Origin of the sequence: Leifsonia sp. NPDC058248 (assembly GCF_042881905.1) — a bacterium.
Lineage (GTDB): Bacteria > Actinomycetota > Actinomycetes > Actinomycetales > Microbacteriaceae > Leifsonia.
This window is the reverse complement of record NZ_JBHVXB010000004.1, coordinates 167,305-221,542: the sequence shown is the minus strand read 5'-3', so window position 1 is coordinate 221,542 and position 54,238 is coordinate 167,305. Positions and strand designations below refer to the sequence as shown.

The window sequence follows — 54,238 nt, the reverse complement described above, 5'->3', positions numbered from 1 at the left end:
GTCTCCTTGGCGCGCCAAGCGTCGAGGCGTGCCTCGGCCTCTTCGTCGGAGAGGGAACCGTGCACGGACGAGAACGTGAAGCCGCCGTCGCTGAGCGCCTTCTCGATCGCCGTCTGCTCGTCGTTCAGGTCGCACCACAGGATGATCTGCTCGCCGGGACTCCACAGGTGGTGCCGGCGAACCATGCCCATCAGAGCTTCTACACGATCGGCGAGGGTGTCCCGCTTCTCGCGGGCCGCTTCGACCATCGAGAGCGCGCCGCCGCGGAACATCTGACCCTGCCCATCGCGATCGACGGCCGCGGACGCGATGTCGATCTGAACCTGATGCCACTCGACGTGCAGCGGCGGCAGGTCGTAGCCGTCGTCCGAGTGACCGAGATCCGACGGGCGCTGCACGAAGCACGCCCACGTGTTCAGCCACAGCCAGAACTCGCGCGCCTTGTGCGGGTACAGGGTCAGGTTCCCGGCCGACGTCGAGTCGCGCTGGAAGAACCGGGTGAGCGCCTGCCCGGTGTCCATGATGCCGAGGAAGCCGGCGTAGTGGATCAGCTCCTTGTGCCGGTTCGGCGACGGGGTCGCCGTCGCGACGAACCGGAACGGGATCGAGTCGAACATGCCCAGGAACTCCTGGTAGGTCTTCGACCCGAACGACCGCAGCACCGACGCCTCGTCGAGCGAGACGGCCGTGAACAGGTCGACGTCGAGCTTGCCGTCGCGCACCGACTCGTAGTTCGTCACGTAGATCCCGGGCCCGTCCACCTCCGCTGTGCGGCGCACGAACGTGACGTCGACGCCGAGCAGGTTGCGGCCGTCGCGGATGAACTCGCCGCGGACGCCGAGCGGGGCGATGATGAGCGCGCGACCGCCGACGCGGTCGAGGACGAGGCGCAGGGTTTCGATCTGCATCACAGACTTGCCGAGTCCGAACTTGGCGAAGATTGCACGCCGGCCGCCACGCACCGCCCACGCGACGATGTCGCGCTGGTGGGGCAGGAGCGCCGAGTGAATGTCGGCCGGGGCGACCTCGAATCCGAACGATCGGTCGAAGGCGACCTTCTCGCGGAGGAACTGCTCGTAGGCTGCCAGCTCCGTTGCCATCACTCCACCCCGATCAGGTACGGCTGGATGATCGCTTCGGCGTACACGACACCGGCGTTCTTGAACTGGAGGAGGGCAGGCCCGGGCCTGGAATTGTCGGTCGTGGCCTTGGTGAACTTAATTCGGGGCGCGTAGTCCGGGTGCATCGCGAGCGGTCTGGCCTTCGCGAGGAAGTCGAGCTTGAGCCGCCCCCCTTCAGACTCTTCGGCGTCGCGGGCCTCCTGCACGAGTCGCATAACGGGCGGGAAGTTCCCCTTGACCGTGTGCGCCGTGTACGTGAGCGTCCGAGCGTCATCGCCCACCCATTCGGTGACGGTGATCGTGAGCGCACCGCCCCGGGCGTTGGCGTTCGGGTCTGCGGGCTCGGAGGTGATGGTGACAATCGGTTTGACCAGGTTTCGCTGACGGCCGAGCGCGTTCGCGTTCTTGCTCATCCATGTGAGGGCCGTGCGGTCGATGAGCACTTCGTGATCGGGTGCCGGTTCGCTCGGCGCGGCGATGGCCGTGTGGATTCGGTACCGGTCGGTGGAGACGACGCGCACCTCGGTCTCCGTGACGTAGAACATCGCGGCGCAGATCACCGGTGTGACGTCATCAGCCGAGGAGGCGGACAAGCCGACGTCGGCCAGATACTTGGCGTCCGCGGCGTTGAGGGTGAAGCTGTTCATGGTCATGCTGCTCGTTTTCCTGTCAGGTTGGCTTGGTTGATGTGTCTGGGGTGGGCTTGGATCGCGAGTCGGTCGCGTTCGGCCTGGGCGGCGTCAGCGAAGGCTTTGCGAATCTCGGGACGCTCGTAGTCCTTCGCGGCCTTCTGGATCGACGCGATCGTGCGGCCGAGTTCTTGGGCGATCAGCGCCGGGTGCACCGACTGGTCGAGGAACCACTGGACCTCGTCGAGCATGTCCGGGCCTGTTAGGCGTGGTCTTGCGCCGCTCACCGGAACACGTCCCGTTGGCTCGCGGCGCGGTCCTCACGGATCTTCGCGCGGACCTGGTCGAGGTTCAGCAGCCGGTTCACGGTGAACGCGTCGATCTGACGTGACGCCTCTTCGTCGTCGTGGATCAGGTGATAGATCCGCTGCTGGTAGCGGGTGGGCGAGCAGCGGAAGGTCTTCTGAATGAGGTCTTCCTTCGCACCGGTGGCGTCCGGGTGCTCGTGCTCGAACGCCAGGACGGTCGCCGCGTCGTAGAAAGCCGCGTTCGGGCGACGCTTCCCGAAGAACGACTCGAGCGCTGCGCCGCCGCCGCGCGACTGCCGGGCGATCCGCGCAGCCCGCGCCTTCTCGCGCGGCGACTCAGGGTCGGGCAGGTACTCCGGCGCGGCGGCCATCAGATACCCAGCCCCTCACGGATGCGCGCTTCGACGGAGTCCCGCTCGATCGAGCCGGGCATGTACGCGAAGTACGCGATGAGGTTGGCGATGCGCTGCTGCTTGGCGAAATCCAGTGTCGCGTGCACTTGAGCGATGGTGGCCAGGGCGGTCGTCACTTCTGCAGGGAGGTCTGGCCTCTCGGCTGCCCTCAGCCAGGCGATCGCGTCTCGCTTGTGATCGACAAGGTTGGGCTCCATCTCGACGCCTGTGTCAGTGCTGAAGCGTCTCACCATCTCGGGGAACTGGGGTGTGCCTTCGCCGGCGGTCACTCGTCCGCTCCTTCGGGGTCGTCGATGTGGCGCACTGCGAGCCAGACGAAGAAGCAGATTGCCATCAGCTGTCCGACCGCGAGGAGTGCCGTGTTGTTGGTGAAGGCTCCGACGGTGGCGAAGAGCACGCCGACGAGCATGAGGAAGAAGAGCGCGCCGTTCATCCGAGCCACCCCTGGATCGCCGTGACGGCGATGGTGCCGAGGACGGTGAGGACCATCAGGGCGGCGATGATGGTGGCGACGACGAATGCGCCGTTCGCGTGGTCGGGCTTGTAGTCGCGCCGGGCGGGCTCGACGCGTTCCGCCCAGTCCTTGTGAGTCTCGTAGTCGAACGTGTCGTCATTCACGAGCACGCCTCCAGCACGTAGTCCTCTTCGCCCGCGAGCTGCTCGACGGCGGCGAGCGCCGGACGGGCGAGGTCCGCGTTCTCCGGAGGCCGGAACGTCGAGCGAGCTATCGCGGGGGTGATCGACTCGACCACTGCGACGACGACCTCGGGCGACCCTTCCGCGTTGATCCGGGTCTCGTGGGTGTCGACGAGGAGGCCGTCGCGTTTCATGTCGGACATGCGCTTCCGCGGCGACTCGTGATGCACGCGCGGCCACCCCTGCGTTTCGGCTATGTCGGCGTACAGGTCGCACACCTCGAACGCGGCGAGCGGACCGTGGGCGTCGAGGATGCCGAGGACGCGAGCGCGCACCGGGCTCACGCTGCTCTGCGATCTGTCGGCGGCGAGGTGCGACGTGATCGGGTCGTTGCGGTGCACGCGCGGCGAATCGCCGCCGAGAATCATCGGTGGCGTCATCGTGTCGGTCATGATGCGGCCGCCTTCGCCAGCAGCGGCGAGCACACGAACTCGTACACGGGGACTTCCTCGATCCGTGCCGGCGCCGCCTTGACCGCGGCGACCATGACCGTTTTCGTGCCCGTCTGCACCTTCGCGCAGACGGTCGCCCGGTACGAGCGGACCTGAAGCTGGAAAGGGCCGCACTTCATGTCAGAGGTGAGCTCGTAGTACTCAGCGTTGTACGCGCCGTCGTTCGGGTCGTTCTTCCTCATCGCGCCGGGGATGAGCGAAGCCAGCTTGGCGACGCCTGCCGCGTCATTCCAGTCAGACCAGATCGCCGTTGTCGATGAGATGTACGGCGTCGGCAGGTCCGGGTTGGACTCGAGCAGATCGGCCAGTTTGCGCAACCCGTCGATGTACTCCTGGCGGGGGTCGGATATGATTTCGATTGACATGGATTGATCTCCTGTTCTTGATTCGCCTCGGTTGCCCCCGAGGCGTTTCTTCTGTCTGCGGTTAGCGACGGCCAGCGAGGCGGCGCTGCACGCGGCGGGACTTCCACGCAGCCGCGACATGCTCGCCGGCAGCGTGAGCTGCAGCGAAGGTCTCGCCGCGGAGCACGAGCTCCGTCGCGACGTACTTCGGGGGCAGGAACTCGAACCGCGCCCGCTGGCGAAGGGGTGTAGGCGTCTTGACGGGGTGCTGGAACTGGATGCCGGCGGCCTTGCGGGCCTTCCGTGCGGCGTTGCTCATTTGGGATTCCTTTCGTGGGGTTGGGTGCGTCTGATCGGGTTCGGGCCGAGATCAGGCGTCAGGGAGGTTGTCGCGGTAGTCCCGGGCAGCTTCGACAGGGATGACGTACCGTCTGCCGACCTTCTTCGCGGCGAGGTCGCCGTTGTGGATGGCGGCACGGATCGTCTGGTCGCTGACGCGAAGCGATACGGCGGCCTCCTTCACCGTGAGGTTGAGGCCCGGCTCTGCGACCGCCTCTTTGGTTGTTGTGCTCATGCGGCTCCTTCGAGGAAGTGATGTGCCGAGACATGAAGAAAGCCGCCGACATCAGCGAGTTCGGCAACTTCGAAGGGGACGTCGCCTGAGAGGCGTTCTTCGAGTTGCGGGACTGTGATGTCGGCGGCTTGTGCCACGCTCTCGAGCGAGGCACCCTGGTCTTCAATCGTCTTCGTGACGATCGCTGCGAGTTCGGTTCTTCTTGACACACGTCAAACTTATCTTGATGTGGATCAATGTACAAGCATGTGGAGCACTATTTTCTTGTTCCAGGGCGATATTTCTTCGCTAGACTGCCGTGCATGCCCGATGACCGCACTACGTCCACCCCGATAGACCGTGCCCTAGCAGACGTCCTTGTTGCCGCATACAAAGGCAAGAGGATGAACCAAGCAACCCTGGTTGAAGCGACCGGTATCAAGTCGGCCACCATGCAGCGCCTCATGGCCGGCAAGACCCGCTTCGACGTCGACCAGCTGTTCGCAATCGCCGAAGCGATCGGTGGCCGAAGCGCAGCTGACTACATGCGCGAGGCGGAAGCAACCGTCGCCCGCCACGTGTCAGCGGATGCGGCTAACGTCACCCACATCAACACCAAAAAAGGGGACGAGTGGCAGGGGGAGGATCATGCGCTCAACGAGTGGGACGCAGCGGCCAAGAAGTCGGACACGGTCATAGAGATCAGTCCCGACGATGTCACGCCGTAGGGTACGACCCCTTCCAGCACGCTGACGAGCTCGGCCTCCACGTCGAGGAGCAGACGCTCCGAACGACGCACGGGCTCTACATCCCGGGGCGCGACCTAGTCATCCTCAGACGCGGCATCAGCCAGACAGTCGCCCGATGCGTGCTCGCGCACGAGATCCAGCACTACCTGGCCGGAGACCGTCGCGTGCCGTCGCTGCCGTGGACGATGAGACAGGAACGCCGCGCGGACCTCGCGGCCGCGCGGCGGCTGATCGACCCGAACGCGCTGTTCGATCTGCAGCAGTCCTCCGACGATCCGGGTGTGTGGGCGTACGAGTTGCAGGTCACCGGCGACATCCTCCTGGCGTACCTGACGGCGTGAGAGCTCCCTCCCGGCTAAGACGCCTCGAGCTCGCTCTGGCCAGAGCGCTTCTGCTGGCGGTCGGTAAGCATCTTCGCGTACGCCTTCATCGCGGCGACGTTCTGCGGGCTGTTGCGGGTCTTGTACTCCTGCGTCTGTGCGCGGGAGGAGTGGCCGATGATTTGCTGGACGACGTCGATGGGGACGCCGGCGAGAAGTAGGAGGTCGACGGCTGTGTGGCGGCCGTCGTGGAATCGCACCTGTGTGACGCCGGCGCGGTCGAGGATGGCGTGCCACAGGTGGTTCGCGTCGCGCGGGTCGATCGGTTGACCGTTGGGCTTGTGCCAGACGAGGTTGTGCGGGTTCGGCTGGTCAGCAGTCGCGGCCATGTGGCCGAGGATGATCGCGCGCAGAGGGTCAACGAGCGGCACGACACGAAAGCCGGCCTTCGTCTTCGGGCGCGACAGCCACAGCCCACCGGTGATGTTCACCGCTTCGTGGTTCGGGGGCGCGGTCACCTTCCGGCGCGGGCAGTCAGCGCCGCGCTTCCGACCGCACGACGGCCGCTCGGCGCCGTCAGGGTTCTTCTCCGGCTTGCATCCGTGCTCCCACGTGTAGCGCTGCAGCTGCCACGCGAGCTCGAGCGTGTCGTGCTCGGGGTCCGGATCTGCCGGATCATCGACGTGCACGCGGTCGCGCTGCAGTCCGATGAGCTCGCCGAGCCGGCCGCCCATGAGCAGCACTGCCGCCCAGAGTGAGCCGAGGTCGTCGGTGGTGGCCGTTTCGAGCACTTCGAGGCCCTCGTCGAGGGTCAGCGCTTTCAGGTTCGTGGCGGCCTTCACGGGCGCGTCGATGAGCGTGGCCACGTTGCGGGCTACCTTTCCCTCCCGCTCCGCGTACTTCAATGCCACGGCGAGAATTCGGTGGACCTGCTTGGCCGTGGTGGACGACTTCCCGGCCGCGACGATCGCGTGGTTCATCTTGCGGACATCGCCGGGGGTGAGCTTGTCGAGCTTGATGCGGCCGATCGCGGGAATGATCTCCCGACGTATCAGGCCGGCGTACGTATCGAGCGTTTTCGGCCGGTTCTTGTTCGCGGCGATCGTCGTGAACCACTCGTGCACCCACTGCTCCACCGTGTACGACTTCGTCTCGAGGTCGCCGGACTTGGCCAGCTGCGCCTGCATCTCGCGCAGCTGCTTCATGACCTCGGGCTTCGACTTCGACCGGATCGGAAGGCGGCGCCGCTTGCCGTCGCGCCGCGGGAGCTCGACGACGGCCGTCCAATACTTCAACGGCTTCGTCTTGTCCTTTGGAACACGGTAGATCGAGCCCTCACCTTTCCCGCGCGTCATTCGCTGGCCACCGCGGCCGACGCGATGATGGCGTCCGCGATGCTCTGAGCCGCCTGCGACCACTGGCCGGCCTTCCAAAGTTCTCCAGCGTTGATGCCGAGGTCGATCTCGATAGTTCGGGCAAGCTCGTCGCGGTCAAACCGGGCAACATAGAACTTCGCTGCCTGGGCGCGCGAGGTCTCGTTATCCGTCGGCGTGTACGTCGCGCCGTGATGGTCGGTCATCAGTTGCCCCTCTGGGCCGCCGGGGGAGTGGCGGCCTCTCGTGGAGCGCTGCGGCTCCGGTGGATTCTTCTCGCGTGAGCGGACCACCGGCCGTCGCTGAGGACTCCGGTGTGCTGCGTTCTTCTCCGGACGAGATGCGTAGACTTCATCTGGTCGTTCCACCCTTTCTGTGGTTCGGCTTGAAGGCTCCGAGTTACAGCTCGGGGTCTTCACTTTTGTGTAGCCATGTGGTGTAGCCATTGGGGTAGTACCCCATATAGCTCCACATCACCGCACGGCAACACTATATAGCCCACGATCAAGAAAAACAATACCTGTAGCAAGATTCCCACTGACTCTTAATCAGTGGGTTCTGGGTTCAAGTCCCAGGGGGTGCACCACCAAGCGCCGACATTAGAAGCCCTCGATTCCGTATAAACACTGGGATCGGGGGCCTTTCTGCGCTGGGGTGCTGATCGGCGATGCATTCACATCCTGCCCTCATCTGAATTGCTCGTGCGTTTGAGCATCTCCAGTAGCGCTGAGGTGTTCGCTCCGATTGCTGCGGTCAGGGCTATGCGCTCATGCCTCGGCAGCACGGCCGCTCGTTCGACCGGTGCTTCGCTTCCGTACCTCGCGCAGCACGATCTGCTCCGGGCAGACCGTCGAGAGGAAATCGCCGACCGACAGTGCGAGCCTGTCGCTCACGAGCGAGTAGAGGATGCGATTGGCGTCGCGGCGCTCCGAGACGAGGCCGGCTTGGCGCAGCACGCTCAGGTGGCGGGAGATAGTCGGACCGGTGGCATTGAATCGCGAGGCGATCTCGCCGGCGGCGAGTTCGCCATCCTTGAGGTCTTGCAAGATCTGTCGCCGGGTCGGGTGTGCGAGAGCGGCGAAGATGTCGGTCGCTGTATCTGCCATGGTTGCAATATAGCACCATTGCTAGATAGAGTTTAGCTCTATTGCTAATAAGCGAAGGAGCAAGGTCATGCGAGTAGCCATTACCGGCGGTACTGGATTCGTCGGACGTCACCTCGCCGAGCGATTGGATTCCACGGAAACTGTGGTCGTCTCCCGCCGCACCGGAGTTCCGATCGACGACGTGGACGCGCTGGCCGCGGCCTTCGCAGGCTGCGACGTGGTCGCGCACTGTGCTGGGATCAATCGAGAGCTTGGCGACCAGACGTTCGAGCACGTGCACGTTGAGGGCACCCGCGCCGTCGTCGAGGCCGCTCGTCGAGCTGGGGTGACGCGGATTGTCATGGTCAGCTTCCTGCGTGCCAGACCCGATTGCGGGTCGGCCTATCACGAGACGAAGTGGGCCGCCGAGGAGCTCGTGCGGCACTCCGGGATCGACCACACGATCCTCAAATCGGGGATGATCTACGGTCCAGGTGACCACATGGTGAACCACGTGACCCGAGCAGTCCGTACTCTTCCCATGTTCGCGACGGTCGGCTTTCGCGAGCGTACTGTTCGGCCGATTCCGGTCGAGGACGCGATTGACGTGTTGGTCGCAGCCATTGAGGGCCGCATCCCCGAACAGACTGTCGCCGTCATGGGAGCGGAGGAGTTCACGCTCGGAGAGGCTGTGCGCCGAATCGCCCGCGTCGCGGGGCGCAGACCCGTCTTCTTTCCGGCCCCGGTATGGACAATACGAGCGCTGGCACAGTTGACCGAGTGGACGATGGTCGTCCCGCTCGTCGCCAAAGCCCAAGCCCGGATGCTCGACGAAGGGGTCAGCGAGCCGGCACCCTTCGCACCTGAACTGCCGCTGGGCATCCGCCCTTCACGCGCGTTCAGCGACGAGCGGATACGCGCCGCGCTCCCGGTCGGCCGATTCGGCCTTGACGATCTACGGATCATGCAGTGGCGGCCCGGGCTGCGTCGGCGCACTGAGGTCAAGCAGGAGACCGTAGCTGACGCCATCGAATAGCCGAGCTCGAGACAACGGTGCTGGGCCACAATGGCCCCCGTCGATAGACTCGACGCATGGCAAAGGCACTCGTCCTCGACCGCGATGTGATCGCGTCGCTGTGCCGCGCCCACGGTGTCAGTCGGTTGCGACTATTCGGCTCGGCCATCACCGGGCAATTCGATCCGAAGCACAGTGACGTCGACTTCTTCGTCGAATTCGACGCCCAGATCCAGGATCTCTTCGACGCGTACTTTGGCCTGAAGGAAGACCTCGAAGCCCTGTTGGGGCGACCGGTCGACCTGGTCATGGCCAATGCGGTGACCAATCCGTATTTTGCGAAATCGGCCCTCGCGTCCGCTGAAGAACTGTATGCAGCCTGAATCCGCTGCGTACCTCTGGGACGTCGAGAAGGCAGCATCGCGCATCGCATCCTTGTGGACGGCTTGACCGCGGAGTCATACGCCGCACACGACCTGCACCGCTCTGCAGTCGAACGTCAGCTGCTCATCGTCGGCGAAGCGCTCAACAACCTGCGCAGGATCGACCCCGAGACCGCCGAGCGCATCCCGGACTTGGTCCGGATCATCGGCCTCCGTAATGTCCTCGCTCACGGCTACGCCGTCGTCGATGACACCGTCGTGTGGCTTGCAGCGTCTACGCGGGTTCCCGAGCTCCTCACGACCGTGCGCTCGCTTTTGGCGCAGTATTAGCGCACTGCCGATTTCCTGCCCATCCGTGTGTACGGCGGCGGGCGGTCAGCGGCGCAGACTCAGTAGATTCGTCGAGAGGGTGTGCGCCGAGCGCCTTCCGTCGTGAACGTCGCGCGCGAAGGCGCTCGACGCCTCAGCGGTCGCACGTGCGGCCTCGCGGTCGGCGATCACGGAGCGCAGAACGTCGGCGATGGTGTCGGGGGTCGCCTCGACGATGGGGAGCTCCGCATCGGTCTCCTCGCGCACCCGGTCGCGGACATCGTTCGTCACGTGCCCGAGCACGACCCTGCCTGCCGCCATCGCCTCGCAGGCAGCCACGCCGTAACTCCCCAGCCGGAACTGGTCGAGCACGATGTCTGCCGAGCGATACACCTCGGGCACGGCATCCGGAGCGATGTCCTCGACGCGCCGATAGGTGATGAGGCCTTCCATCTCGAGCAGCCGGACCGCAGGTTCGATCAGCTCGCTTCCCTTGACGCCCGAATGGCTGGGCGAGTGGACCACGACCGGCCGCTCGCGCTGGAGCGGGACCGGCCCGCCGGACCACCGGTCGACGTCCACGACGACGGGGCACCACACGCCCTCCGGCACATCGTCGAGCAGGTCGGGGGTCGTGACGAACGAGGGGCCGTCGAAAGCCTCCAGGCGCTGCAGGAATTCGGCGACCCGCCGCTCTGCGGCGGGCGTGGCCAGAGCCCGGTCGTGGAAGGGCGACCAGCGGTGAGCGGCCGCGTGCCTGCTCGGCAAGCGCGCGTCGCTGCCGTGGCACACCATCCCCACGATGGGGCCCTTCGCCGCGACCAGCGGCGCCTCGTCGAAGGCGCTGGGGCCGAAGCGTTCCCCGAAGAGCGGGCGTCCGCTCTCGAACAGCACGTGCGTGAAGCCTGTCACGTAGTCGAAATGGGCGGCCTGCCAGCCGTCGTCGCCCATGTACGTGCGAAGCGGGACGACGATGTCGGACTCGAACTGCAGCACGCTGCCCGGCACGGCGACAGACATGTTGACCGCCTCGGTCTCCGGACGGTTCGACTGGACGGCGTGCGCCCAGCGCCGGCCCTGACCCGCGTAGTTCGCCGGCCCGATGTAGAGCCGCGTCGGAGCGCTCAGGACGGGAGGTTCGGTCGCCGTCGGCGAAGCTGCCGAACCGAGCATGGCGTAGCCGAGGCGGCCGGCGAGACTGTTCGGGTTCGCGATGGCGCTGTCGATTCGGCGAGTGACCCATCGCGGAAGCCGATGGCGGTTCGCCGTCAGCCGGGCAGCCAGTCGGCTGAGGTAGCGCTTCACCAGATCATTCGCCTTTCGTGCGGAACCCTCTGACACTATCCGCTCGGGCGTGCGAATCGCGGGTGAGGCTTACGGCGGCGGAGCGGCGGTCGAAGGTTCTAGGGTGAGCAGCGGAGGTTCCATGATGCCGGGCGGACTTCGTTCGCGACTGATCCTGTCGCTCAGGGGACGGCGCATGCGCGATGTGCCGCGGCCGCCGCTCGACGCCGTCGTGCGTGCCGGGGACGACGACGCCGACCGGGTGCTCCTGATCGGCAGCGGGCCGGCGGTCGGCTGGGGCGTCCTGACTCACGAGGTCTCGCTGGCCGGTCACCTCGCTCGGCAGGTGTCGAAGGCGCTGGGCTCCGGTGTCGAAGTCGTGGTCCACGCCGAGACCCGGATGACCGCAGCCGGCCTTGCCGCGGCGCTCGAGACCGTCGACGACCTCCCGTCGTACAGCGCGGTCGTCTTCACGGTCGGTGTGAACGACGCGTTCATCGGAACCGGCCCGGATGCCTGGACCGCCGGTCTGCAGGACGCCCTGCGCGTCTGCGAGGCGCACGGTGTCGACCCGGCGCAGGTCGTCGTGATGCAGATCCAGTCGGTGGCGTCCATTCCCGCCTACTCGGCGCGAGTGGCACGACGGGCCGACGTGCACCGTGTCCAGCTGAACGCCGCGACAGCACGGCTGCTCTCGTCGCCGGAGCGCGGCCGCGTCGCCGCCCTGAGCAACCCCGCGCCCCGCCCCGACCGGTACCGCGATTCGTCCGTCTACGCGCACTGGGCCGCCGACATCGCCCCCGCGGTGATCGACGTGCTCCGTGCGGATCGGCTGACCCGTGCATCCGGTCACCGCGGTTCTCGCGCCCGCACCCTCGAGGCGCTCGGGCTCTCCGGTCCGACGAGCGATCCGGCGATCCCGGCGCTGCTCGCCGATGTCCGCAGCCGGATGCGCGCGAGCTACGCGGCGTTCGTCGTGGTGGACGAGGACGGCACCGAGCGTTTCGTCGCGACCGAGGGGTTCGAGGCGGCGCGGAGCACCGAGGGCATCGTGCGCGTCGCGGTGCGCTCGGCGGGTCCCTTCGTCGTCTACGACGCGCACAGAGACCGTCGGCTCACGGGCCGCCCCGTCCCGGCCGATCCGCGGCTGCGGTTCTACGCTGCGATGCCTGTGCAGGCGCCATCGGGGGAGACGATCGGAGCGCTCGGGGTCGCCGATGTCGAGCCGCGGACAGCCGCCGACGTCGACATCACCGTTCTGCGCGACGCCGCCCGACGGCTGCAGGCCCACCTGCGGCTGACCGCCGCCCGGCCCTGACCCGGCCCCGGCACACCCCGACCTCAGCGCCCCTCGACGCGCTACGGGGCGCCCGCAAGGCGCGAGTTATGAAAACGGCTTTACTTCTATTGCCATGATGCTTGACCCGGAAATGCTTGCCGTGCTTTACTGACCGCAGCAATTACGAAACTGCCTTTCTTTGTAATCGAGGAGTTCACCGGATGGTTTTCGTCGAGCGGGCACCGGAGCCCGAGGCGCCGCGTCTGCGCGCAGCCAACGCGGTCCGGTGCGCGGTGGCGCTGCGGGATCGAGGCCGCGCGACGGTCGCCACGGTGGCATCGCGCTCGGGTCTCTCCCGGCCGACGGTCGAGGCGGCGCTCGCTCACATGGGGGAGCGCGGACTGGTGCGTGAGGTCGACGAGCACACCCTCGGCGGCCGCGGAGCCGGACGCCCCGCCCGCATCTACGAGTTCGTCGGCGACGCCGGCTACGTGATGGGCGTCGACGTCGGCATCCACCGCATCCGGGTCGCGATCGCCGACCTGGCCGGAAGCGTCGTGGCGTGGGACGAAGAGGTGGTCGACGACAGCTTCGTCGGGCCTGGCCGGATGTCCGGGATCATCCGCGTGATGCGTCGCTGCCTCGAGAGGGGCGGGATCGACGGCACGAAACTCGTGTCGATGTCCGTCGCCGTCTCCGGGCTCGTGGGGGAGGACGGCCGCCTGATCGTCTCGCGCAACTTCCCCGATTGGGAGGGCGTCGACATCGCCGGGCACCTCCGCTCCGAATTCGGCTGCGAGGTCATGGTCGAGAACGACATGCGGCTCGCGGCTCTGGCCGAGCACCGGATGGGCGCCGCCCGGCTCCGCAACGACGTCGTCTACTTCTTCGCGGGTCACCGCATCTCGATGGGCCTCATCATCGACGGCAAGCTGCGGCGCGGAAGCCACAGCGCGGCCGGCGAGGTCGGCGACATCGTGTTCTCGATGCGCGTCAACTCCAGAGGCCAGCTCCGCTGGACCTCCGCCGACACCGGCGAGGAGGTCTTCCGCCGGGCCGGCGAGGGCGACCAGGAGTCCATGACCGAGATCGAGGACTTCGTCGGCGGCCTCGCAACGGGCATCGCGACCGTCACCATGGCCATCGACCCCGACGTGGTCGTGGTCGGCGGCGGCCTCTCGCGAGCGGGGGATGCCCTGCTGGAGCCGCTTCGCCGGGCCGTGATGAGCGTGATCCCGTTGCCGATCCGCCCGCCGATCATCGCCTCGGAGCTCGGGGCGGAGTCGGTCGTCCTCGGGGCTCTCGTCCTCGCCTACGGCCGATCGGCCGAGCTGGTCTACGGGGTCGACGGCATCCCCGAACCGCACATCGACGTCGCCGCCGCACAGACGCTCGCAGAAAGGGTCATCCGATGACATCGCAGTACTCAGTCCAGCCCCTCCGGCTCGCCGTGATCGGAGCGGGCGCGCGATCCTCGATCGCGCAGCACGCCGTGCGATCGGGCGAGGGCGTCGTGGTGGCGGTCGCCGACCCGAGTCCGGCCTCCCGCGAACGGGCCCGTGAGACCTTCGGCGACGCCGTGCGGCTGTTCCCCGGCCACCGGGAGCTCGTCGACAGCGGCGAACCGATCGACGCCGCCTTCGTCACGTCGCCCGATCACACGCACGCCGAGATCGCCGTCGACCTGCTGCGCGCCGGCATCGCGGTCTACCTCGAGAAGCCGCTGGCCATCACGCTCGACGACGCCGACGCCATCCTCGCCGCAGCCGCGGAGAGCGGGAGCCGGCTCTACGTGGGCCACAACATGCGGCACATGTCGGTGGTGCGGCAGATGCGCGAGATCATCCAGCGCGGCGACATCGGCGAGGTGAAGGCCGTGTGGTGCCGTCACTTCGTCGGCAACGGCGGCGACTACTACTTCAAGGACTGGCACGCCGAGCGGGCGAAGTCGAACGGACTGCTGCTGCAGAAGGGCGCGCACGACATCGACATCATCCACTGGCTGGCCGGCGGGTACTCGACGCTCGTGACCGGTATGGGCGACCTGGCGGTCTACGGCGAGGTGACCGACCGCCGCGACAACTCGGACCGGACGATGCCCGACTGGTTCTCGCTCAACGCCTGGCCGCCGCTCAGCCAGACGGAGCTCAACCCGATCATCGACGTGGAAGACATCTCGATGGTGACGATGCGCCTCGACAACGGCGTGCTCGCCTCGTACCAGCAGTGCCACTTCACCCCCGACTACTGGCGCAACTACACGGTGATCGGCACAGAAGGGCGGCTGGAGAACTTCGGCGACTCCGACGGAGCCGTCGTCCGGGTCTGGAACAAGCGGACCACGTATGACCCGCAGGGCGACGCCGAGTACCGCGTGCGCGGAGACGAAGGCGGCCACAACGACGCCGACCGGCTGACCGTGGCCGAGTTCATCGACTTCGTGCGCGATGGAGCTCCGACCGAGACCTCGGCGGTCGCGGCCAGGAACGCGGTCGCCACCGCGGTCGCAGCCACCGAGTCGCTGCGCGACGGATCGCAGCCGCGCCTCGTGCCGGCGGTCGACGATCGGGTCGCTCTGCGCCTCTAGAAGACAAGAATTCCCGGGCCGACGAGGCAAGTCGCCAGCCCGGGAGGCACCAAAACACCCCCACATTCAAAGGAGAACCAATGCGAAAAGCCATGCTCGCCGCCGGAGCCGCGGTTGCCGCCGCCGCCCTTCTGGCAGGCTGCTCATCGAACACTGGAAGCGGGTCCGATGCCACAGCCGATCATAATCTGTCGGCATCCATCTCGTACGCGTTCTGGGACGTCAACCAGAAGCCTGCGATGGACGCGCTCATCAAGGACTTCAACTCGGAGTACCCGAACATCAAGGTGACGGAGCAGGTCACCCCGTACGCGAACTACTTCACCAAGCTGCAGACGCAGGGCTCGTCGAAGACGCTTCCCGACGTGTTCTGGATGAACGGGCCGAACTTCCAGCTCTACGCGTCCAACGGTCTGCTCGAGCCCATCGGATCGGGGATCGACCCGGCGAACTACCCCAAGGCGCTCGACGACCTGTACTCGTTCGACGGAAAGCAGTACGGCGTTCCGAAAGACTTCGACACCATCGCCGTCTTCTACAACAAAGCGCTGTTCGACAAGGCGGGCGTCGCCTACCCGACCGCCGACTGGACGTGGGACGAGTACCACCAGAAGGCCAAGGCGATCTCCGCCAAGCTGAAGGCGCAGGGCGTGTACGGCACGGCGAGCGGTCTCTCCGGCGGCCAGGAGATGTACTACAACACCATCCTGCAGGCCGGCGGCTCGATCATCTCGAAGGACGGCAAGAAGTCCGGCTACGACGACCCCAAGTCGATCGCGGGCCTCCAGTTCGTGCGCGACCTGATCGCCGACGGCTCGTCGCCGACGCCCTCGCAGCTGTCGGACACCCCGCAGGACCAGTGGTTCATCAACGGCAAGTCGGCCATGTTCTGGTCGGGCACGTGGAGCAACGCCGAGCTGCTCAAGTCGCCGATCGTCAAGGACATCGCCGTCGTGCAGCTTCCGAAGGGCGAGACCAACGCGACCGTGATCCACGGTCTCGCCAACGTCGTCGCCAAGGACTCGAAGAACAAGTCCGCCGCCCTCGCGTTCCAGGCCTACCTGGGCGGAAAGAAGGCCGCGGAGACGCAGGCGAAGATGGGCGCGGCGAACCCCGCGTTCAACGGGACCCAGCAGGCCTTCGTCGACTCCGCGCCGTACGACCTCAGCATCTTCGAGAAGGCGGCGACCGACTACTCGTACCCGTACCCCATCTCGAAGAACACGGCTGCGTGGAACAAGGCGGAGAACGACCTGCTGCCCGACGCCTTCTCGGGTAAGCGTCCGGTGGCGGAGGTCGCCAAAGATCTCGCCGCGCAGATGAACGCGGACCTCGCCAAAGAGTGATGTCCACTCAACTCGCAGAAAAGGGAGTGGGTGCCGCCGACCTGTCGGCGGCACCCGCCCCCCGGGCGCCTCGCGGCACGAAGCGCGCCAATCGAAAGGACTGGCTGTGGGCGGCGATCTTCGTCCTCCCGCTGCTGTTCGGCGTCATCGTGTTCTACATCTGGCCGATCATCCGCAATGCCTACTTCAGCTTCACGACGTGGGGCGTCTTCGGCGGGGCGACCTGGAGCGGCCTCTCCAACTACGAGGCCATGCTCAGCGACCCCTCGTTCTGGCGGTCGATCCTCAACACGCTCGTCTTCGTGGGCTTCCTCCTGCTGGGCATCCCGCTCGCGGTGATCTTCGCCAGCCTGATCAACCGGCCCGGCCTGCGATTCGCGAGCCTGTACCGCACGGCGTTCTTCCTGCCGTACGTGGCCATGCCGGCCGCGGTCTCGATGGTCTGGCGCATCATCTTCAACGGCGACTTCGGCGTGATCAACTACGTGCTCAGCCTGGTCGGCATCACCGGGCCGAACTGGCTCTCGACCGAATGGTTCGCGCTGATCGCCGTCGGAGTCGTCGGCATGTGGATCTCTCTCGGCTTCAACCTGATCGTGCTGTCGGCCGGGATGAGGGGCATCCCGCCGGAGATGTACGAGGCCTCGTCGCTCGACGGCGCCAGCCGCCTACGGCAGTTCTTCTCCATCACGGTTCCGCTGCTGAGCCCGTCCATCTTCTTCGTGTCGGTCATGACGGTCATCACCGGATTCCAGCTCTTCGACCTCCTGTATGCGCTGATGGGCACGCAGAACCCCGCCATCAACCAGACGCAGTCGATGGTGTACCTGTTCTTCGCCCACCAGCAGACCGGAGACAACGGCTACGCGGCGGCGGTCGGCGTGGCCATCCTGGTGCTCGTCGGCGTCTTCACGATTCTTCAGTTCCGGATGCAGAAAAGATGGGTGAACTATGTCTAGCGCCGTGCAGGTGGGAGCGAAGACAGGGCGGTCCCGGATGGGCAGCAGCCTGACGCACGTGATCCTCATCGTCGCGTCGCTGCTGATGATCTTCCCGTTCGTCTGGCAGATCCTGATGTCGTTGTCGACCAACGCGCAGGTCGCCTCCGTGCCTCCGACGATCTGGCCGGGGACGCTGCACTGGGAGAACTTCGAGCACGTCTTCGAGCAGCTCCCGTTCCTCAGCCAGTTGTGGGTGTCCGTCGCGGTGACCGTGATCCGCACCGTCGGTCAGCTGCTGCTGTGCTCGATGGCCGGTTACGCGTTCGCGCGCATGGAGTTCCCGTTCAAGCGGACCATCTTCGGCCTGGTGCTGGCGATTCTCATGGTGCCGCCGCAGGTGTACCTCCTGCCGCAGTACCAGATCGTGCAGGGGCTCGGCTGGCTGAACACCATCGCCGGCATCGCTGCGCCCGGCATTTTCAGCGCATTCGGCACCTTCCTCATGCGGCAGTTCTTCATGGGGCTTCCGGATGAGTTGTCCGAGGCCGCACGGCTCGACGGCGCCAACCATTTCCAGATCTTCTGGAAGGTGATGCTGCCGCTGGCCAAACCGGGACTCTCGGCGCTTGCGATCATCACAGTGCTCGCGTCGTGGAACGACCTGCTCTGGCCGCTGATCGTGGCGACGGACTCCACGCAGATGCCGCTCTCGGCGGGCATCGCGACGCTGACCAGTCAGCGCTCGATCCCGGACTACCCCCTGCTGCTCGCAGCGAGCCTCCTCGCGATGGCTCCCGTGCTCATCCTGTTCCTGCTGATGCAGAGGCGCGTCATCGACGGCATCGCATTCTCGGGCATGAAATAAGAAAGAGACTTCGTGAACAACCTTCGAGTCGGCCTGATCGGGGCCGGCGGAATCTCCCACGTGCACGCGGCGGGCTGGAAGCAGCTCGGAGCACGCGTGACCGTGTTCTCCCACGAGGGCGCGGCCGCCCTGGCCGAACGCTACGGCTTCGCCGTGGCCGGCAGCGTGGACGAGCTGCTGGCGGCCGTCGACGTGGTCGACATCGTGACGCCGAGCAGCGCCCATCACGAGCTGGCGCTCGCCGCCATCGCGGCGGGCAGAGACGTGATCTGCGAGAAGCCGCTCGCGGTCTCGTCCGAAGCGGCCCGGGAGCTCGAGGCCGCCGCAGAAGAGGCCGGGGTGCGGCTGTTCCCGGCCCACGTGGTGCGGTTCTTCCCCGAGTACGCGAACCTCAAGCGCCAGGTCGACGCCGGACGCATCGGCACCCCCGCCGTGCTGCGCTTCGTGCGCGGCGGCGAGGCGCCCCGGGCCGGGTCGTGGTTCTTCGACGAGACCGGGGGAGGCGGGATCGTGCTCGACCAGATGATCCACGACCTCGACCAGGCGCTGTGGCTGGCGGGCGACGTGGAGCAGGTCTACGCGGTGCAGAGCCCGCCGACGGTCGACGGCGTGGTGCCTGGAATCGTCACGGCGCACGTCGTGCTCACCCACACGAGCGGGGCGATCAGCCATGTGCAGGGCACCTGGGGTGCGCGCGGGACGACCTTCCGCACCAAGGCGCACATCGCCGGGACCTCCGGCGTGCTGACGATCGACTCGGGGATCGACCTCCCGACGACGCTCGACATCCCCCGGGTCTCGGAGGCAGAGGGGCCGGAGACCGGGGGCTATCTCCCGCCGCCCGTCCACGCCGAGAGCCCGTATACGACCCAGCTCCGCGAGTTGGCCGAGGCGATCGCCGGCGGTCGGGAGGCGCGCGTCTCGGCCGCCGACGGCATCCGGGCTGTCGCGCTCGCCGAAGCAGCGGCGGAGTCCATCCGTACCGGCCTGGCGGTCGACGTCGACCTCGACGACGCCGTCGCACCCCGCGAGAAAGTGACCGCATGACCCCCATCGAAGGAATCCGCATGACCGATCGGCGCACGATCAAGGTGGCGGTGCTCTCGTTCGCCCACACCCACGCCATTGGGTACAGCCGCCTGCTCGCCGGCCGGGACGACATCGAACTCGTCACGACCGACCCCGACGGCGCGTCCGCTCCGGATGCCGGCCCGCGCGGCGCAGAGCTCGCCGCCCTCCTCGGAGTTCCCTACGTGGAGACCTACGAGGAGGCGCTGGCCTGGGGGCCGGACGCGGTCATCGTCACCGCCGAGAACTCGCGCCACCGGGACCTGGTGGAGCGCGCAGCCGCCGCGGGAGCCCACATCCTGTGCGAGAAGCCTCTGGCCACCAGGGTGGCCGACGCCGAGGCGATGGTCGCGACCGCCGAACGCGCGGGCGTCACCCTCATGACGGCGTACCCCGTGCGGTTCGCCACGTCGTTCACCGATGCGTGCGCGCGCGTCCGCTCCGGCCAACTCGGCGAGATCATCGGCGTCACCGGGACGAACAACGGCAAGATCCCCCTCGCCGACCGGGCCTGGTTCACCGACGAAGAACTCTCCGGCGGCGGCTCCCTCATCGACCATGTGGTGCACTGCGCCGACCTGCTCGACGAACTGCTCGGCACGCTGCCCACCTCGGTGCGGGCGGTGTCCAACCGGATGCTCCACGCAGACGCCGGGGTCGACGTGGAGACCGGCGGCCTGGTGACCGCGATCTACCCGGGCGGCGTCGTCGCGACGATCGACTGCTCCTGGAGCGTGCCGGACTCGGCGCCCACCTGGGGCGGCGTCACCCTGCAGATCACGGGGACGCGCGGCTCTCTCACGATCGCGCCGTTCGCCCAGCACGTCAGCGGCCACGACGCGTCCGGCGAGGTGTGGGAGGGCGTCGGCGACGACCTCGACGGCGCGATGATCGCGGAGTTCCTCGGCGCCGTCCGCGAGGGGCGGCCTGCGGTGCCGGACGGCGGTGTCGGTCTGCGCACGCTCCGGGTGGTCGCCGCCGCGCAGCGCTCCGCTGCGACGGGACAGCCCGTCACGGTCTGACCATCCGCCCCTCAACGGTCTGCCGCGGTCGGTCAGTCGTCGGCGATGACGGAGAAGTCCTTCTCGCCGTCGCCCGAGTCGACGGCGCGCTCCAGGGCGGCCGATACGAGTGCGACGGCGGGCAGCGGCCGCTGACTGGTCGCCAGCATCAGGCGCGTGTCCTTCGCCAGGGCCGCGGCCGAGAACTGGGCGTCGTCGAAGCTGTGCGACACGACGGTCGCCCCCTTCATCGCCGCGATCGGGGCTGCAGCCGTGATGCCGAGCGTGTTGAGGACGTCGTCAGTGCTGAGGCCGCCGGACTCGCCGAGACGCAGCGCCTCGATGAGCGACTCCATCGACACAGCGAGAGCCAGGTTGGCCACGAGCTTGCCGGTAGCCGCTTTGGCGGGCGTGTCGAGCATCCGGAGCTTGTTGGGGTCGGCCCAGAGGGCGACGAGTTTGCGGGCCTCGCGCGCCGCCTCCGGTTCGCCCCCGACCAGCACTCCGAGCGCTGCGGCACGAGCCGGGGCCAGCGAACCGATCACCGGCGAGTGCACGTACCGGATGCCCGCCCGGGCCGCCCACTCGGCGAAGTCCGTCGCGTCCGCCGGCGACACGGTGGTGATGTCGATCCAGAGCATGCCGGCGGCGAACGGGAGGTCGCCCCCCACGATCACTTCTCGCACCGTGTCCGGTCCGAACAGGACCGAGATCACCGCCTCGGCGCCGGAGACGGCGTCAGCGGCTGTCGCCGCCACGGTGGCTCCACGACGGCCGATGGCTTCGGCCGGCTCGGGGGAGCGGTTCCACACGGTGACGTGGTGGCCCGAGTCGATGAGATGCGGGACGAGCTCGCGGCCCATGCGGCCGAGCCCGAGGAAAGCGATGTTCATACGTCCACTGTGCGCCGATCGGCGGCACTAGGGAAGGGATGCGCGCGCCCGGGTGAGAAATCCGCGCTCGGCTTCGTTGTCGGTGAGCGCCAGCGCGGCCTCGTACTCGGCGGCGGCGTCGTCGGTGCGCCCGACCCGGCGCAGGAGGTCGGCACGGATCGCGTGGAACAGGTAGTACCCGCCGAGTCCGGCGATGGCGCCGTCGCCGTGCGCGAGTGCGTCGACGACTGCGAGTCCGGCATCCGGGCCGTCGACCTCGGCCACGGCTACGGCACGGTTGAGGGCGACCACCGGTGTCGGCTGCACGGCGAGCAGCTGGTCGTAGAGAGTGACGATCTGCCGCCAGTCGGTTCCGGATGCCCGCAGCGCGTCGCTGTGCACAGCCTGGATCGCCGCCTGCACCTGGTACGGGCCCGGTCGGTTTCGGCGGAGACACGCGCGCACGAGGCGCTGCCCCTCGTCGATGAGTACCCGATCCCACAGGGTGCGGTCCTGGTCGGGGAGCAGCACGAGCTCGCCGTTCGCATCGGTGCGGGCGGCACGGCGCGACTCGATGAGCAGCAGCAACGCGAGCAGTCCGAGCGCCTCCTCCTCGTCGGGCATCAGCTCGACGAGGAGCCGCGCCAGCCGGATGGCCTCGGCGCAGAGCTCCTCGCGCACCAGGCGGTCTCCCGCCGTGGCGGTGTAGCCCTCGCTGAAGATCAGGTAGACGACGGCGAGCACCGACCGGAGACGGTCGGGCAGGTCGGCGTCGCGCGGCACTCGGTACGGGATGCGGGCATCCCGGATCTTCGCCTTGGCCCGTGACAACCGCTGGGCCATCGTCGGCTCCGGCACCAGGAAGGCACGGGCGATCTCGGCCGTGGTTAGGCCGCCGAGCAGGCGCAGGGTCAGGGCGACGCGCGACGCAGGCGCCAGCGCCGGGTGGCAGCAGGTGAAGATCAGGCGAAGCCGGTCGTCGTCCACGGGAGACTCCTGGGCTCCGGGGGCGCCGGACGGGCCTGCGCCGAACAGATCGGTGCCGGCCGGATCGGGCTCCCGCTGCGCGTGCAGCAGTGCGGCCTCCGCCATCCGGTCGCGACCGACGCCTTCGCGGCGCAGCCGGTCGATCGCGCGGCGACGGGCCGTGGTGATGATCCAGCCGGCCGGGCTCGGCGGGACGCCGTCGGCCGGCCAGCGCTGCACGGCTGCGGTGAACGCGTCCTGCACCGCGTCTTCGGCGATGTCGAGATCGCCGAAGACCCGGTACAGCACGGCGACGGACCGGCCGTACTCCGCGCGGAAGACACGATCGATCTCCGCCGCGTCCACGTGCACCCGCCGACCGGTCAGCCCGCGAACGGGCGCACCTCGACGGGCAGGGTGGAGGCGACGGCGACGCGCCGGCCCCACTCGAGCGCCGCATCCAGGTCGGGGGCTTCGACGATGGTGAAGCCGCCGAGATGCTCCTTGCCTTCGGTGTACGGGCCGTCGGTGAGGAGGACCTCTCCGCCGCCCGGGCGCAGCACGGTGGCCGCACTGGCCGGGAGGAGGCCGTTCGAGAAGACCCACGCGCCGGCGGCACGGAGGTCGTCGTTCACGGCCTGGAGGTCGCGGCCGATCGTGGCCAGCGCCTCCGGCTCCGGGATGGGGCCGTCGGGCTGGTACACACTGAGCAGGTACTGGGTCATGATGTTCTCCGTTTCTCTCGTCCTCTACACGAACGGGAACCGGCTATTTCGACATCATTCCCCAAAAAGCGGATTGCGGCGCAGAAGCGCGACGCCGATCTTCGAATCGGCCATGCCGTAGAACACGACGTTCTGGCCGTCGATGTTCTCGATCGCCGTCGGGAACACGACGTTGGGCACGATGCCGCTGCGCTCGTCCTCGGTCTCGGCGGCGAGCAGCGGGGAGCTCGTGCGGTCGAGCACCCGCCACGGCTCCTCGCCGTCGAGGATCATCGCGCCGGCGCCGTAATTGACGTTCTGCTGCTGTGCCATCGAGTTCTCGATCACGCCGGTGACGCCGTGGTGGAGCAGCAGCCAGCCCTCGGGCACCCGGATCGGCGCTGGTCCCGCGCCGATCTTGAGCTCCTCGAACGGGTGTTCGGGGCCGGCGAGGAAGCGGTTCTGCCGCCAGCGCGCGAGCTCGCGGTGGTCGGCGAGCACCGCATCCAGGGGGATGAACGCCATCCAGATGCTCGGACGCGGGTCGGGCACCGTGGCCGGGGGACGGTTGCCTTCGCCGGGGCGCACCTCGCCGAGCTCCCAGACGGGCCGATGCAGCACGGCCAGGCTGGGCGTTCCGTCGGGAGCGGTGACCGGTTCGGGAAAGAAGACAGTGTCCTTGTTGTGGTAGAGCCCGAGGTCGACCCCGAGCTCGTCGTCGTACTCGAAGGTCACCGGGCCCAGCCGTCGCCAGGTGCGCAGGTCGGTCGACGTGGCGACGGCGGTGCGCGGTCCGAGCGGGCCGAACGCCACGTAGGTCATCACGTGCAGCCCCAGTGCCGGGATGTACGTGACGCGTGGGTCTTCGACGCCCGAGTTCGACGCCCCCTTCTCCCACTCGCGTTCGGGCTCGAGCACGACCGCCTCGCGTTCGACGGACACCGGGATGCCCTTCTCGATGTTCACCCGCGCCAGTCCGACGCGCGACACGTTGCCCGACGCCACCAGGCGCGGGAGCAGGTACAGCTCACCGTCGGGGCCGCGCCCGCTCGCCGGATTCAGCACGCCCTCGACCTCCAAGGGGTTGCCGGGCTCCGGAGTCATCACGACCCCCGCTCTTGTCAGCGCGTACGGGAAGGTCTCGGGGGTGCTCATGTCGTGGGTGCTTTCGGTGTGGTGGAGCGGTAGAAGTACATGTCGCGGGAGCCGCGCGGTGCGTCCCAGCCCTGGGCGAATACCCAGTCGCCGTCGAGACGTTGCAGGCCGCCCCAGGCGAGGGACCCGCCGCGGTGCGTGGCGAGCTGGGTGAACGGAGCGTCAGTGGAGTACAGGGCCTGGGCGGCTGCGAAGTCGCCGTTCTCGTCACCGTAGAAGAAGTCGAGCACGAGATCGTCGCCGACCACGGCCGCGCAGGCGACCTCGTGGAGGGATCCGCCCAGTTCTGCCAGATCGAGGTAGGGCTGCTCGGCGAAGCGCCAGGTGACGAGGTCGTCGGAGTGCCCGACCATCGGCCGGCCTCCGCAGCCCTCCGACAGGAACATCAGGTACTCGCCGCCGATGCGCACGGCCCGGCCGGCGTCGTCGCGCGGGATGACCGCGCCCTTCGCCCAGAGCTGCGAGACGTCGTACGGCACCGCCAACCCCTGCTTCTCCCAGTGCTCGAGGTCGTGCGAGACGGCGACCATGATGTCGCAGGCGATCGCGCCCGTCTCGGGCACCCGCCAGATCGCGTTGTAGAACAGCACCCAATGGTCGTCGATCGCATAGATCTTCGGATCCTCGCAGCCGAGGGCCTCGTTCTCGTGCGTCGGGTAGATCACCGGGTTGGCGGGGGAGTCGTGCCACTCGCCGTTGCTGCGCACGGCGTGCCCGATCCGGCTCGCGGTCGACTCCTTGCGGGGAGACGCCCGGTAGAACAGGTGGATCTCGTCGCCGCGGGTGATCAGCGTCGGGTTGAAGATGGAGTCGCTCGTCCAGCCGACGCCGGTCGGGTCGTTCCACTGACCCTCCAGGTGGAAGGTGAGCGAGGGATCCCGGGCGAACGGCCCGATCGCCCAGTCGGGGCGGTCGGGGTACTCCGCCGAGAACTGGTCGGTCGAGATCACGTCGGTGATCGCGTTGGTGTGCATCAACGCTTCGCGATAGCTCTCGCGGAGGTCGTCGGTGTGGAGGGGTGTCATGGATCTCCTCAGCCCTTGACGGACGAGCCGATGTCGGTGGATGTGAAGTAGCGCTGGAACGCGATGAACAGCACCACGACGGGCGCTGCCAGCACGACCGCGCCGGACAGGATGGCCCCGTACGGGTTGGTGGTCGACCCTGAGACGGTGCTGATGTAGTTCGCCAGCGAGACGGCCAGCGGTTGCAGGCTCGCCTCTTTGGTGATCAGGAACGGCCAGAGGAACTCGTTCCACGGGCCGATGAAGGTCAGCAGCAGCACCGTGACGAGCGCCGGGCGCACCAGCGGGATGGCGATGCGACGCAGGATGGCGAACTCGCCGGCGCCGTCGATGCGCGCGGCGTCGAACAGCTCCTTCGGTATCTGCAGGAAGTACTGCCGGAAGATCAGCACCGCGGTCGAGTTGATCGCGAACGGCAGGATCATGCCGAGATAGTTGTCGGCGAGTCCGTAGTTGCGGGCGATCAGCACGTAGAGCGGCACCATCAGCAGCTGGAACGGCACGACCTGCACCAGCAAGGCCAGTGCGAACGTCACGCCGCGACCGCGCCACTGCAGGATCGAGAGCGCGTAGCCGGCGAGCATCCCGAACACGGCCGTGCACAGCAGCACGCCGCCGGTGAAGATGGCCGAGCTGGCGAGCCCGCTCCACAGGTTGATGCGCGAGTCGATCGCCGAGTAGTTGCTGAGGGTGAGGTTGGACGGGTTGGGGAAGGCGCCGGCGACCGTGGTGTCCGGCGCCGCCTGCAGCGAGCCGATGACCATGTAATAGAACGGGAAGATGAACGCGATCGCCCCGATCGTGAGCACGATGCCCTGCAGCACGGCCTGACCTCGGCTGAGCCGGCGCGGCGACGAGAAGTCGACTTTCTTGCGGCGCCGCTTGGGGGCCTTTCCGGCGGAGGCCGGAGCGCTGGATGCGGTGGTGGCGGTCATGAGTCCCTCTCTCCCGCGAATCGGTTCTGGAGGAACGCGATGATGAGCACGGCGATCACGAGGACGATGCCGATGGCGGCCGCGTACCCCGGATGCCCTTGCTGGATGCCCTGCTGGTAGATGAGCAGCACCGGGCTCGTCGACGCGCCGTTCGGCCCGCCGCCTCCGGTCAGCAGGTACGGCTCGGTGAAGAGGTTCGCACCCACGATGGTCGACAGGAGCAGCACGAGCACCGTCGCCGGGCGGACCCCGGGCACGGTGACCGAGAAGAACTGCCGGATGCGCCCCGCGCCGTCGGTCGCGGCCGACTCGTAGAGCTCGGTGGGCACGTTCTGCAGCGCCGCCAGGTAGAGCAGGATGTAGAACCCCAGCTGCTTCCAGGTGACGTAGATCGCGATCATCGGCATCGCCCAGGTCGGGTTGGCGAACCAGCTCGGGTTGGGCGCGAGCGGGCCGAGGATCTGGTTGACGAGGCCGTTCTCGTTGAAGAGGAACAGCCACACTCCGATGATGGCGACGCTCGCCGTGACGTAGGGCACGTAGTAGCTGACCCGCAGGAAGGTGCGGAACCGTTTGATGCTGTTGAGCCCGCTGGCGAGCAGCAGCGACAACGCGACCGTGAGAGGCACATTGATGAGCAGGAAGACGCCGACGTTGCGGAACGACTGCCAGACCGCCGGGTCGGTGAAGGCGTTCACGTAGTTGTCGAACCCGACGAACGGGCGATCGACGGTCGCCCCCGGTGCCGCGAAGAAGTAGTCGAAGAACGACATGTAGAGCGCGAACAGCAGGGGGTAGGCGAAGATCACCAGCACGAAGATCAGGTACGGCGCACTGAACAGCCAGCCGAGCGGGTTGCGCCCGAAGATCCGGATGCGCAGCGGCTGATCCGTCCGGTGCGGGTCGTGGCCGCGACGGCCACGGGCGCGCCCGGCGGCGGAGGAGCTCTTGCCCTCCGCCGCCGGGGTGGTGTTGACGGCTGTCATGGCTACTTCTGGGCCTGCAGCTGATCGATCTTGTCGGCTGCGGCCTTGAAGGCGTCCTCGACGCTGCCGCTGCCGGCGACCACCGACTTCGTGTACGCGTCGCGCAGCGCCTGCATCTGGGCGATGGTGTTCGGACCGGTCGGGTCGTCGACGGTGCGGGCGGCCTGGGCTCCGAACTCCTTGTAGGCGGGGTGCGCGGTGAAGTAGTCGGCGTAGACGGTCGACAGCTGGTCGCGGATCGGCATCTGGCCGGTGACGTTCAGCAGCTTGTTGTCCTGGTCCTTACTGGTCGCGAACTTGAGCACATCCCACGCCGTGCCCTGGTTCTTGCACGAGCTGTACATGCCGACGTTCTTCGCATCCGGGAAGGTGAAGGTCTGGTCGGCCGTCATCCCGTTCTTGGTGGGAACGGGCACCGAGCCCCACTTCACCTTGTCTCCGTAGAACGCGATCGCCCACGGGCCGACGATGGCCATCGCGGCCTTGCCGTCGGCGAAGGCGTCACCCTGGTACTGCTCCTTGCCGGCGAGACCGTCGCTGTAGATGGTCTTCCAGAAGTTCGCCACGTCGATGGCCTCCGGGCTGTCGACTGTCGCCTTTCCGTTCTCGACCATCGACGTGCCGCCGGTCTCGGCCGCGTAGAGGGGAAGGAAGTCGAAGTTCACCTGGAAGAACTCGCTGGTCGGCGTCGGGTAGATCGCGTACGGGGCGGCGCCGCTCGCCTTGATCTTCTTGGCTGCTGCGATGAACTTGTCGTAGGTCGACAGGTCGGGGGCGTCGGGGTTGAGCCCGGCCTTGGCGAAGAGCGCCTTGTTGTAGAAGATCATCACGGGGTTCGACTTCCAGGGCATCTGGAAGTAGTCGCCGTTCGGTGACTTGTACTGGTCGGCTGCGCTTCCGCTGCGCGCCTTGATGTAGGAGTCCCCGTCGGAGAACTTCGACAGGTCGACCAGACCGCCGGCCTTCTCGAACTGACCCGTGGCCGCGGGCAGGTTGTTGAACACCAGGCAGGGCGTGGTGCCCGCGGTGATGGCAGCACCGATGACCTCCTCGGTGCTCTTACCGGCCGGAACCTCCTGAGCCTTGATCTGCTCTTTCGGATGCGCCGAATTCCATGAGCTCACCATCGCCTTGCCCCACTGCACCTCCTGCGCGTTGTTGGAGTACCAGATGGTGATCGGGCCGTGCGCCGTCATGGCGTTGGAGCCTCCGCTGGACCCGCAGGCCGCGAGCGTCGCCGCTATCGCGCCTGCGGTGAGGATGCTGATCAGTATTCTGCGTCGTTGCATGGTTCGTTCCTTGTCTTGTTTCAGTGCCGGGACCCAGCGGGCGCAGCCGTCGAGGCGCGCACCACCAGTCCCGCCGGGGGGAGTTCGACGTTCGCCGTCTCGCCGTCTTCTACGAGGCGCAGCAGCGCGGTTGCCGCCGCGACGCCCCATTCGGTCGGGTCGTTGTCGAGCGTCGTCAGGGAGGGATAGATGTAGGTGCCGATCTGCGACCCGTCGAGGCCGGTGATCGAGAGGTCGTGGGGGAGTCGGAGTCCGCGCTCGTGCGCGACCCCCATGCCGGCGATGGCCATCGGATCGTTTCCGTAGACGATCGCGGTGGGCGGGCGTTCGCCGTCGAGCAGAGCTTTGGTCGCCCGGGCGCCCTGCTCGGGCGAGAAGTCGGTGGAGACGACGTGCGGGACGAGGCCGGCCCGGAGCATCGCGTGCTCGTACCGTTCGCGGCGGCGGCGCCCGTGGAGCATCCCCTCGTCGCCCGAGACGTGGGCGATCTCGCTGTGCCCGAGGCCGACGAGGTGGCCGACCAGGGCGTCGATGCCCTCGTCGTAGTCGCGCGAGATCACGGGGAAGGGCGTGTCGACGGTGGGGGCGCCGAGGGAGACGGCGAGCATCCCGAGCCGCGCGATCAGCTCGACGCGGTGGTCGTCGTCGCGGATGTCGGTCAGGAGGAAGCCGTCGACCCGGTTGTCGAGGGCGAGCCGCTCGTAGGCTCGGCGCTCGGCATCGAGGTCGGGGACCACGCTCAGCACGAGGACCTGCCCCCGGGCCGAGAGCACGGTCTCGACTCCGGCGATGAACGCCGCGAAGAACGGGTCGACCTCGATGGTGCGCGGTTCGCGTCGCAGGATCAGGCCGAGCGCATAGGCGCGCCGGGTGCTGAGCCCACGGGCGCTGGGGTTGGGCGTCCAGCCGAGCTGCTGCGCGGCGGCGAGGATGCGGTCACGGGTCTCCGGTGCGACCCCGCGGCGGTCGTTGAGCGCGAGGGACACGAGTCCCTTGCTCACGCCCGCCGCACGGGCGACGTCGTTGATGGTGACGTGCGCACCGTTCATCGCGAGGTCACCACGCTGAATCCTCCCGGCTGGACCGAGATCGTCGCGCGTGCGCCCACCCGTGAGGAGTGGCCCACCTGCTGGCCGTACCGGTCGTACCGCGTCACGGTGACGGCGCCGGTGCTCGCCAGTTTCTGCGCAGCGCGGCGATCGGTCCCGTTGACGTACACGTCGAGGGTTCCGGATGCTCCGCCCAGCGCGAGATGCGACACCACCGGCTGGACGAACACGGCGTCGAGCCGGACCGAGCCGTGCACGCTCGCCGTGAGCGCGGTGGTGCCGGCCGGCGCCGTTCCGCCCAGGGTCTGCGGGAGCAGGAACACGGTCGTCGGAGCGATCCCCTGCGGCGCCTGCACTGCGTTCGGGCTGGTGCCGAGCGCCGTCGGCCGCTTGCCGCTGGTCGCCGTCCAGGACGTGGTGCCGGATCCTCCGGAACCGAGGTCGGCGATCGCGAGGACCTTGTGCGGACCGCTGCCGGCGGGCAGCGCGAACGTCACCGTGTCGCCGGTGCTCGCCTGCACGTACTTGCCGCCGGACCAGTTCGCCGAGCCGGTCCAGGCGCTCGGCGGAGTGACGACGTTCGCCGTTCCGGTGAGCGCACCGTTCTCGGCTTCGACGACGGTGAGCCCGTCGGTGGCGGTGGTCCGGGTCAGCGAGGTGGCGGTCGCGGCGACGGACGGGTGGGCATCCAGAGCCAGCATCGACAGCTGGGTGTGGATGACCGACTCGGCGCCGCAGTTGCGGTTGACGACGCCGTCGGGGCTGATGCCGTCGACGCAGACGCCGGTGGCCGGATCGTAGACCGGGACACCGGCCGGGTTGGCGCCGAAGTACCAGGCGGCCTGGGCGCCGGCGAGCTGGTCGAGGCCGGTCGCGTGGGTCGCGTCGGCGACGGCGAGGAGCCCTTCCACGCGGGAGTCGACGCCGTACGCGATCTGGCTGCGGTCGGCGGGGGTGGGAGTCCAGCCGTTGTCCGGACCACCGGACGCGAGCAGCTGGGCGGTGAACTGGGCGGCGTCGACGGCGGCGGTCTTCTGCAGATCGCCACGGCCGAGCGCGGTCGCCGCGCCGGAGAGCGCGGCCGGCTCCATCCCGCCCCAGGCGTGCCAGAAGGTGGGGGAGTTGGCTTCGGGGAGCAGCGCTCCGAACGGCCACTGGCCGACTCCGCCGCTGGAGAGCTCAGCGATCCCCGCGGAGTAGCGCGACAGGGCGGTCGCCGCCGAGCGGTCGTGCGGTGCGGCGGCGACGTAGGCGGTCAGGCCGAGCACGGCCTCCGAGGTGGCACTGGCGCTTCCGACGATCAGCCAGGCAGGCACGGGCACGCCGTTGGCCTGCACGGTCGACCCGTATTTCGCGAGCGACTGGTGTTCGAGAGCGCCCACGGCCAGGTCGAGGCGCTGCTGGAGGAAGGACGCGAAAGCGGGGTCGGTCGGGGCGAACGCGGCGTAGCCCTCGCCGAGAGCCCAGACCGTGCGGGCCAGCCAGAACGACTCGGCGGAGTCGCTCGGGTCGGGCTGCTCGACCGGGATCGCGCTCGGGTCGAGCGTGCCGTCCGACTGCTGCCAGAGCACGACGTTCCCGGCGTTCGGACCGGAGCCGGTCTGCAGGTAGGTGAGGGAGCGGAGCAGTTCGTAGGCCGTGGTCTTGCTGGCCGGGGTGCTGTTCTGCTTCCAGTCGCGCAGGTAGACGACGGCGGCGCGCGAGATGTCGTCGGCGTCGAACGCCCCCTGAGCGTAGTAGCCCTTGGCGGGGTCGGTGATCGGGCCGCCGCCGACGCGCTTGAACGTGCCGTCGGGCTGGCGGTCGGCGTAGACCCACGGAGCGCGTGCGGTGGGCTCGGCATCCTGCCGGAACGTGGTGTGGCCGGCGACTCCGGACTTCAGCGGCACGTCGTCGAGCAGCCAGTTCAGGTGGGCCAGGTTCGTGAGTTTCGCCGGGGCCGCCGGGGAAACGGCGGCTGCAGAGGAGGCGACGGGAGCAGTGGCCATGGCGGGCGACGGGCCGACAGCGGCGACCATGACGGCGCCGACCACGACCGCGAGCGTTGCACCTGCGTGCCGAGCGGCAGGGGACTTCGGGGGCTTTCGCATCGTTGCGTTTCCTTACGTCTAAACCGGTTTAGTTGACGGTAGGCGCGATATCGGCACTTGTCAACTGGTGGCGTCCCAGACCTAGACTGGCGGGATCGGACAGGACGCCCGAGGACGACCGAGGGAGCTCGCATGGAATACAAAGACATCCCGACCAAGGCCGACATCGAGAGTATCGCGGCGTTCCGGGAACCGGGATGCGTGAGCATCTACCTGCCGACCGGAACACTTCCGTCCGAGGCGGATCGGGCCAGGATCGAGCTCAAGAACCACCTCGCACGCGCCGCCGCGAAGCTCGAAGAAGAGGGCATCCCGCGCAACCGCATCGCGACGATCCAGCGCGAAGGCGAGATCATCCTCGAAGACCGCGACTTCTGGCGTTACCAGTCACGGTCGCTCGTTGTCTTCCTCGACGGAGAGGTGGCCGAACTGTTCCGGCTGCCCAACCGGCTCAGCTCGTCGTGCGACGTGGCGGACCGCTTCCACATCAAACCGCTGCTGCGCTCGGTGACCTTCCCCCAGACCGCGCTCATCCTCGCGCTCGCCGGCAACTCGGTGCGCTTGATCCACGTCACACCGGACGAGCCGGCCGCCGAGATCCAGGTGGAGGGGCTGCCGAAGGGCATCGCCGCCGCCGTCGGCGAGACGGGCGGGGTCGGGCGAGGCGACGAGGAGCGCCTCAACGGGAAAGGCGAACTGCAGAAGTCCCGGATGCTCGAATACGTGCAGGCGATCGACCGGGCGCTGCGCCCGCTCCTGGCCAACACGACCGAGCCGCTCATCGTGGCCGGCGCCGAACCGCTGAACGGGATCTTCCGCGGAGCGACGAAGTATCCGCATGTCGTCGACGAGAGCCTCACCGGCAATCCGGAGGAGAAACGCGACGAAGAGCTCGCCGCCGCCGCCCGGTTGATCCTCGACAAGCTGTACGCGGCCAAGGTCGACGATCTCAAGGAGGCGTTCGGCGCTCGCGTCGCTGCAGGCTCCGCGACCACCGACCTGAGCGACATCGCCCGGTCCGCCACCTTCGGCGCGGTCGAGGCCCTCATCGTCGACATCGACCAGCGCGTGCCGGGGACCATCGACGAGGAGTCGGGCGCGATCACGTTCGACACCGAAGACGACGGGAGCAACTACGGTGTCGTCGATGAGATCATCCGCCGGTCGCTCGCGTCGAAGGCGAGGATCTACGCCCTCCGCACGGAGGACGTCCCGGGAGGCGGGCCGGCGGCGGCCTCGATGCGCTTCGCGGTCTAGCCGTCTGAGCCGGTCCGACCGTACTGAGCCGGTCTAACCGTTTCTGCGGCGCGCGCTGAGGGCGTGCACGAGCGATTCCTGCACGCCCGCGAGCCAGTCGTAGACCGCGCGCAGCAGCGCGGTCTCGCCGTCGTGGATGTCGCCCTCGTCGCCGTCCTGCACGATTCCGAGCCGGGCGCCGAGCACGAGCCTGATGTCGGTGATCGCCCGCAACCACGCGTTCGAGCCCACCTCGTCGAGGCGCACCTCGACCCGTCCGTCGCCCATGCTCGCGAGCGACTCGACCACCAGCCGGGCATTGATCGCCTTGCGCTCCGCGAGACCGTCGGTCGTGAACCGACGAAACTCCGCCGACGCCGCCGGGTCGTCGGGATACGCGTCCGGGAGCAGCCGGATGAGCGCCGGATCGGCCTGCAGCTCGGCTCCGGACCGCGCCGCGTCGGCCAGCGCCGCGCTCTCCGACGCCAGTTGCACGATGATCTCGACCTCGTCCGGCTCGAACGTCGCCGACACGCTGCCGTCCCTCTCGCGCCGGAACATCCTCATGCGTCCGCCTTGGTCAGCGTCGCCCACAGACCGTACCCGTGCATGGCCTCCACGTGCCGCTCCATCTCCTCGCGGGTGCCGATCGCGACCACGGCCCTGCCCTCGACGTGGACGAGCATCATCCGCCGCTCGGCCTCCTGCTTGCTGAATCCGAAGTAGGTCCGGAAGACGTACGTGACGTACGACATGAGGTTCACCGGATCGTTCCAGACGATGGTGACCCACGGCGATCCCAGCTCGAGCCGCTCGTCGAGAACGGTCTCTTCGTCGGTGCGCGCGTCGGTCAGGGAGACCGTCATGCGCCCTGTTTCCTCAGCACCTCGGTGATCGCGTCGGCGGCGCGCACCAGCGCGAGGTGGGTCAGAGCCTGCGGCGTGTTCCCGGCCTGCGAGTGGCCGTCCACGTCGTATTCCTCCGAGAGCATACCGACGTCGTTGGCCAGCCCCACGACCCGGTCCATGAGTTCGCGGGCGTCGTCGATGCGTCCGGAGCGGGCGTACTGCTCCACCAGCCAGAACGAACAGGGCAGGAACGGATGCTCCCCGGGTGGCAGGCCGTCGATGCCGCTCTCCGAGCGGTAGCGCAGCAGCAGGCCGTCGCGCAGCAGGTCGTTCTCGATGGCGCGGACCGTGCCCAGCATCCGGGGGTCGTCCCACTCGCAGTAGCCCACCTGGGCGAGTTGCAGGAGGGAGGCGTCGACCTCGGTGCCCCCGTACGCCTGCACGTAAGTGCCGCGCTCGGCGTCGAAGCCGTTGGCCTCGACATCCGCCCGGACCTCGTCGCGCAGCTTGCGCCAGCGCATGAGCGGGCCGTCGAGACCGTGCTCTTCGACCGCGCGCACGGCCCGGTCGAACGCCGCCCAGACGAGGACCTGCGAGTGCGTGAAGTAGCGGGGCTCGCCGCGGATCTCCCAGATGCCGTGGTCGGGCTCGCGCCACTGCCGCTCGAGGTAGCCCATTAGGGCTCGCTGCAGCGCCCAGGAGAACCGCGTCTCGCGCATGCCCCGGGCCCGACCGGCGTCGAGCGCCAGCATCACCTCGCCGATCACGTCGGCCTGGAACTGGTTGGACGCGTCGTTGCCAACCCGCACCGGAGACGCTCCCTGATAGCCCGGCAGCGTGGTGATGACCCGTTCGGCGAGGTCGCGCTCACCCGAGAGCCCGTACATGATCTGCACGTCGGCGGGGTCGCCGGCCACCGCGCGCAGCAGCCAGTCGCGCCAGTGGTCGACCGAGTCGTCGTAGCCGTGGGCGAGCAGCACCGCGATCGTCAGCGACGCATCCCGGAGCCACACGTAGCGGTAGTCCCAGTTGCGCTGGCCGCCGAAGCACTCCGGCAGGGACGTGGTGGCCGCGGCGACGATCCCACCGGTCTGCAGGTGGGTGAGCGCGCGCAGGATGAGCAGCGACCGCACCACCATGTCGCGGTAGGGTCCGGCCTGCTCTCCGCCTCGGGCCCACCTCGTCCACCACACGCTGGTGCGCTCCAGCGCCTCGCCCACGTCGAGGGACGGCGGCGGGTCGCGGTGGGAGCGGTACCAGGTGAGGCTCAGGTCGACGGTCTGTCCCGCGGCGATGGTGAACTCACCGGCGTGGGAGTGGTCGGTGGCCTTCAGGTTCGCACCGCGCACGACGATGGCGTCGGGACCCGCCACGGCGATCAGGGCGGGTGGATGCTCGGACTCGTCCTTGCGCACCCAGGGGATCGCCGACGCGTAGCCGAACCGGATGCGCAGGTCCTGGCGCATCTGGACGGACCCCCGGATGCCGCGCACCCGGCGCACGATGTCGGCGCGGGAGTCGCCCATCGGCATCGCGTCGATCACCTCGACCTCGCCCTTGGCGGTGGTCCACCGTGTCACGAGGATCATGGTGTCGCCGTCGTAGGAGCGAGTGCTGCTCGCCGACGAGTCGACAGGGGCGAGAAGCCAGCGGCCGTCGTCCTCGTTGCCCAGCAGTGCGCCGAACATCGACTGCGAATCGTAGCGCGGAAGGCACAGCCAGTCGATGCTTCCGTCACGTCCGACGAGTGCCCCTGTGAAGCAGTCACTGATCAGGGCGTAATCCTCGATGGGGAGCGACATGTTTTCCAGTATGGCCGTACTGTGGGAGCCATGACGCAGTCGGTGACCACTCTCGTGATTCTCGGAGCCAGCGGAGACCTTGCGTCCAGGCTGCTTCTTCCCGCTCTCGGCCAGCTGCTCAGCAATAGTCCGGAGCGCAGACTCCAGCTCATCGGTTCGAGCACGGCGGAGTGGACGGACGCGCACTGGCGCTCGGTGGTGCGGACGTCCTTCAAGACGGTGAAAGCCGAGGGCGCTGCGGTCGACGCCCTGCTCGAGGGCGCGCGGTACATCGCCGCCGATGCGACGACGGCGGAAGGCCTCCAGCGGCTCCTGGATGCCGCCGACGGCATCCCGGCCCTCTACTTCGCCGTGCCGCCCGCGATCACGGCCCGCGCCTGCACCGCCCTGGCCGACGTCGACCTGCCCGAAGGGACCACCCTCGCGCTCGAGAAGCCGTTCGGCACCGACCGGCGCAGCGCGATCGCGCTCAACAGGCAGCTCGCCAAGCTCGTGCCGGAGGACCAGATCCACCGCGTCGACCACTTCCTCGGACGTTCGACGGTCTTCAACCTGCTGGGCCTGCGCTTCGCCAATCGCATCTTCGAACCGCTCTGGAACGCCGAGAACGTCGAACGCGTCGACGTGATCTACGACGAGTCGCTCGGGCTCGTCGGCCGGGCGGGCTACTACGACAAGGCCGGCGCGATGGTCGACATGATCCAGAGCCACCTGCTCCAGGTGCTGGCTGTTCTGGCGATGGAGCCGCCGTCGACGCTCGACGCGCAAGATCTGCGGGATGCCAAGGGTGCTGTCCTGCGCGCCACGCGTGTGCGCGGCGACAACCCCGTCGAGTCGAGCCGCCGCGCCCGGTACACCGGGGGCACGGTCGACGGGGCCAAGCTGCCGGCCTACGACAAGGAACCGGGGGTCGATCCTGCTCGTGAGACGGAGACCCTCGCCGAGGTCACCTTCGAGATCGACACCTGGCGGTGGGCGGGCGTGCCGTTCACGCTGCGCTCCGGAAAGGCGCTGGGTGAGCGGCGTCGCGAGGTGGTCATCACGTTCAAACCGGCGCAGCACGTGCCGACGGGCCTCACCGGCAGCACGGAGCCGACCAAGCTGCGGCTGATGCTCGCGCCGGACGAGATGTCCCTCGAGCTCAACATCAACGGGCCGGGCGATCCGTTCGAGCTCGAGAGGGCGGCGATGACCGTGGAGTTCGGCACCGGGGAGCTGCTCGCCTACGGCGAAGTGCTGGAGGGCATCCTCGACGGCGACCCGTCGCTGTCGGTGCGCGGCGACACCGCGGTGGAGTGCTGGCGGATCGTCGCACCGGTGATCAGCGAGTGGCTGAAGGGCGACGTCCCCCTCGACACGTACCGGGCAGGATCGCGCGGCCCTGCATCCTGGGCGCCGTTGGGCTGACCGGGGTCAGGCGGCTGTGCGCTCGACGATCGCCGGGAACTCGCCGGTGACGGGCTTGCGCAGGTCGGTCCAGATCGTGATCGGGGCGGGCTCCCAGCCGAAGGCGGCGGGCTCGGAGACGGTCTCGGTCTCGGTCGCGACCGTGGGCTCGGAGGCTTCGGAGGCGACGTGCTGCGCTTCGGCGCGCACGACGGCCTCGGCGGTCTCGATGACCTCACCGGCCTCGAGGCGGCGCTGGGCGTCGACGAGCGTGCTGGTGATGCTGACCGAGACGGAGGTGGCGAGGATGGAATGGAAGATCGCGTCCGTGTCGTCGTCGGAACGGCGCGAAACGGTCCACTCGCCTCTCTCGCCGATCAATTCGGCGATCTTGACGTGCACCAACTCGAGGATCTGGGTCTCGCTCAACTGAGGGACCGGAGCCGCCGGAACCGCGGCGGCGTGCCGCCTACGACCAAACATCGCGCAACCCCTTCCAGGTTGGAAATCACTGCTGTGATAACAGTGTCCTGGACGTTTGCCGTGGACGAGCGCGGACACGCCGCGTGATCAGCGCGATTTCTCGCTGATTTCCGCCTCCTGCGACTCCTGGATCACGGTGCCGACCGCGATGGCGAGCGCGATGCCTGCGTTGATCCACATCAGCACGATGCGCCAGTCGCGCGGACCGCTCCTGCTCGACTGGATGGTCGACCAGAGTCCGATCGCCGCGCTGATGATGGCCCCGTTGAAGACGTACTTGCGCATCCGCTCCCTTTCGCTGACGCATCCCACGCTAGCGGGTGCGTTCCGAAGAGTACGCCGTCGGTTACAGTCGGACCAGCCACGAGGGCCGGACTCGGACCTGCTACGGGGGCCGGACGCGGGAAAGTGAGTGGATGCGCACAGCGATCGTCGGCGCCGTGCTGCTCGCCCTCGGCGCGGTGGCGCTGGCGACCGGGCTGCTCCCTCTGGCGGACGCCGCCGAACTGTGGGACCGCGTCTGGCCCATCCTGCTGTTCGTCGTCGCCGTCACCGTGGTGACGGAGCTCGCCTCGGAGGCCGGGCTGTTCACGGAGATCGCGCAGTTGACGGCGCGCTGGGGCCGCGGACGCGCCTGGGTGCTCTGGCTGCTCGTCGTCGCGTTCGCCACCGTCTCGACGGTCTTCCTGTCCCTCGACACCACAGCGGTCCTGCTGACGCCGGTCGTGATCATGCTCGCCCGGCATGTCGGGCTGAGTCCGCTGCCGTTCGCGCTGACGACGGTGTGGCTGGCGAACACGGCCTCGTTGCTGCTGCCGGTGTCGAACCTGACCAACCTGCTCGCGCAGCACACGATGGGGAATCCGAGCCCGCTCGAATTCGCCGCACTCACCGCCGCGCCCGCCGCGGTCGCGGTCGTGGTCCCGTCGGTGGCCGTGTTCGTGATCGCCCGCCGCTCACTCTGGGTGCGCTACGAGCCGGGCGAGCTCGAGCCGATCGAGGACCGGGTGCTCTTCTGGTGGAGCGGCGGGGTCGTCGCGGCGCTCGTGCCGGCGCTGATCTCCGGAGTGCCGGTCTGGATTCCCGCGGTGGTCGCGGCGCTCGTCCTCATCGTGGTGTTCGCCGTCCGCCGCCGAGCCGTGCTGCGGTTCTCGCTCGTGCCCTGGCAGCTCGTCGTCCTCGCGTCGGGGCTCTTCCTGTTCATCGAGGCCCTCCATGCGGTCGGCCTCGGAACGCTGCTCGCCGCCGTGTCGGGATCGGGCGAGTCGCGGCTCGAACTGCTGCGCTTGTCTGTCACGGGGATGATCGGCGCCAACGCGATCGACAACCTCCCGGCGTACCTGGCGCTCGAACCGGTCGCCGGGTCGCCGGTGCGACTCGTCGCGCTGCTCATCGGCGTGAACGCGGGGCCGCTGATCACGCCGTGGGCTTCACTGGCGACGCTCCTGTGGCACCAGCGTCTGGCGTCGCTCGACGTCCAGATCCGCTGGAGCCGCTACATCCTGCTCGGTCTGATCGTCGCACCGGTGACCGTCGTGCTCGCGACCCTCGCGCTCGCGGCCGCATCCGGCACCGCCTGATCGCTGGGCACGCTATTCGGCGGGCAGGAGCTGCGCCACCCGCACGATCCGCCGCCGGGCGACGGCGATGAGGGTGAGCGCGAACCCGAAGGCCGCCCAGAGCAGCAGACCGCCCAGGCCGCGCCACACGCCGTCCGTCGACTCGACGACTCCGCGGAACGCCGTGATGGCCGCCGAAGTGGGCAGCCATTGCATCACTGTCGTGAAGAATCCGGGCACCGTCGAGATGATTCCGCTGGCGAGGGTGATCACGACGACCAGCATCGACACGAACCGGCCGACGCCGCCGAACATCGCCACGAGACCCTGGTTGACTGCCGCGAACGCGATGCCCGCCGCCGCCGCGGTCCCGGCGAATCCGAACCACTGGCCCACGTCGAGGGACAGTGCGAACTGCATGATCACGGCCACGAGAACGCCTTGGAGGGCGCCCAGGACGGCGGCGGGCACGAAGCCGTCGAGGGCGATGCGGCCGGATGCCCGGGTGGTGAGCAGTGCGCGCTTCGACACCGCCTGGAGCACGAGGAACGTGGCCAGAGCGCCCAGCCACAGCGCGACCGCACCGAAGAGCGGGATGCTCGACTGACCGAAGTCGCCGGTGCCGGACGATTTCTGCGTGACCGGCTCCGCGGCGACGGAGGCCAGGTTCTCGCCGTCGGCCTTCGAGTAGCTCGGCAGCTTGGCGCTGGCCTGCGAGAGTCCGGACGCCAGGGAGGCGGCGCCGGCACTGGTCGTCTCGGCGCCGCCCGCGACCCCGTTCAGGCCGTCGCGCAGCTGAGCCGCCCCGGAGGAGAGCTGCGCTGCGCCGCCCGCCGACTGCGAGGCTCCGGATGCCAGGGCTGTCGCTCCGGAGGCGCTCTGGGCGATCCCGTCGGTGAGCGCGGGCATCCCTGCGGCGAGCGTCGCGGTTCCGGAGGCGACACCCTTCGCATACGCGTTCGCGGTGTTCAGGCCCGTGAGCTGTGCGCCCAGCTTGCCGCAGATCGCGGCGGCGTCGGGTGACGTCGCGGCCGCGCAGTCCTTCATGATGGCGTTGATGCCGGTGGTCGCCGTGCTGAGCGTGCTCGACGCCGTGCCGGCGGCGCTCGCGAGTTTCGAGGTGGCGGCAGGGAGTCCGGTCACCGGGTCCTGCACCTGCTGCTGCAACGTCGTCAGGCCGCCGGCCAGTCCGGAGACGCCGTTCGAGAGCTGCGCGATCCCGGAAGAGAGCGACGAGGCTCCGTCGGCGACCTGTCCCGCCGCAGTGCCCAGCTGACGTGTGCCGGTCGCCAGCCGCCCGACACCGCCGGAGAGCAGGGTGGCGCCGGACGCCGCCTTCGCGATCTGGTAGTGCACCGTATTGAAGCCGACGTACACGTTCTCGAGGTACGTCGACGTGAGCTGCTTGTTGAGCACCGAGGTGGCCGTGCTCGTGACGGCCTGGCTGATCGCCGGGTCGACGAGTTTGGACTCCGGCGACGTCTGCACCTCGATCGTCGCCTGCGAGGCGTCGGCGGCGGCGCCCGCGGGTGAGGTGGCCGCTTTCGAGAAGTCCTTCGGGATGGTGACGACCGACACGTAGCTGCCGTCCGCGAGTCCGCTCGCGGCATCCTTCTCGTCGGTGAGCACCCAGCTGAAGTTGTCGTTCTTCCCGTCGAGAAGCCCTGCGGAGAGCTGACGCCCGAGCGGGACGGTCTGCCCGTTCAGGGTGACCGGCTGGTCGAGGTTGACGATCGCCGCCTTGACGTCGCTGAGCCGGTCGGTCGGGTTCCAGAGGGCCCAGACGAGCAGGCCGCCGATCACCAGCGGCACGAGCAGGATGCCCGCGATCGTGAGCCAGGTCACGCGCTTCTCGGAGCGCATCCGCTCGAGCGAGAAGATCGACCGCGGTCGGCGGAGCGGGGAAGAGGGTGTCGACATCAGACGGTCGCCTTTTCGGGGGAACGGTGGGCGGGAAGCGGGTGGGCCGGAGACGGCTCGCTGAGCAGGACGGTGCTCGGCTCGACGGTCTCGGGCAGCAGGTCGTCGAGGCCGGCCGGGTCGACGCAGCTGACGACGAGCGCGAACGGGCGCTCCTCGAGCCGGGCGCGGCTCACGGCGTCGGCCAGCTCGTACCGGATGCGGCGCCGCTCGACCGGGTCGGTCACGGTGTCGACGGAGTCGAGGGCGAGCAGCTGCGGATGCCCGCGGAGCGCCCGCCGGACATCGTCGACGGGCGTCTCGGTGCCGACGAAGCGCACGACCGCCGTGCGCGACCGGACGGCGGCGGCCCGCGTCGGGAGCACGAAGCCCGCGACCTTTATCGTGCCGGCATCCGGTCGGGTGCGACCCGTGACCGCCATGAGCAGTGCGGAGGCCGCGGTGCGGTCGTCACCGTGAACCACGAGGACGTCGCCGTCGGCGAGCCGGAGGGACACGCCGGAGACGAGCCGCCGCCTCTTGACGCTGACCGTGAGGCCGTCTGCCGCGGCGATGTACGGGTTGCCCGGCGCCGGCCAGTCGGCCAGCTCGAGCTCCTTCTGAAGACCGTCGCCCTCCACGTCGAACGACGGCAGCGCCCGGTCGAGCCAGCGGGGCATCCACCACGCCTTGTCGCCGAGCAGCTGGAGCACGGCGGGCACCAGGGTCATGCGCACGATGAAGGCGTCGACGAAGACGCCGACGGCCAGGCCGAGCGCGATCGGCTTGATCGAGGCGTCCCCCTCGGGCACGAAGGCGGCGAAGACCGAGATCATGATGATCGCGGCTGCCGTGACCACCTTGGCCGAGCCGACGAACCCGCTCTGGATCGCGCGCCGGGCGTTGCCGCCGTGCACGTAGTCCTCCCGGATGCGGCTCACGAGGAACACCTCGTAGTCCATCGCGAGGCCGAACAGCACTCCCATCAGGATGATCGGCATGAAGCTGATCACCGGGCCCTCCTTGGCGACGTTGAGGAGGTCGCCGAACCAGCCCCACTCGAAGACCAGTGCGACGGCGCCGAACGCGGCGCCGACCGAGAGCAGGTAGCCGAGGGCGGCCTTGATCGGCACGGCGATCGACCGGAACACCATCGTCAGCAGCACGAGCGAGAGCCCGACCACCAGGATGCCGAAGGGGAGGAGCGCCCCTCCGAGGAGCCGGGAGACGTCGATCTGCACGGCCGTGTTCCCGGTGACTTTGAGGTCGACCCCGTACTCGTCGAGGAAGTGCTGGTGCTTGGAGCGGATCTCGGCGACGAGGTCGGCGGTCTTGGCGGAGTCCGGCCCGGTGGTCGGGATGACCTGCACGATGCCCGTGTCGGCCGACTGGTTCGGGGTGGCGAGCGGCACGGCGGAGACGCCGGGCATGGCCGCGATCTCATCGCCGATCTTCGTCATGAGCCCGACCGGATCGGTGCTCGAGATGATCGAGCCGGTCACGATCAGGGGCCCGTTGTAGCCGGGGCCGAAATGCTCCGAGATCAGGTCGTAGGTGATCCGGGCCGGGTCGTCCGCGGCATGCGAGCCCGCGTCGGGCAGTGCCAGGCGCAGCTGGGTGGCGGGAATGGCTGCGATGCCGAGCACGGTGATCACGGCGAGGATCGTCGCGATCGGGAAGCGGGTGACGGCCCGCACCCAGCCGCGGAAGAACCCGGGCGGCACGTCGGCCTTCGCGGCGTGGGCGAAGGTGGGCGCGGAGGAGGCGGTCGCCGCTGTCGCAGGTGTCGCGGTCGTCGCATCGTCACCGGATGCGGCGGCGGCGCGTGCGGCCCGTCTGGCGGCCCGCTTCGTCGCGCGATGTCCGGGTGCGATGCGCGCCCCGGCGAAGCCGAGCAGCGCAGGCGTGAGCGTCAGGGAGATGAGCACCGCGATGGCCACGGCTGCCGACGCCGCGATGCCCATCGTGGTGAGGAACGGGATGCCGGCGACCGAGAGGCCGACGAGGGCGATGATCACCGTGATGCCGGCGAACAGCACGGCGGAGCCGGCCGTCGCAACCGATCTCGCTGTCGATTCCTCCGGGGGGACGCCGGCCTTCAGCTGACTCTGATGGCGCGAGATGATGAAGAGCGAGTAGTCGATGCCGACGGCGAGGCCCAGCATGAGCGCGAGCAGCGGGGTGGTCGACGAGATCGGCCCGAACAGGGTCGCGATGAAGATCAGGGCGATCGAGAGGCCGACGCCGAGCAGTGCGGTGAGCAGCGGCATCCCGGCGGCGAGGAACGATCCGAAGGTGACGATCAGCACCACGAGCGCGATGCCGACGCCGAGGAGTTCGGTCACGCTCAGCACGGGCAGGCTCTGCGAGAAGAGCTGGCCGCCGACCGCGACCTGAGAGCCGGCCGGCAGAGCCTTCTGCAGGTCGGCGCCGGCTGACGTGAGCGCGGTCTTGGTCTCGGCGGGGACGGTGGTCGTCTGCCCCTTCAGCTGCACCGTGACGATCGCGGCCGAACCGTCGGAGGAGACGGTGCCCTTGACGGTGTCGCTGTAGGGGGAGGTGACGCCGGAGACGCCGTCGAGTGCGCTCAGCTCCTTCACCGATGACGTCACCTGCTGCTCGATCTCGGGCTGGTGGACGGTCTCGCCCTTCGGGGCGACGATGACGAGCTGTGCGGACGTGCCGCTGACCTGCGGGAATGTGCGACTGAGCGTGTCGAGCGCTTCTTGCGACTCGGTACCCGGGATGCTGAAGGAATTGTCGGTGCCCTGGTTGAACAGTGCGGCGCCGCCGCCGAGGGCGACGAGGAGGACGATCCAGAGCGAGAGCACGAGCTTGCGGGCGCGGAATGCCCAGCGGCCGATCGAATACAGAATCGAGGACACGCGTTCTCCTACAGATCGGTGACACAACAGCATCAGGGAAGGGTTTCGATACACCTTCGTATCCGATACTAGAATGTATCCGATACACTGCTGTATCGGGACCTCAATTCAGGAAGGTTTCAGCTTGGATACGTCAGCTCTCATAGAAGACGCGCCGGCCGAGTCGGCACGCCGCCGCAAGACCCGGACGCGCCTTCTCGACGCAGCGTTCGAGATCTTCGCCGAACACGGCGTGCATGCGGCCAGTGTGGAGATGATCACCGAGGCGGCCGGCTTCACCCGCGGCGCCTTCTACTCCAACTTCTCCAGCAAGAACGAGCTCTTCTTCGCTCTGATGGAGCGCGAGAAGTCCATCCGCATCGAGCAGCTCAACGACGGCGTCGCCCAGTTCCTGACGCCCGTCGTCCACCAGGGGACCGAGCTCGGCGACGATGTGGTCGTCGACATCATCACCAAGGTCCTCGAGCTGCAGTCCGACGACCGCCGCTGGTGGCTGCTGCAGACAGAGTTCCAGCTGCTGGCGATGCGCGACGCCGAGATCGCCACCGCCTTCCTCGCCTTCCAGGAGGGCTTCTTCCGCGAGCTCACCACGATCGTCGTCGAAGCCCTCACCTCTGCCTCGCTCCGGTTCACGATCGAGCCGGAGGAGGCGGTGCGCGTCATCACCGAGCTCTGCGGCAACGCCGAAGCGCACGCGCTCCTCGCGGGGGACGCGCGAAAGCTCTCCGAACGGCTGTCCACGAGCGTGACCGCCATCATGCTTGCGCTCACCGAACGGGTCCGACCGTCGCAGACGTGAGCGGGTTCGCGGCGATCACCGAGCCGCCATCAAGCCTGCGCCGGTAATGTGGAGCGGATGCGACGCAGAACCATCGTGATCCCGGTCATCGTCGTCGTCGCTGTCGCCGCGCTCGCCGGAGCAGCCGCCATCACCTGGGCGGCGACGCGTGACGCCGGCGCGCCGCGCGCTGTCGTGACGGAGGCGCCGACCCCCGGCCCCGCACCCACCGTCGACCCGTTCCCGCGCGAGGCGCTCACCCCCGAGACCCGGTATGTCGCTCTCGGAGACTCGTTCGCCGCCGGGATGGGCGCCGGAGACGAGAAGGGCCGGTGCGTGGCGAGCCCGAAGGCCTACCCCGACGTCTTCGCCAGCGCGGCGGGCATCGATCTCATCGCGAACACCGCGTGCAGCGGGGCGACGACGGCCGATCTGCTGAAGCGTCAGCTCATCGCGCTCGACGACCGCACCGACCTCGTCACGGTGAGCGTGGGAGGCAACGACCTCGGCGTCGCCGCGCTCGCGACCGACTGCTCCGCCGGAAAGGCCGTAGCCTGCCGCACCGAGCTCTCTTCGGCCCTGTCGCTGCTCAACGTTCTGCCCGAGCGTCTCGCGTCCGTCTACACGGCGGTCGCCCAGGCGGCGCCGAACGCGCGCATCGTCGTCACCGGCTATGCGACCCTCTTCGACGCCTCCGACCCGAGCGCCTCCGACTTCGGAATCGCCGCCGCCATCAACGCCGCCACCGTCGGACTCAACGAAGTGATCCAATCCGCCGTCGACGACCAGCGCTCGAACGGGGTGCCGATCACCTTCGTCGGAGTCGACTTCGACGGTCACGGCATCGGCACCGCGCATCCGTGGGTGAATACGAAGGGGTATACCGCTTTCCACCCCACGGCGGCGGGCTACAAGGAGTACGCGCACGAACTCGAGCGGCTCCTCGGCACCGCGATCTAGGATCAGGCGCGGCGCACCGGCAGCATCGAGGCGAGGGCGCGGCGCGAGCGGGAGAACCGCGGAACGTGCGGGACCGCGCCGTGCTCGCGAGCGAACTCGAGCGTCTCGCGGAGCATCCCGAGCCGTTCCTCCTCGGTGCGCGCCTTGCGCGTGTTGACCTCCGCGACGACGCTGCCCGACCAGCGTCTCGCTGCGAGCATCCGGAGCACCTCGGCCACCGGCTGACCGCCGTGGCCCGGCAGCAGGTGCTCGTCGAACACCCGTGAGTCGTCGAGCGCGCCCGAGCCGTCGCAGAGGTGCACGTGACGCAATCGGTCGCCCAGCCCGGATGCGAACTCGAGCGAGTCGAGTCCGCTGAGCGCGGCATGCGAGAAGTCGAGCGTGACGGCGTCGCAGTCCATCGCCGACGGATTCCAGCCGGGGGAGTACGCGGCGAGGGAGCGGCTGCCGACCTTCCACGGGAACATGTTCTCGACTGCGATCTCGACGCCGCTGTCGAGTGCCGTGCTGCGAACGATGCGCAGGAAGTCGTCGGCGTAGCCGGACTGCCAGCGGAACGGCGGATGCACGACCACGGTGTCCGCCCCCACCGCGGACGCCAGCGCGGCCGACCGCTCCAGCTTGACGCGCGGATCGCGCCCCCAGACGAAATGGGTGAGGAGCAGCACCGGAGCGTGGACGGACAGGATGGGCATCCCGTACCGCGCCGACAGCCGGAGCAGCGACTGGGCGGATTGCGTCACCTCGTCGCGGGTGACCATGACCTCGACGCCGTCGAAGCCGGCGAGGCGGGCGTAGCGGAATGCGTGCTCCGTCGAAAACGGATACACGCACGACGTGCTCATGCCGATGCGCATCACATTCGTCACTCTAGCCACGCACTCTGAACACCCGATGGCCGCCCAGGAAACGTCGGGCAGACTCCCGGTTCACACGACGCTGGTACCCTGTCGTACAGTGCGCAACGACCGGCGACCGACGGATTGGACCCACCATCTCAGCTCAGACCGACAGCAGCAGTGACAGCCGAACGGACCGGGAGAGCGGCGCGTACGATCTGGTGATCGTCTCGAACCGCCTGCCCGTCGACCGCGTCACGGACGACGAGGGGAACGCCAGCTGGCGCCCGTCGCCCGGTGGGCTGGTAGCCGCTCTGGAGCCGGTGATGCGGCGCGAAGACGGGGTCTGGATCGGCTGGGCGGGCGTCGCCGACGAAGACATCGAGCCGTTCGACTCCGACGGCATCAGCATCCACCCGGTGCGCCTCAGCGAGCAGGAGCTGCAAGAGTACTACGAAGGCTTCTCGAACGACACGCTCTGGCCGCTCTACCACGACGTCATCGCGCCGCCGAGCTTCCACCGCGAATGGTGGGACTCCTACGTCAAGGTGAACCAGCGGTTCGCGGATGCGGCTGCCGCGGTGTCGGCACGCGGTGCCGTGGTCTGGGTGCACGACTACCAGCTGCAGCTCGTGCCCGCCATGCTGCGGGCGGTGCGGCCCGACCTCGTCATCGGCTTCTTCAACCACATCCCGTTCCCCCCGTACGGCATCTACTCGCAGCTCCCGTGGCGACGCCAGATCATCGACGGCCTGCTCGGCGCCGACGTCATCGGCTTCCAGCGCGTCGCCGACGCGGGCAACTTCTCCCGTGCGGTGCGCCGCCTGAAAGGGTTCGAGACCCGCGGGCCGATCATCGAGGTGCCGATCGACTCGGACGACCCCGAGGCCGGATCGCACCGTCACGTCACGACCAACCGCCACGGCGGGCTCGTGCGCACCGTGCTCGCCCGGCAGTTCCCGATCTCCATCGACGCGGAGCAGTACCAGTCGATGGCCAGGCGGCCCGAGATCCAGGAGCGCGCCCGCCAGATCCGCGAAGAGCTCGGCAACCCGTCCACGATCATGCTCGGCGTCGACCGGCTCGATTACACCAAGGGCATCGGCCACCGGCTCAAGGCCTACGGTGAACTCCTCGCCGAAGACAAGCTCTCGGTCGAAGACGTGACCCTCGTGCAGGTCGCCAGCCCCAGCCGCGAACGCGTCGAGACCTACCGGCAGCTGCGCGACGAGATCGAGCTCACGGTCGGCCGCATCAACGGCGACTACTCCACGCTCGGCCACACCGCCGTCGCGTACCTGCACCACGGGTATCCGCGCGAGGAGATGGTGGCGTTCTACCTCGCCGCCGACGTGATGCTCGTCACCGCTCTCCGCGACGGCATGAACCTGGTCGCCAAGGAGTACGTCGCGACGCGCGTCGACGACGACGGCGTGCTCGTGCTGAGCGAGTTCGCCGGGGCGAGCGACGAGCTGCGCCAGGCGCTGCTCATCAACCCGCACGACATCGAAGGCCTCAAAGAGACCATCCTGCAGGCGGTCACGATGCCCAAGCGCGAGCGCGTCCGCCGGATGCGCGCCCTCCGCAAGCGGGTGCTCACCAACGACGTCGCCAAATGGTCGGCCTCGTTCCTCGACGCGCTCACCCGTAGCGCGCACGGGGACCACCCGTTGCAGAATCCGCCGGTCAACCGGCGCTGACCGACCGCACGCACGCCCATCGAACACGCGAAAGAAGCATGACCGAGACCGCACCGCCCACGCCCACCGAATCCGCCGTCGCTCTCGCCGCGGCCCTCAAGAAGCTCGCCGCGTCCGAACGCGTGCTGCTCGCGCTCGACTTCGACGGCACGCTGGCGCCGTTCGTCGACAAGCCCAAGGCCGCCCGCGCCCTGCCCGCCGCGACGGCCGCGCTGGAGAAGCTCGAGCGGATGCCGAACACCTGGGTGGCGTTCGTCTCCGGTCGGCCGCTGTCCAGCCTGGAGGTCGTCACCGAAGCCGATGACGACGCTCTCCTCATCGGCTCGCACGGCGTCGAGGTGCGGTTCGGCCGCGACGGCGTCTCCCTCGACCTGAGCGACGAGGAGCGCGCGACCCTCGCGCGACTCGGCGACGTCCTCGGGGCGTTGGTCGAGAGCATCCCGGGCACCCGCCTCGAGGTGAAGCCGGTCGGCTTCGGCGTGCATTACCGCGAGCTCGACCAGGACGAGGGCCCGGATGTCGTGGCCCGCGCCTACGAGGCCGCCGCCACCGTCAGCGACGCGCTCACCATCCGCGACGGCAAGGACATCATCGAGTTCTCGGTGCGCGGGGCCGACAAGGGCGACGGCATCGAGCGTCTCCGCGAGTACACGGCGGCCACCGCCGTGCTGTTCGCCGGCGACGACGTGACCGACGAAGACGGCTTCCGCGTCCTGCGGCCGGAAGCCGGCGACGTCGGCATCAAGGTGGGGGAGGGCGACACCCTGGCGCAGTTCCGCCTGGCCGACGAAGAGGCGATCGCCACGATGCTCACGCTGCTCGTCGAGGCGCGCGGATCCCGGTCGTAGAGCGGCCGATCCACCGAGTGCGCTCACATGGTCCGAGCGGCATGCGTGACGTCCTAGAGTTGTTGCATGCCTGACATCGATTGGAAACCGCGCTCACGCGTCGTCACCGACGGCATCGAAGCCACGACCAGCAGGGGCATGCTCCGCGCGGTCGGAATGGGCGACGCCGACTGGGAGAAGCCGCAGATCGGCATCGCGAGCTCGTGGAACGAGATCACCCCCTGCAACCTGTCGCTCGACCGCCTCGCCCAGGGCGCGAAAGAGGGCGTGCACTCGGGCGGCGGCTACCCGCTGCAGTTCGGCACCATCTCGGTCTCCGACGGCATCTCGATGGGTCATGAGGGGATGCACTTCTCGCTCGTGTCGCGCGAGGTCATCGCCGACTCGGTCGAGACCGTCATGATGGCCGAGCGCCTCGACGGCACCGTCCTGCTCGCCGGCTGCGACAAGTCGCTCCCCGGCATGCTCATGGCCGCTGCGCGTCTCGACCTGTCCGCCGTCTTCCTCTACGCGGGCTCCATCGCGCCGGGCTGGGTCAAGCTCTCCGACGGCACCGAGAAGGACGTCACGATCATCGACTCCTTCGAGGCCGTCGGCGCCTGCAAGGCGGGCAAGATGAGCGAAGAGGACCTCAAGCGCATCGAGTGCGCCATCGCCCCGGGCGAAGGGGCCTGCGGCGGCATGTACACCGCAAACACCATGGCCTCCGTCGCCGAGGCGCTCGGCATGAGCCTCCCCGGCTCCGCGGCGCCGCCCTCGGCCGACCGCCGGCGCGACTACTTCGCGCACCGCAGCGGCGAGGCCGTCGTCAACCTGCTCAAGCTCGGCATCACCGCCCGCGACATCCTGACCAAGGAGGCGTTCGAGAACGCGATCGCGGTGGCGATGGCCTTCGGCGGCTCCACCAACGTCGTGCTGCACCTGCTCGCGATCGCCCGTGAGGCAGAGGTCGACCTCACGATCGACGACTTCAACCGCATCGGCGACAAGGTCCCGCACATCGGCGACCTCAAGCCGTTCGGCAAGTACGTCATGAACGACGTCGACCGTCACGGCGGCGTCCCCGTCGTCATGAAGGCACTGCTCGATGCCGGCCTCCTGCACGGCGACTGCCTCACCGTCACCGGCAAGACCGTTGCCGAGAACCTCGCCGAGATCAACCCGCCCGCTCCGGACGGCGAGGTCATGCGCACCCTCGACAACCCCATCCACGCCACAGGCGGGATCACCATCCTCAAGGGCTCGTTCGCCCCCGAGGGCGCGGTCGTGAAGACCGCCGGCTTCGACGCAGACGTGTTCGAGGGACCGGCCCGCGTCTTCGAGCGCGAGCGTGCCGCCATGGACGCCCTCACCGCGGGCACGATCAGCGCCGGCGATGTCGTGATCATCCGTTACGAAGGCCCCAAGGGCGGCCCGGGGATGCGCGAGATGCTCGCCATCACCGCTGCCATCAAGGGCGCAGGGCTCGGCAAGGATGTACTACTATTGACCGACGGACGATTCTCAGGCGGCACAACCGGCCTGTGCATCGGCCACATAGCACCCGAAGCGGTGGACGCAGGTCCAATCGCCTTCGTGCGCGATGGTGATCTGATACGGGTCGATATCGCGGCTCGCTCCCTCGACCTACTTGTCGATGAGTCAGAGTTGACCGCCCGCCGGGAAGGCTGGGCGCCTCTTCCCCCGCGCTATACCCGTGGCGTTCTCGCAAAATACTCCAAGCTCGTGCACTCCGCTGCAGAGGGCGCGATCACGGGGTAGCTTGCGCCTCAACATCAACCGTTACGTACGTTAGGGACTCGCTTAAACATGTCCTCGGAAACCAGTACCCCCAGTACCGTGTTGCCCACCGCGACGCCCGGCAAGGCCTCGCCCGAACTCCTGACGGGCTCCCAGTCCGTCGTCCGCACCCTCGAGCTGCTCGGCGTCGACAACGTCTTCGGGCTGCCCGGCGGAGCGATCCTCCCCATCTACGACGCGATCATGGACTCCACCAAGATCCGTCACGTGCTCGTCCGCCATGAGCAGGGCGCCGGCCATGCGGCCGAGGGCTTCGCCGCGGCGAGCGGCCGGGTCGGCGTCGCCATGGCCACCTCCGGCCCCGGCGCGACCAACCTCGTGACCGCGATCATGGACGCGCACATGGACTCGGTCCCGATACTGCTAATCACCGGTCAGGTGTTCTCGACCCTGATGGGGACCGACGCCTTCCAGGAGGCGGACATCGTCGGGATCACGATGCCGATCACCAAGCACTCCTTCCTGGTGAAGAAGGCGGAGGACATCCCGGCCACGATCGCGGCGGCGTACCACATCGCCGGAACCGGTCGTCCGGGCCCGGTGCTCGTCGATATCACCAAGGACGCACAGCAGAACACGGTCCCGTTCGTCTGGCCGCCCAAGATCGACCTGCCGGGCTACCGGCCGGTCACGAAGGCGCACGGCAAGCAGATCCTCGCGGCGGCGCAGATGCTCGCCGAGGCCAAGAAGCCGATCTTCTACGTCGGCGGCGGTGTCATCCGGTCGCGCGCCTCGCAGGCGCTGCTCGAGCTCGTGGAGACGACGGGCGTCCCCGTCACCACCACTCTGATGGCGCGCGGCGCGTTCCCCGACTCGCACAAGCAGCACCTCGGGATGCCCGGGATGCACGGCACGGTGCCCGCGGTGCTCGCACTGCAGGAGGCCGACCTCATCGTCTCCCTCGGCGCCCGCTTCGACGACCGCGTGACGGGCAACACCTCGCTGTTCGCCCCCAACGCCAAGATCGTGCACGTCGACGTCGACCCCGCGGAGATCTCGAAGATCCGCGTCGCCGACGTCCCCATCGTCGGCGATGCCAAAGACGTCATCGTCGATCTCACCGCCGCGTACCAGGACGCGATCAAGCGGACCACGCCCGACATCATCGAGTGGTGGACCTACCTGAACGGCCTCCGCGAGGAGTTCCCGCTCGGGTACTCGCCGACGAGCGACGGGCTGCTCTCACCGCAGTACGTCATCAAGCGCATCGGCGAGCTGACCGGACCGGAGGGCATCTACGCCGCCGGCGTCGGCCAGCACCAGATGTGGGCCGCGCAGTTCATCAAGTACGAGCGCCCCAACTCCTGGCTCAACTCCGGTGGAGCCGGCACGATGGGATACTCCGTTCCGGCCGCGATGGGCGCCAAGGTCGCCCAGCCCGAACGCACGGTGTGGTCGATCGACGGCGATGGCTGCTTCCAGATGACCAACCAGGAGCTCGCCACCTGCACGATCAACAACATCCCGATCAAGGTGGCGATCATCAACAACTCGTCGCTCGGAATGGTGCGGCAGTGGCAGACCCTGTTCTACGACGGCCGGTACTCCAACACCGACCTGAACACCGGTCACGACACCATGCGCGTCCCCGACTTCGTGAAGCTGGCCGAGGCGTACGGCGCGCTCGGCATCCGGGTCACGAAAGAAGAAGACGTGGATGCGGCGATCAAGCTGGCCCTCGAGACCAACGATCGTCCCGTCGTCATCGACTTCGTGGTGAGTGCCGACGCGATGGTCTGGCCGATGGTTCCCCAGGGAGTCAGCAACAGCTACGTCCAGTACGCACGCGACCACAGCCCGGCATTCGAGGAGGAGTAACCGATGAGCACGCACGTCCTGTCACTCCTCGTCGAGGACAAACCCGGTCTGCTGACCCGCGTCGCCGGCCTGTTCGCACGCCGCGGCTTCAACATCGAGTCGCTGGCGGTGGGCACCAGCGAGCTGGAAGGGCTCTCCCGCATCACCGTCGTGGTGGATGTGGAGGACCTCCCGCTCGAACAGGTCACCAAGCAGCTCAACAAGCTCATCAACGTGATCAAGATCGTCGAGCTCGATCCGGCCCAGTCGGTGCAGCGCGAGCACCTGCTCATCAAGGTGCGTGTCGACAACACCACGCGCTCTCAGGTGCTCGAAGCGGTGAACCTGTTCCGCGCCCGCGTCGTCGACGTGGCCACGGACGCCCTCGTGATCGAGGTCACGGGCGACAGCGGCAAGACCCAGGCGCTCCTGAAGGTGCTCGAACCCTACGGCATCAAGGAGATGGCGCAGTCCGGCCTCCTCGCGATCGGCCGCGGCTCGAAGTCCATCACCGAACGCGTTTTCAAGAACTAGTTCAGAACCACATCACTAAGGAGAAACCACTCGTGGCTGAGATCTACTACGACAACGACGCAGATCTGTCGATCATCCAGGGCAAGAAGGTCGCCGTCATCGGTTACGGCTCGCAGGGTCACGCGCACGCGCAGAACCTCCGAGACTCGGGCGTCGAGGTCGTCGTCGGCCTGAAGGAGGGCTCCAAGTCGAAGCCCAAGGCGGAGGAGGCCGGCTTCACCGTGCTCAGCGCCGCCGACGCCGCCGCGTGGGCCGATGTCATCGTCATCCTCGCCCCCGACCAGGTTCAGCGTCACCTGTACGCCGACGACGTCGCGCCCAACCTGAGCGAGGGCAACGCGCTCGTCTTCGGCCACGGCTTCAACATCCGCTTCGGTTACATCGAGGCGCCCGAGGGCGTCGACGTCATCATGGTCGCCCCCAAGGGCCCGGGTCACACCGTGCGCCGCGAGTACGAGGCCGGCCGTGGCGTCCCGGTCATCGTCGCCGTCGAGAAGGACGCGACCGGCAACGCCTGGCCGCTCGTCCTCAGCTATGCCAAGGGCATCGGCGGCCTCCGTGCCGGCGGCATCAAGACCACCTTCACCGAGGAGACCGAGACCGACCTGTTCGGTGAGCAGGCCGTTCTCTGCGGCGGCGTCTCGCAGCTCGTCCAGTACGGGTTCGAGACCCTGACCGAAGCCGGCTACCAGCCCCAGGTCGCCTACTTCGAGGTGCTGCACGAGCTCAAGCTCATCGTCGACCTCATGTGGGAGGGCGGCATCGCCAAGCAGCGCTGGAGCGTCTCCGACACGGCCGAGTACGGCGACTACGTGTCGGGTCCCCGCGTGATCGACCCGCACGTCAAGGAGAACATGAAGGCCGTTCTCGCAGACATCCAGGACGGCACGTTCGCCAAGCGCTTCATCGCCGACCAGGACGCGGGCGCGCCCGAGTTCCTCGCGCTCCGCAAGAAGGGCGAGGAGCACCCGATCGAGGCCACCGGCCGCGAGCTCCGCAAGCTCTTCGCATGGAACGCTTCGAACGACGACGACTACGTCGACGGCGAGGTCGCGCGCTGAGCGCAGCCGCCTGAACAGTCGATAGCCTGAGAGGTGCCGACACCCTCCGCCTGTGCGGAGCGGTGCGGCACCTTTCCGGTTTCGGCACCGACCCGCCTCGGCGGGACGCCCGCTCCGGCGACCCAGAGGAGAACCCGATGACGCGACGACTCGCGGTGGAGATCGCGGTGCAGGACCGCGCCGGGGTGCGCATCGCGCTCGAGGCGGAGGCCGACCGCGTCGAACTCTGCACCGCGCTCGGCGTCGGCGGGCTGACACCGTCGGCCGGCCTCATCGACGTTGCGGTGGCCGAGGCCGAGGCGGCGGGACACGAGGGCTTCGTGCACGTGCTCGTGCGACCGCGCCCGGGAGGGTTCGTCTACACGCCCGACGAGATCGACCTCACCGTGGCCGACATCCGGCATGCCCGCTCGGCGGGAGCATCCGGAGTCGTCGTCGGTGCGCTGGACGACATCGGCGCGGTCGACGAAGAGGCCGTGGTGCGATTCGTCGAGGCCGCGGGCGACCTCGAGGTCACCTTCCACCGCGCCATCGACATCGTTCCCGACCCGATCGGCGCCCTCGAGACGCTCGTCGCGCTCGGGGTCCGACGCATCCTCACCTCCGGAGGGGAGGCCCGCAGCGTCGACGG

Annotated in this window: 59 protein-coding genes (2 of these 59 running past the window's edge); 25 read left to right on the top strand and 34 right to left on the bottom strand. The window is 68.3% G+C overall.

Features of this window, described 5'->3' with window-relative positions; genetic code table 11:
• From ACFVV5_RS08665 to ACFVV5_RS08610, 12 genes are all read right to left on the bottom strand, one after another.
• Window positions 1–1,100 carry the 5' portion of a DNA methyltransferase gene (locus ACFVV5_RS08665; protein WP_387241978.1) on the bottom strand. 1,435 nt of this gene lie to the left of the window's left edge, so the window shows 1,100 of its 2,535 coding nt (coding positions 1–1,100); it begins with the start codon at window positions 1,098–1,100; its stop codon lies beyond the left edge, outside the window.
• Window positions 1,100–1,774 carry a hypothetical protein gene (locus ACFVV5_RS08660; RefSeq protein WP_387241976.1) on the bottom strand — a complete coding sequence of 225 codons (675 nt, stop codon included), beginning with the start codon at window positions 1,772–1,774 and terminating at the stop codon, window positions 1,100–1,102. The genes ACFVV5_RS08665 and ACFVV5_RS08660 overlap by 1 nt, the downstream gene beginning before the upstream one ends.
• Window positions 1,771–2,001: a hypothetical protein gene (locus ACFVV5_RS08655; protein WP_387241973.1), complete on the bottom strand. Its 231-nt coding sequence runs from the start codon at window positions 1,999–2,001 to the stop codon at window positions 1,771–1,773. Before ACFVV5_RS08655 ends, ACFVV5_RS08660 begins: the two co-directional genes overlap by 4 nt.
• A 32-nt stretch (window positions 2,002–2,033) precedes the next feature.
• Window positions 2,034–2,429 carry a DUF3263 domain-containing protein gene (locus tag ACFVV5_RS08650; RefSeq protein ID WP_387241970.1) on the bottom strand — a complete coding sequence of 132 codons (396 nt, stop codon included), beginning with the start codon at window positions 2,427–2,429 and terminating at the stop codon, window positions 2,034–2,036.
• The gene (locus tag ACFVV5_RS08645) at window positions 2,429–2,740 is read right to left on the bottom strand and encodes a hypothetical protein (RefSeq protein WP_387241967.1); all 312 of its coding nucleotides are present in this window, start codon (window positions 2,738–2,740) and stop codon (window positions 2,429–2,431) included. Before ACFVV5_RS08645 ends, ACFVV5_RS08650 begins: the two co-directional genes overlap by 1 nt.
• Window positions 2,737–2,904, bottom strand: a complete 168-nt coding sequence (locus tag ACFVV5_RS08640; RefSeq protein ID WP_387241964.1) for a hypothetical protein — start codon at window positions 2,902–2,904, stop codon at window positions 2,737–2,739. Before ACFVV5_RS08640 ends, ACFVV5_RS08645 begins: the two co-directional genes overlap by 4 nt.
• Complete coding sequence (locus ACFVV5_RS08635) at window positions 2,901–3,089, bottom strand: hypothetical protein (protein ID WP_387241961.1); 189 nt, start codon at window positions 3,087–3,089, stop codon at window positions 2,901–2,903. The genes ACFVV5_RS08640 and ACFVV5_RS08635 overlap by 4 nt, the downstream gene beginning before the upstream one ends.
• Window positions 3,086–3,559, bottom strand: coding sequence for a hypothetical protein (locus ACFVV5_RS08630; RefSeq protein WP_387241958.1), 474 nt, complete (start codon window positions 3,557–3,559; stop codon window positions 3,086–3,088). Before ACFVV5_RS08630 ends, ACFVV5_RS08635 begins: the two co-directional genes overlap by 4 nt.
• Window positions 3,556–3,984, bottom strand: a complete 429-nt coding sequence (locus tag ACFVV5_RS08625) for a hypothetical protein (RefSeq protein ID WP_387241955.1) — start codon at window positions 3,982–3,984, stop codon at window positions 3,556–3,558. Before ACFVV5_RS08625 ends, ACFVV5_RS08630 begins: the two co-directional genes overlap by 4 nt.
• A 61-nt stretch (window positions 3,985–4,045) precedes the next feature.
• Window positions 4,046–4,282, bottom strand: coding sequence for a hypothetical protein (locus ACFVV5_RS08620; protein ID WP_387241952.1), 237 nt, complete (start codon window positions 4,280–4,282; stop codon window positions 4,046–4,048).
• 51 nt (window positions 4,283–4,333) lie between these two features.
• On the bottom strand, window positions 4,334–4,537 hold the full coding sequence (locus tag ACFVV5_RS08615; protein ID WP_387241949.1) for a helix-turn-helix domain-containing protein: 204 nt from the start codon (window positions 4,535–4,537) through the stop codon (window positions 4,334–4,336).
• Window positions 4,534–4,746, bottom strand: coding sequence for a hypothetical protein (locus ACFVV5_RS08610; protein WP_387241946.1), 213 nt, complete (start codon window positions 4,744–4,746; stop codon window positions 4,534–4,536). The genes ACFVV5_RS08615 and ACFVV5_RS08610 overlap by 4 nt, the downstream gene beginning before the upstream one ends.
• A gap of 93 nt (window positions 4,747–4,839) precedes the next feature.
• Between ACFVV5_RS08610 and ACFVV5_RS08605 the strand changes: the two genes are divergently transcribed.
• Together ACFVV5_RS08605 and ACFVV5_RS08600 are read left to right on the top strand one after the other, a co-directional pair.
• Window positions 4,840–5,244, top strand: coding sequence for a helix-turn-helix domain-containing protein (locus tag ACFVV5_RS08605; protein WP_387241943.1), 405 nt, complete (start codon window positions 4,840–4,842; stop codon window positions 5,242–5,244).
• A 140-nt stretch (window positions 5,245–5,384) separates the two neighbouring features.
• Complete coding sequence (locus ACFVV5_RS08600) at window positions 5,385–5,606, top strand: hypothetical protein (RefSeq protein ID WP_387241940.1); 222 nt, start codon at window positions 5,385–5,387, stop codon at window positions 5,604–5,606.
• A 14-nt stretch (window positions 5,607–5,620) separates the two neighbouring features.
• On the opposite strand, the gene xerC is transcribed toward ACFVV5_RS08600, so the two are convergent.
• The 3 genes from xerC to ACFVV5_RS08585 all read right to left on the bottom strand — a co-directional run bounded on the left by xerC (window position 5,621) and on the right by ACFVV5_RS08585 (window position 8,064).
• Window positions 5,621–6,880 (bottom strand): tyrosine recombinase XerC, encoded by a 1,260-nt coding sequence (gene xerC / locus ACFVV5_RS08595; RefSeq protein WP_387241937.1) that lies wholly within the window; start codon window positions 6,878–6,880, stop codon window positions 5,621–5,623.
• Window positions 6,881–6,936: 56 nt separating this feature from the next.
• Window positions 6,937–7,164 (bottom strand): hypothetical protein, encoded by a 228-nt coding sequence (locus ACFVV5_RS08590; RefSeq protein ID WP_387241934.1) that lies wholly within the window; start codon window positions 7,162–7,164, stop codon window positions 6,937–6,939.
• Window positions 7,165–7,725: 561 nt separating this feature from the next.
• Window positions 7,726–8,064 carry a metalloregulator ArsR/SmtB family transcription factor gene (locus tag ACFVV5_RS08585; protein WP_387241931.1) on the bottom strand — a complete coding sequence of 113 codons (339 nt, stop codon included), beginning with the start codon at window positions 8,062–8,064 and terminating at the stop codon, window positions 7,726–7,728.
• Between the two features lie 67 nt (window positions 8,065–8,131).
• On the opposite strand from ACFVV5_RS08585, the gene ACFVV5_RS08580 reads away from it, so the two are divergent.
• From ACFVV5_RS08580 to ACFVV5_RS08570, 3 genes are all read left to right on the top strand, one after another.
• The gene (locus tag ACFVV5_RS08580) at window positions 8,132–9,079 is read left to right on the top strand and encodes an NAD(P)H-binding protein (protein WP_387241928.1); all 948 of its coding nucleotides are present in this window, start codon (window positions 8,132–8,134) and stop codon (window positions 9,077–9,079) included.
• Between the two features lie 56 nt (window positions 9,080–9,135).
• Window positions 9,136–9,441, top strand: coding sequence for a nucleotidyltransferase family protein (locus ACFVV5_RS08575; protein WP_387241925.1), 306 nt, complete (start codon window positions 9,136–9,138; stop codon window positions 9,439–9,441).
• Window positions 9,442–9,504: 63 nt separating this feature from the next.
• Entirely contained in the window at window positions 9,505–9,771 is a 267-nt protein-coding gene (locus tag ACFVV5_RS08570; RefSeq protein WP_387241922.1) for a DUF86 domain-containing protein, read from the top strand.
• 45 nt (window positions 9,772–9,816) lie between these two features.
• Here the strand turns inward: ACFVV5_RS08570 and ACFVV5_RS08565 are convergent, their stop codons facing one another.
• Window positions 9,817–11,055: a hypothetical protein gene (locus ACFVV5_RS08565; protein ID WP_387241919.1), complete on the bottom strand. Its 1,239-nt coding sequence runs from the start codon at window positions 11,053–11,055 to the stop codon at window positions 9,817–9,819.
• A 175-nt stretch (window positions 11,056–11,230) separates the two neighbouring features.
• On the opposite strand from ACFVV5_RS08565, the gene ACFVV5_RS08560 reads away from it, so the two are divergent.
• From ACFVV5_RS08560 to ACFVV5_RS08525, 8 genes are all read left to right on the top strand, one after another.
• Window positions 11,231–12,352, top strand: a complete 1,122-nt coding sequence (locus ACFVV5_RS08560; RefSeq protein ID WP_387241916.1) for a GAF domain-containing protein — start codon at window positions 11,231–11,233, stop codon at window positions 12,350–12,352.
• A 182-nt stretch (window positions 12,353–12,534) separates the two neighbouring features.
• Window positions 12,535–13,728 (top strand): ROK family protein, encoded by a 1,194-nt coding sequence (locus ACFVV5_RS08555; RefSeq protein WP_387241914.1) that lies wholly within the window; start codon window positions 12,535–12,537, stop codon window positions 13,726–13,728.
• Window positions 13,725–14,900 (top strand): Gfo/Idh/MocA family protein, encoded by a 1,176-nt coding sequence (locus ACFVV5_RS08550; protein ID WP_387241911.1) that lies wholly within the window; start codon window positions 13,725–13,727, stop codon window positions 14,898–14,900. The genes ACFVV5_RS08555 and ACFVV5_RS08550 overlap by 4 nt, the downstream gene beginning before the upstream one ends.
• An 80-nt stretch (window positions 14,901–14,980) precedes the next feature.
• Window positions 14,981–16,246, top strand: coding sequence for an ABC transporter substrate-binding protein (locus tag ACFVV5_RS08545; RefSeq protein ID WP_387241908.1), 1,266 nt, complete (start codon window positions 14,981–14,983; stop codon window positions 16,244–16,246).
• Window positions 16,246–17,205, top strand: a complete 960-nt coding sequence (locus ACFVV5_RS08540) for a carbohydrate ABC transporter permease (protein ID WP_387241905.1) — start codon at window positions 16,246–16,248, stop codon at window positions 17,203–17,205. Before ACFVV5_RS08545 ends, ACFVV5_RS08540 begins: the two co-directional genes overlap by 1 nt.
• Entirely contained in the window at window positions 17,198–18,052 is an 855-nt protein-coding gene (locus ACFVV5_RS08535; RefSeq protein ID WP_387241901.1) for a carbohydrate ABC transporter permease, read from the top strand. Before ACFVV5_RS08540 ends, ACFVV5_RS08535 begins: the two co-directional genes overlap by 8 nt.
• 12 nt (window positions 18,053–18,064) lie before the next feature.
• Window positions 18,065–19,099 carry a Gfo/Idh/MocA family protein gene (locus tag ACFVV5_RS08530; RefSeq protein ID WP_387241898.1) on the top strand — a complete coding sequence of 345 codons (1,035 nt, stop codon included), beginning with the start codon at window positions 18,065–18,067 and terminating at the stop codon, window positions 19,097–19,099.
• Complete coding sequence (locus ACFVV5_RS08525; protein ID WP_387241895.1) at window positions 19,096–20,142, top strand: Gfo/Idh/MocA family protein; 1,047 nt, start codon at window positions 19,096–19,098, stop codon at window positions 20,140–20,142. Before ACFVV5_RS08530 ends, ACFVV5_RS08525 begins: the two co-directional genes overlap by 4 nt.
• A gap of 32 nt (window positions 20,143–20,174) precedes the next feature.
• Here ACFVV5_RS08525 and ACFVV5_RS08520 read toward each other — a convergent pair whose 3' ends face one another.
• Genes ACFVV5_RS08520 through ACFVV5_RS08475 form a run of 10 tightly spaced genes read right to left on the bottom strand, consistent with a single transcriptional unit; the run spans window position 20,175 to window position 31,192 of the window.
• A complete protein-coding gene (locus tag ACFVV5_RS08520) occupies window positions 20,175–21,014 on the bottom strand; it encodes an NAD(P)-dependent oxidoreductase (protein WP_387241892.1) in 840 nt (279 codons plus the stop codon).
• A 27-nt stretch (window positions 21,015–21,041) separates the two neighbouring features.
• Window positions 21,042–22,331 carry an RNA polymerase sigma factor gene (locus ACFVV5_RS08515; protein ID WP_387241889.1) on the bottom strand — a complete coding sequence of 430 codons (1,290 nt, stop codon included), beginning with the start codon at window positions 22,329–22,331 and terminating at the stop codon, window positions 21,042–21,044.
• A gap of 11 nt (window positions 22,332–22,342) precedes the next feature.
• The gene (locus ACFVV5_RS08510; RefSeq protein ID WP_387241886.1) at window positions 22,343–22,684 is read right to left on the bottom strand and encodes a YciI family protein; all 342 of its coding nucleotides are present in this window, start codon (window positions 22,682–22,684) and stop codon (window positions 22,343–22,345) included.
• A 54-nt stretch (window positions 22,685–22,738) separates the two neighbouring features.
• Window positions 22,739–23,818 carry a glycosidase gene (locus tag ACFVV5_RS08505; protein WP_387241883.1) on the bottom strand — a complete coding sequence of 360 codons (1,080 nt, stop codon included), beginning with the start codon at window positions 23,816–23,818 and terminating at the stop codon, window positions 22,739–22,741.
• Window positions 23,815–24,843: a hypothetical protein gene (locus tag ACFVV5_RS08500; protein ID WP_387241880.1), complete on the bottom strand. Its 1,029-nt coding sequence runs from the start codon at window positions 24,841–24,843 to the stop codon at window positions 23,815–23,817. The genes ACFVV5_RS08505 and ACFVV5_RS08500 overlap by 4 nt, the downstream gene beginning before the upstream one ends.
• 8 nt (window positions 24,844–24,851) lie before the next feature.
• On the bottom strand, window positions 24,852–25,778 hold the full coding sequence (locus tag ACFVV5_RS08495) for a carbohydrate ABC transporter permease (protein ID WP_387241877.1): 927 nt from the start codon (window positions 25,776–25,778) through the stop codon (window positions 24,852–24,854).
• Entirely contained in the window at window positions 25,775–26,764 is a 990-nt protein-coding gene (locus ACFVV5_RS08490; protein ID WP_387241874.1) for a carbohydrate ABC transporter permease, read from the bottom strand. Before ACFVV5_RS08490 ends, ACFVV5_RS08495 begins: the two co-directional genes overlap by 4 nt.
• A gap of 2 nt (window positions 26,765–26,766) precedes the next feature.
• Complete coding sequence (locus tag ACFVV5_RS08485) at window positions 26,767–28,053, bottom strand: ABC transporter substrate-binding protein (RefSeq protein ID WP_387241871.1); 1,287 nt, start codon at window positions 28,051–28,053, stop codon at window positions 26,767–26,769.
• A 20-nt stretch (window positions 28,054–28,073) separates the two neighbouring features.
• Entirely contained in the window at window positions 28,074–29,102 is a 1,029-nt protein-coding gene (locus ACFVV5_RS08480; RefSeq protein WP_387241868.1) for a LacI family DNA-binding transcriptional regulator, read from the bottom strand.
• Window positions 29,099–31,192 carry a hypothetical protein gene (locus ACFVV5_RS08475; protein ID WP_387241865.1) on the bottom strand — a complete coding sequence of 698 codons (2,094 nt, stop codon included), beginning with the start codon at window positions 31,190–31,192 and terminating at the stop codon, window positions 29,099–29,101. Before ACFVV5_RS08475 ends, ACFVV5_RS08480 begins: the two co-directional genes overlap by 4 nt.
• 132 nt (window positions 31,193–31,324) lie before the next feature.
• Here ACFVV5_RS08475 and ACFVV5_RS08470 point away from each other — a divergent pair, with 132 nt between their 5' ends.
• Window positions 31,325–32,449, top strand: coding sequence for a hypothetical protein (locus tag ACFVV5_RS08470; RefSeq protein WP_387241862.1), 1,125 nt, complete (start codon window positions 31,325–31,327; stop codon window positions 32,447–32,449).
• A gap of 33 nt (window positions 32,450–32,482) precedes the next feature.
• Here the strand turns inward: ACFVV5_RS08470 and ACFVV5_RS08465 are convergent, their stop codons facing one another.
• Genes ACFVV5_RS08465 through ACFVV5_RS08455 form a run of 3 tightly spaced genes read right to left on the bottom strand, consistent with a single transcriptional unit; the run spans window position 32,483 to window position 35,078 of the window.
• Window positions 32,483–32,995 (bottom strand): DUF2017 domain-containing protein, encoded by a 513-nt coding sequence (locus tag ACFVV5_RS08465; RefSeq protein WP_387241859.1) that lies wholly within the window; start codon window positions 32,993–32,995, stop codon window positions 32,483–32,485.
• On the bottom strand, window positions 32,992–33,294 hold the full coding sequence (gene clpS, locus ACFVV5_RS08460) for an ATP-dependent Clp protease adapter ClpS (protein ID WP_387241856.1): 303 nt from the start codon (window positions 33,292–33,294) through the stop codon (window positions 32,992–32,994). The genes ACFVV5_RS08465 and clpS overlap by 4 nt, the downstream gene beginning before the upstream one ends.
• Window positions 33,291–35,078, bottom strand: a complete 1,788-nt coding sequence (locus tag ACFVV5_RS08455) for a glycoside hydrolase family 15 protein (protein ID WP_387241853.1) — start codon at window positions 35,076–35,078, stop codon at window positions 33,291–33,293. Before ACFVV5_RS08455 ends, clpS begins: the two co-directional genes overlap by 4 nt.
• Before the next feature lie 30 nt (window positions 35,079–35,108).
• On the opposite strand from ACFVV5_RS08455, the gene ACFVV5_RS08450 reads away from it, so the two are divergent.
• Entirely contained in the window at window positions 35,109–36,485 is a 1,377-nt protein-coding gene (locus ACFVV5_RS08450) for a glucose-6-phosphate dehydrogenase (RefSeq protein ID WP_387241850.1), read from the top strand.
• Window positions 36,486–36,491: 6 nt separating this feature from the next.
• Here the strand turns inward: ACFVV5_RS08450 and ACFVV5_RS08445 are convergent, their stop codons facing one another.
• Both ACFVV5_RS08445 and ACFVV5_RS08440 read right to left on the bottom strand, forming a co-directional pair.
• Entirely contained in the window at window positions 36,492–36,893 is a 402-nt protein-coding gene (locus tag ACFVV5_RS08445; protein WP_387241847.1) for a hypothetical protein, read from the bottom strand.
• A 141-nt stretch (window positions 36,894–37,034) separates the two neighbouring features.
• The gene (locus ACFVV5_RS08440; RefSeq protein ID WP_387241844.1) at window positions 37,035–37,232 is read right to left on the bottom strand and encodes a hypothetical protein; all 198 of its coding nucleotides are present in this window, start codon (window positions 37,230–37,232) and stop codon (window positions 37,035–37,037) included.
• Between the two features lie 131 nt (window positions 37,233–37,363).
• Between ACFVV5_RS08440 and ACFVV5_RS08435 the strand changes: the two genes are divergently transcribed.
• Complete coding sequence (locus ACFVV5_RS08435; protein WP_387241841.1) at window positions 37,364–38,527, top strand: SLC13 family permease; 1,164 nt, start codon at window positions 37,364–37,366, stop codon at window positions 38,525–38,527.
• A 12-nt stretch (window positions 38,528–38,539) separates the two neighbouring features.
• Here the strand turns inward: ACFVV5_RS08435 and ACFVV5_RS08430 are convergent, their stop codons facing one another.
• Together ACFVV5_RS08430 and ACFVV5_RS08425 are read right to left on the bottom strand one after the other, a co-directional pair.
• Window positions 38,540–40,426 (bottom strand): YhgE/Pip family protein, encoded by a 1,887-nt coding sequence (locus tag ACFVV5_RS08430; protein ID WP_387241839.1) that lies wholly within the window; start codon window positions 40,424–40,426, stop codon window positions 38,540–38,542.
• Window positions 40,426–43,290, bottom strand: a complete 2,865-nt coding sequence (locus ACFVV5_RS08425) for an MMPL family transporter (protein WP_387241836.1) — start codon at window positions 43,288–43,290, stop codon at window positions 40,426–40,428. Before ACFVV5_RS08425 ends, ACFVV5_RS08430 begins: the two co-directional genes overlap by 1 nt.
• A gap of 124 nt (window positions 43,291–43,414) precedes the next feature.
• Between ACFVV5_RS08425 and ACFVV5_RS08420 the strand changes: the two genes are divergently transcribed.
• Both ACFVV5_RS08420 and ACFVV5_RS08415 read left to right on the top strand, forming a co-directional pair.
• A complete protein-coding gene (locus ACFVV5_RS08420) occupies window positions 43,415–44,089 on the top strand; it encodes a TetR/AcrR family transcriptional regulator (RefSeq protein WP_387241833.1) in 675 nt (224 codons plus the stop codon).
• Window positions 44,090–44,146: 57 nt separating this feature from the next.
• A complete protein-coding gene (locus tag ACFVV5_RS08415; protein WP_387241830.1) occupies window positions 44,147–45,028 on the top strand; it encodes an SGNH/GDSL hydrolase family protein in 882 nt (293 codons plus the stop codon).
• Window positions 45,029–45,030: 2 nt separating this feature from the next.
• Here the strand turns inward: ACFVV5_RS08415 and ACFVV5_RS08410 are convergent, their stop codons facing one another.
• Window positions 45,031–45,888, bottom strand: a complete 858-nt coding sequence (locus ACFVV5_RS08410; RefSeq protein ID WP_387241827.1) for a sugar phosphate isomerase/epimerase family protein — start codon at window positions 45,886–45,888, stop codon at window positions 45,031–45,033.
• A gap of 200 nt (window positions 45,889–46,088) precedes the next feature.
• Between ACFVV5_RS08410 and otsA the strand changes: the two genes are divergently transcribed.
• From otsA to ACFVV5_RS08375, 7 genes are all read left to right on the top strand, one after another.
• Window positions 46,089–47,567 carry an alpha,alpha-trehalose-phosphate synthase (UDP-forming) gene (gene otsA, locus ACFVV5_RS08405; protein ID WP_387241824.1) on the top strand — a complete coding sequence of 493 codons (1,479 nt, stop codon included), beginning with the start codon at window positions 46,089–46,091 and terminating at the stop codon, window positions 47,565–47,567.
• 38 nt (window positions 47,568–47,605) lie between these two features.
• The gene (otsB, locus tag ACFVV5_RS08400; protein WP_387241821.1) at window positions 47,606–48,415 is read left to right on the top strand and encodes a trehalose-phosphatase; all 810 of its coding nucleotides are present in this window, start codon (window positions 47,606–47,608) and stop codon (window positions 48,413–48,415) included.
• 66 nt (window positions 48,416–48,481) lie between these two features.
• Entirely contained in the window at window positions 48,482–50,176 is a 1,695-nt protein-coding gene (ilvD, locus tag ACFVV5_RS08395; protein ID WP_387241818.1) for a dihydroxy-acid dehydratase, read from the top strand.
• Window positions 50,177–50,224: 48 nt separating this feature from the next.
• Window positions 50,225–52,033, top strand: a complete 1,809-nt coding sequence (locus tag ACFVV5_RS08390) for an acetolactate synthase large subunit (RefSeq protein ID WP_387241815.1) — start codon at window positions 50,225–50,227, stop codon at window positions 52,031–52,033.
• Window positions 52,034–52,036: 3 nt separating this feature from the next.
• Window positions 52,037–52,546, top strand: coding sequence for an acetolactate synthase small subunit (gene ilvN, locus ACFVV5_RS08385; protein ID WP_387241812.1), 510 nt, complete (start codon window positions 52,037–52,039; stop codon window positions 52,544–52,546).
• A gap of 32 nt (window positions 52,547–52,578) precedes the next feature.
• Entirely contained in the window at window positions 52,579–53,607 is a 1,029-nt protein-coding gene (gene ilvC / locus ACFVV5_RS08380; protein ID WP_387241809.1) for a ketol-acid reductoisomerase, read from the top strand.
• A gap of 137 nt (window positions 53,608–53,744) precedes the next feature.
• A protein-coding gene (locus ACFVV5_RS08375) for a copper homeostasis protein CutC (protein WP_387241806.1) crosses the window boundary here: on the top strand, window positions 53,745–54,238 show its 5' portion. It continues 235 nt past the right edge of the window; the window shows 494 of its 729 coding nt (coding positions 1–494); the start codon lies at window positions 53,745–53,747; its stop codon lies off the right edge, out of view.

What these genes read in the sequence shown, in the direction of transcription:
- ACFVV5_RS08660 (WP_387241976.1), bottom strand. Translation starts at nt 1,774, where the DNA reads ATGACCATGAACAGCTTCACCCTCAACGCCGCGGACGCCAAGTATCTG.
- ACFVV5_RS08655 (WP_387241973.1), bottom strand. Translation starts at nt 2,001, where the DNA reads ATGCTCGACGAGGTCCAGTGGTTCCTCGACCAGTCGGTGCACCCGGCG.
- ACFVV5_RS08650 (WP_387241970.1), bottom strand. Translation starts at nt 2,429, where the DNA reads ATGGCCGCCGCGCCGGAGTACCTGCCCGACCCTGAGTCGCCGCGCGAG.
- ACFVV5_RS08640 (WP_387241964.1), bottom strand. Translation starts at nt 2,904, where the DNA reads ATGAACGGCGCGCTCTTCTTCCTCATGCTCGTCGGCGTGCTCTTCGCC.
- ACFVV5_RS08630 (WP_387241958.1), bottom strand. Translation starts at nt 3,559, where the DNA reads ATGACCGACACGATGACGCCACCGATGATTCTCGGCGGCGATTCGCCG.
- ACFVV5_RS08625 (WP_387241955.1), bottom strand. Translation starts at nt 3,984, where the DNA reads ATGTCAATCGAAATCATATCCGACCCCCGCCAGGAGTACATCGACGGG.
- ACFVV5_RS08620 (WP_387241952.1), bottom strand. Translation starts at nt 4,282, where the DNA reads ATGAGCAACGCCGCACGGAAGGCCCGCAAGGCCGCCGGCATCCAGTTC.
- ACFVV5_RS08615 (WP_387241949.1), bottom strand. Translation starts at nt 4,537, where the DNA reads ATGAGCACAACAACCAAAGAGGCGGTCGCAGAGCCGGGCCTCAACCTC.
- ACFVV5_RS08605 (WP_387241943.1), top strand. Translation starts at nt 4,840, where the DNA reads ATGCCCGATGACCGCACTACGTCCACCCCGATAGACCGTGCCCTAGCA.
- ACFVV5_RS08590 (WP_387241934.1), bottom strand. Translation starts at nt 7,164, where the DNA reads ATGACCGACCATCACGGCGCGACGTACACGCCGACGGATAACGAGACC.
- ACFVV5_RS08585 (WP_387241931.1), bottom strand. Translation starts at nt 8,064, where the DNA reads ATGGCAGATACAGCGACCGACATCTTCGCCGCTCTCGCACACCCGACC.
- ACFVV5_RS08580 (WP_387241928.1), top strand. Translation starts at nt 8,132, where the DNA reads ATGCGAGTAGCCATTACCGGCGGTACTGGATTCGTCGGACGTCACCTC.
- ACFVV5_RS08575 (WP_387241925.1), top strand. Translation starts at nt 9,136, where the DNA reads ATGGCAAAGGCACTCGTCCTCGACCGCGATGTGATCGCGTCGCTGTGC.
- ACFVV5_RS08560 (WP_387241916.1), top strand. Translation starts at nt 11,231, where the DNA reads ATGCGCGATGTGCCGCGGCCGCCGCTCGACGCCGTCGTGCGTGCCGGG.
- ACFVV5_RS08555 (WP_387241914.1), top strand. Translation starts at nt 12,535, where the DNA reads ATGGTTTTCGTCGAGCGGGCACCGGAGCCCGAGGCGCCGCGTCTGCGC.
- ACFVV5_RS08550 (WP_387241911.1), top strand. Translation starts at nt 13,725, where the DNA reads ATGACATCGCAGTACTCAGTCCAGCCCCTCCGGCTCGCCGTGATCGGA.
- ACFVV5_RS08545 (WP_387241908.1), top strand. Translation starts at nt 14,981, where the DNA reads ATGCGAAAAGCCATGCTCGCCGCCGGAGCCGCGGTTGCCGCCGCCGCC.
- ACFVV5_RS08540 (WP_387241905.1), top strand. Translation starts at nt 16,246, where the DNA reads ATGTCCACTCAACTCGCAGAAAAGGGAGTGGGTGCCGCCGACCTGTCG.
- ACFVV5_RS08535 (WP_387241901.1), top strand. Translation starts at nt 17,198, where the DNA reads ATGTCTAGCGCCGTGCAGGTGGGAGCGAAGACAGGGCGGTCCCGGATG.
- ACFVV5_RS08525 (WP_387241895.1), top strand. Translation starts at nt 19,096, where the DNA reads ATGACCCCCATCGAAGGAATCCGCATGACCGATCGGCGCACGATCAAG.
- ACFVV5_RS08520 (WP_387241892.1), bottom strand. Translation starts at nt 21,014, where the DNA reads ATGAACATCGCTTTCCTCGGGCTCGGCCGCATGGGCCGCGAGCTCGTC.
- ACFVV5_RS08510 (WP_387241886.1), bottom strand. Translation starts at nt 22,684, where the DNA reads ATGACCCAGTACCTGCTCAGTGTGTACCAGCCCGACGGCCCCATCCCG.
- ACFVV5_RS08505 (WP_387241883.1), bottom strand. Translation starts at nt 23,818, where the DNA reads ATGAGCACCCCCGAGACCTTCCCGTACGCGCTGACAAGAGCGGGGGTC.
- ACFVV5_RS08500 (WP_387241880.1), bottom strand. Translation starts at nt 24,843, where the DNA reads ATGACACCCCTCCACACCGACGACCTCCGCGAGAGCTATCGCGAAGCG.
- ACFVV5_RS08495 (WP_387241877.1), bottom strand. Translation starts at nt 25,778, where the DNA reads ATGACCGCCACCACCGCATCCAGCGCTCCGGCCTCCGCCGGAAAGGCC.
- ACFVV5_RS08490 (WP_387241874.1), bottom strand. Translation starts at nt 26,764, where the DNA reads ATGACAGCCGTCAACACCACCCCGGCGGCGGAGGGCAAGAGCTCCTCC.
- ACFVV5_RS08485 (WP_387241871.1), bottom strand. Translation starts at nt 28,053, where the DNA reads ATGCAACGACGCAGAATACTGATCAGCATCCTCACCGCAGGCGCGATA.
- ACFVV5_RS08480 (WP_387241868.1), bottom strand. Translation starts at nt 29,102, where the DNA reads ATGAACGGTGCGCACGTCACCATCAACGACGTCGCCCGTGCGGCGGGC.
- ACFVV5_RS08475 (WP_387241865.1), bottom strand. Translation starts at nt 31,192, where the DNA reads ATGCGAAAGCCCCCGAAGTCCCCTGCCGCTCGGCACGCAGGTGCAACG.
- ACFVV5_RS08470 (WP_387241862.1), top strand. Translation starts at nt 31,325, where the DNA reads ATGGAATACAAAGACATCCCGACCAAGGCCGACATCGAGAGTATCGCG.
- ACFVV5_RS08465 (WP_387241859.1), bottom strand. Translation starts at nt 32,995, where the DNA reads ATGAGGATGTTCCGGCGCGAGAGGGACGGCAGCGTGTCGGCGACGTTC.
- clpS (WP_387241856.1), bottom strand. Translation starts at nt 33,294, where the DNA reads ATGACGGTCTCCCTGACCGACGCGCGCACCGACGAAGAGACCGTTCTC.
- ACFVV5_RS08455 (WP_387241853.1), bottom strand. Translation starts at nt 35,078, where the DNA reads ATGTCGCTCCCCATCGAGGATTACGCCCTGATCAGTGACTGCTTCACA.
- ACFVV5_RS08450 (WP_387241850.1), top strand. Translation starts at nt 35,109, where the DNA reads ATGACGCAGTCGGTGACCACTCTCGTGATTCTCGGAGCCAGCGGAGAC.
- ACFVV5_RS08440 (WP_387241844.1), bottom strand. Translation starts at nt 37,232, where the DNA reads ATGCGCAAGTACGTCTTCAACGGGGCCATCATCAGCGCGGCGATCGGA.
- ACFVV5_RS08435 (WP_387241841.1), top strand. Translation starts at nt 37,364, where the DNA reads ATGCGCACAGCGATCGTCGGCGCCGTGCTGCTCGCCCTCGGCGCGGTG.
- ACFVV5_RS08430 (WP_387241839.1), bottom strand. Translation starts at nt 40,426, where the DNA reads ATGTCGACACCCTCTTCCCCGCTCCGCCGACCGCGGTCGATCTTCTCG.
- ACFVV5_RS08415 (WP_387241830.1), top strand. Translation starts at nt 44,147, where the DNA reads ATGCGACGCAGAACCATCGTGATCCCGGTCATCGTCGTCGTCGCTGTC.
- otsB (WP_387241821.1), top strand. Translation starts at nt 47,606, where the DNA reads ATGACCGAGACCGCACCGCCCACGCCCACCGAATCCGCCGTCGCTCTC.
- ilvD (WP_387241818.1), top strand. Translation starts at nt 48,482, where the DNA reads ATGCCTGACATCGATTGGAAACCGCGCTCACGCGTCGTCACCGACGGC.
- ACFVV5_RS08390 (WP_387241815.1), top strand. Translation starts at nt 50,225, where the DNA reads ATGTCCTCGGAAACCAGTACCCCCAGTACCGTGTTGCCCACCGCGACG.
- ilvN (WP_387241812.1), top strand. Translation starts at nt 52,037, where the DNA reads ATGAGCACGCACGTCCTGTCACTCCTCGTCGAGGACAAACCCGGTCTG.